We start from the raw sequence: 56,245 nt of genomic DNA, 5'->3' as shown, positions 1-56,245 counted from the left end.
CCGCGGCCTGCGCGTCGCCGGACGCGACGAACTCCCCCGGCTGCTCGCCGACCCCGACCTGCTCGGCTCCTTCGAGGAGGGCAAGCTCTTCGGCGTCGACTGGCTGCAGTCCCTCGGCGCGATCCCCAACGAGTACCTGCACTACTACTACTTCAACCGGGAAGCAGTCCGCGCCTACCAGCAGGCCGTCAAGACCCGCGGCGCCTTCCTCGCCGACCAGCAGGCCCGCTTCTACGAGGAGATGAAGCGCCCCGACGCGGCGGCCCTGACCACCTGGGACCGCACCCGCGCCGAGCGCGAGGCCACCTACATGGCCGAGAACCGGGAGACGGCCGGCGCCGGCGAACGCGACGCCGACGACCTCTCCGGCGGCTACGAGAAGGTCGCCCTCGCCCTGATGCGGGCCATCGCCCGGGACGAGCGCACGACCCTGATCCTCAACGTCCGCAACCAGGGCACCCTCTCGGTGCTCGACACCGACGCCGTCATCGAGGTGCCCTGCCTCGTCGACGCCAACGGCGCGCACCCGGTCGCCGTGGCCCCGCTGCCCGAGCACGCCACCGGCCTGGTCTGCGCGGTGAAGGGCGTCGAGCGCGAGGTGCTCGCCGCCGCCGAGTCCGGCTCGCGCACGACGGCCGTGAAGGCGTTCGCGCTGCACCCGCTGGTGGACTCGGTGAACGTGGCCCGCCGGCTGGTCGAGGGCTACACCGACGTCCACCCCGGGCTGGCGTACCTTAAGTAGGCGCCCGACGGAAAGCGCTTTCCCGCCTCTCGATCCGCCCAACCCCCGGCCCCGGGCCTCCCCGCCTTCCCCGCCCTCCGTGGTCCCTCTCTGGAGATTCCCCATGCATGACGAACGCCGCCGCATCGAGGAGCGCGTCGAGCGCGTCCACAACCAGCGCATCAAGCCCGCGATCTACGCGGCCACCGTGCCCTTCGAGGTCGAGGCCTGGCAGGCGCCGGGGGAGCCGGTCCCCTTCGCCGAGGCCGCGGCCGCCGCCTACCAGCCCTTCGCGATGGACACCCCCTGGGGCCCGCCCTGGGGCACCACCTGGTTCCGGATGCGCGGCCAGGTGCCCGCCGAGTGGGCCGGCAAGCGCGTCGAGGCCGTCATCGACCTCGGCTTCGTGGGCGACTGGCCCGGCAACCAGGCCGAGGCCCTCGTCCACCGCACCGACGGAACCCCGCTGAAGGCGGTCAACCCGCTCAACCAGTACGTGCCGATCGGCAACCCGGCGACGGGCGGGGAGAGCATCGACTACCTGGTGGAGGCGGCCTCCAACCCGGACATCCTGGCGAACGACTTCGCCGGCCCGACCCCGCTGGGCGATGTGCTGACGGCGGGCGACCGTCCCCTCTACACCTTCCGCCGCGCCGACATCGCCGTCCTCGACGAGCAGGTCTGGCACCTCGACCTCGACCTCCAGGTGCTGCGCGAGCTCATGGTCCACCTCGGCGAGCACGAGCCGCGCCGCCACGAGATCATGCACGCCCTGGACCGCGCCATGGACGCCCTCGACCTGGACGACATCTCCGGCACCGCCGCCGCCGTCCGCGAGGTCCTCGCCCCCGTCCTGGCCCGCCCCGCGCACGCCAGCGCCCACACCATCTCCGGCGTCGGCCACGCGCACATCGACTCCGCCTGGCTGTGGCCGATCCGCGAGACGAAGCGCAAGACCTCCCGCACCTTCTCCAACGTCACCTCGCTCGCCGAGGAGTACGACGACTTCATCTTCGCCTGCTCGCAGGCCCAGCAGTACGAGTGGGTGCGCGACAACTACCCGCAGGTGTGGGCGCGGATCCAGGAGTCGGTGAAGAAGGGGCAGTGGGCGCCGGTCGGCGGCATGTGGGTCGAGTCCGACGGCAACCTGCCCGGCGGCGAGGCCATCGCCCGCCAACTCGTGCACGGCAAGCGGTTCTTCATCGAGCACTTCGGCATCGAGACCAAGGGCGTCTGGCTGCCGGACTCCTTCGGCTACAACGCCGCCTACCCGCAGCTCGCCAAGCTCGCCGGCAACGAGTGGTTCCTCACCCAGAAGATCTCCTGGAACCAGACCAACAAGTTCCCCCACCACACCTTCTGGTGGGAGGGCATCGACGGCACCCGCATCTTCACGCACTTCCCGCCGATCGACACCTACAACGCCCGGTTCAGCGGCGAGGAGATGGACCGCGCCGTGCGCAACTACGCGGAGAAGGGCGGCGGTTCGCGCTCCCTGGCCCCCTTCGGCTGGGGCGACGGCGGTGGCGGCCCCACCCGCGAGATCATGGAGCGGGCGCGCAGGCTGGCCGACCTGGAAGGGTCGCCGAAGGTCGTCGTCGAACACCCCGACGAGTTCTTCGCCAAGGCCCGCGCCGAGTACCCGGACGCGCCGGTCTGGGTCGGCGAGCTCTACCTGGAGCTGCATCGCGCCACCTACACCACCCAGGCCCGCACCAAGCAGGGCAACCGGCGCAGCGAACACAAGCTGCGCGAGGCGGAGCTCTGGGCGACGACGGCCGCACTGCACGCGCCGGGGTACGCCTACCCGTACGACAAGCTCGACCGGCTGTGGAAGACGGTCCTGCTGCACCAGTTCCACGACATCCTGCCGGGCTCCTCGATCGCCTGGGTGCACCGCGAGGCGGAGGCCGAATACGCGCGTGTCGCCGAGGAACTGGAGGCGCTGACGGCGCAGGCGGTGGCCGCACTGGGCGGTGGCGACGCCCGTGTCTTCAACACCAGCCCGTACGCCCGCGCCGAGGTGGTCCGCACGCCCGAGGGCGCACCGGCGTACGTCGAGGTGCCCGCGAGCGGCAGCGCGCCGCTGGCCGACCCGGCCGCCGCCGAGCTCCCGCAGCCCGTGACGGTCTCCGGACGCATCCTCGACAACGGCCTGGTCCGGGTACAGGTCGCGGAAGACGGCACCCTGTCCTCCGTCTACGACCTGCGCTCGAACCGCGAAGTTCTCGCCGACCCGGGCAATCTGCTTCGCCTGCACACCGACCTCCCCAACTACTGGGACGCCTGGGACATCGACAAGCACTACAAGAACCGCTACACCGACCTGCTGGAGCCGGACGCGGTGACGGTCGTGGAGGAGGACCCGCTCGTCGGCGCGATCCGGGTCACCCGCTCCTTCGGCAAGGGCTCGACCATCACCCAGACGATCACCCTGCGCGCCGGCAGCCCTCGCATCGACTTCGAGACCGACATCGACTGGCACGAGGCGGAGAAGATCCTCAAGGCGGTCTTCCCGGTCGACGTCCGGGCGGCGCACTCCTCCGCGGAGATCCAGTTCGGCCACATCCAGCGCCCCACCCACACCAACACCAGCTGGGAGGCGGCCCGGTTCGAGGTCTCCGGCCACCGCTGGGTGCACATCGGCGAGCCCGGCTACGGCGTCGCGGTCATCAACGACTCGACCTACGGCCACGACGTCTCACGCACGGTCCGCGAGGACGGTGTTACGACGACCACGGTCGCCCTGAGCCTGGTCCGCGCCCCGCGCGTGCCCGACCCCGAGGCCGACCAGGGCCGGCACCGCTTCACCTACGCGCTGCTGCCCGGCGCGAGCATCGAGGACGCGGTCGCCGAGGGCTACGCCCTCAACCTTCCGCTGCGCGTGGCGGACGCGGCGGGCGCGCCCGAGCCGGTCGTCTCGGTGGCCGGCGACGGCATCACCGTCGAGGCGGTGAAGCTCGCCGACGACGAGTCCGGTGACGTCGTCGTCCGGCTCTACGAGTCCCGCGGCGGCCGGGCCACCGGCGCCCTGCGCACGGGCTTCCCGCTCGCGGGCGCGCAGCTCACCGACCTGCTGGAGCGGCCCCTGGAGCCGGCGCCCCTCGGTGCCGACGGCGCCGTCGACGTCGTCCTGCGCCCCTTCCAGATCCTGACGCTCCGTCTGGAACGCGCTGCCACCGGCCGTTAGCAACGGCCCCTCGGGGGGCGGGCCCGCGAACCGCACCAGGCGTCACGCCACACCGCGCGCCCGCCCCCCGCCCCCGAAGTGCCCTGCCCTGCGGAGGAGTTCATCCGTGACCATGCAACCCTGGTTCACCGACGCCAAGTTGGGGATCTTCGTCCACTGGGGGATCTACGCCGTCGACGGCGTCCAGGAGTCCTGGTCGTTCTACGACGACATCGTGCCGCACGACCAGTACATGTCCCAGCTCGACCGCTTCACCGGCGCCCGCTACGACCCGCGCGCCTGGGCCGACCTGTTCGCCCGGGCGGGCGCCGGGTACGCCGTCCTGACCAGCCGCCACCACGACGGCGTCGCCCTGTGGGACACCGCCTACGGCAACCTCGACCTGGGCCGCGACTACCTCACCGGCTTCGCCGACGCCCTGCGCGAGAAGGGCCTCAAGGTCGGCCTGTACTACTCGCACTCCGACTGGAACCACCCCGACTACGCCACCACCCGCAAGCCGGGCCGCCCGCCGGAGCTGGAGGACAACCGCTACTCGGAGTGCTCGGCCGAGGACGAGGACCTGGTGGCCTGGGAGCGGTTCATCGCCTACCGGGACGGCCAGATCACGGAGTTGGCCTCCCGCTACCGGCCCGACCTCATGTGGTTCGACGGCGAGTGGGACCGCAGCGAGGAGCAGTGGCGCATCAAGGAACTCGCCGCGCTGATCCGCTCGTACTCCCCGGACGTCGTCTTCAACGCCCGCATGCTCAGCGAGGGCGACTACGCCACCCCCGAACAGGGCGCGCCCATCGAACCCCCGCCGGGGCCCTGGGAGTTGTGCCTCACCATCAACGACTCGTGGGGGTACCGGCACCACGACCAGAACCACAAGTCGCTCACCCAACTGGTCCGCTACTTCACGGAGACCATCGGGGGCGGCGGCAATCTGCTGCTCGACGTCGGCCCGATGGAGGACGGCACCATCCCGCAGCCGCAGGTCGAGCGCCTCGAAGGGCTGGGGGAGTGGATCCGCAAACACGCGGAGGCCGTGTACGGGACGGTGCGGGGGCTCCCGGCCGGGCACCACTACGGGCCGAGCACCCTGTCCGCCGACCGTCGCACGCTCTACCTCACGCTGTTCGACATCCCGCGCTCCGAGATCGGTGTGCGGGGTCTGGTCACGCCGGTCCGCAGGGTCACAGTGCTCGGCACCGGAACGGAACTGGCCAACCGCGTGGTCGGCGGGCTGCACGAGGCCGTCGGCGTGCTGTGGATCGACCCCCCGGCGGGGTCCGACCTCGACCCGCACGCCACGGTGCTCGCGGTGGAACTGGAGGGCGAACTGGAGCTGTACCGGGGCTCGGGACGCTTCTGAGAAGGCCGCGAGGCGAACCAGGGGAGAGACGAACCAGAGGGAGAGACGAAGCGGGGAGAGGGGACATACGTTCGGGTCGGTCGGTCGCTCCCCGTGACAGCGGCCGACCGACCCGATCCCCCGTTCCCCCGGGAATCCCCCGTCGATTCCCGTGCTTCCCCCGTCGATCCCTGTGCTTCCCCGCCGGGCCCCGGCGCTTCCCCCAAGCTCCCCCCCGTAGGGCCCATCACCCTTAAGAGCAGCCACCCCGGGTCCTGATACACCTTCCGCGAAAGAAAGTCCCCCGGGCCGGAATCAGGGGGACTTTCGTTTCGCCTCCGAGGGGCTCAGCCAGTGAAGCCGGCCGTGATGGCGGTGAACTGCCAGGTGCTCTGGCTGATGCCGGAGCAGTTGCTCACCACGCCCCCGCCCGGGCAGGGCCGGTCGCGGTTGACGGCCCAGTAGGCGAGCCGCGCGATGTGGTGGCTGTTGCTCCAGGGGGCGAGAACAACCGCGCGATCAACCCAACCGTGCCGCACCCGGGCCGACGGGCTAAAGCGGCAGTGCCTGCACCGCGCTCGCGGGGGCAACCTCGACGGGGTCGGCGGGCGCGGGCACGGCCGGCAGCGACGGCTCGGTGTCCTCGACCCGCTGATGCGGCAGCGACACCGCGCGGAGCTGCCGCGGACCCGACACCACCGTGTAGTCCTGCCCCAGGAACGGCGGCACGATCTCGCCCGGGTCCTCGCCGAGCGCCAACTGCACTGCCGCCCAAGGCGCGTTGACGCCGCACAGGGACAGCTGGTGCAGTCCGCCGGCCGGACGGGTGTTGACGTCCATCAGCACCGGCCGGTCGCCGAACATCCGGAACTGGATGTTGGACAGGTAGTGCAGCCCGAAGCCCTCGGCGATGAGCCGCGCCGGCTCCAGCCACTGCTCGTGCAGCGTGAAGCCCCGGCGGCGGCCGTTCTTCGTCCGGCCGATGGCCATCCGCAGGACGTTGTCGGGGCCCGTGAGGCAGTCCACGGACACCTCCGGCTGCTCCAGGCGCGGCATGACCAGCCAGTCGACCGGCTCCTCCGCCCGCCTCAACGCCTCGACCACCATGTCCAGTTGGACGTACGGGCTCGGGAACCCGCTGAGGTGTGTGAGCGAGAAGGGGGCGTGCGTGATCACCCGGAAGCCCACCCCGCCCGCGCCGGACGCGGGCTTGAAGCACGCCTTGTGTCCGGCCTCCTCCAACTCCGCGACGGCGGCGACGAGTTCGTCGGCCGTGCGGACCCGGAACCATGGCGGCACGGGGACCCCGATCGCCTGTACGGCCTCGTACGCGATCACCTTGTCGTGGAAGACGGCGACGGCCTCCGGCGGCGGCGCGAGCAGCGCGGTGCCGGCCGCCTCGAAGTCGGCGCGGTGCGCGACGATCGCCTCCTGGTGCAGCCGGGGCACGAACACGTCGATGCTCCGGCGCTTGCACTGGGCGAGCGCGTACTCGACGTACGCGGCGGGGGAGAGGCCCTCCGGCTCCAGCTCGGCGGTGTCGGCGGCGGCCAGGACGGGGGAGTCGGCGTCACCGTGCGTGGCGTGGATCTCCACGGCCCGGTCGCTGGGATTTCGTCGCAGCTGATCCGTGAAGAACACGTTCTCCGCGTACGTGCGGTTGAGCCAGACGCGTACGCGAGAGACCATGCGAGGCCGCCTTTCACGGTTCGCGGGCAGGGCGAAGCAAGCCCGGCCCGGGCAGGGGGAATGGTGGGTCACCAAACCGCCCTGCGTGAAGGGACGTCCATGGCGGTGGTGTTGGGGCGATCATACGGCTTCCGAGGGGTGCGGCGTGCAACACGCGTGTTACGGATTTTCCGATCTTGCTCACGTGGGGCGCTCGTTCGGTGTACAGGCGCGCTGCGGCGCAGGTGGAGCCGGGTGCCGGCCCCGAGGGCGACCCGATTCGACCTTGTCCGCCACGCGTGAATGTGTTCTCGTGGTGGCACTGGTGTGTTCGTGAGCATACGGAGCGTGGACTAGTGAGCGGGGGCGGAAGGTGACGTCGACGGCCGGTGGCGCCGGACAACTGCTGGCCATCAGCGATCTGCACATCGGATATCCGGAGAACCGGGCCCTGGTCGAGGCCATGGCCCCGGAGTCGGACGAGGACTGGTTACTCGTCGCCGGCGACGTCTCGGAGAACGTGGCCGACATCCGCTGGACGCTGAAGACGCTTGCGAGCCGCTTCCGCAAGGTCGTCTGGGCGCCCGGCAACCACGAGCTGTGGACCCACCCCAGCGACCCGGTCACCCTGCGCGGCGTCGCCCGCTACGAACACCTCGTCGAGGTCTGCCGCGACCTGGGGGTGACGACCCCCGAGGACCCCTACCCGGTGTGGGAGGGCCCCGGCGGTCCGGTGGCCGTCGCACCGCTGTTCCTGCTGTACGACTACTCCTTCCTCCCGGCCGGCTGTACGACCAAGGAGGAGGGGCTGGCCTACGCGCACAGCACCGGCGTCGTCTGCAACGACGAGTACCTGCTGCACCCCGATCCCTACCCGAGCCGTGAGGCCTGGTGCCGGGCCCGCGTCGCCGAGACCGAACGGCGGCTCGCCGAGATCCCCGACGACCTGCCCGTCGTCCCCGTCAACCACTACCCCCTGCACCGGCACCCGATGGACGTCCTGTGGTACCCCGAGTTCGCCATGTGGTGCGGAACCGGGCTGACCGCCGACTGGCACCGCCGGTTCCGGATCGAGACCATGGTCTACGGCCACCTCCACATACCGCGGACCACCTGGCACGAGGGCGTCCGCTTCGAGGAGGTGTCGGTGGGCTACCCCCGCGAATGGCGCAAGCGGCCGCTGCCCCCGGGCCGGCTGCGGCGCATCCTGCCCCGGGAGGCCGAGGCCAAGTGATCGACGAACTGTTGCCGGCGTCGGTGGTGGCGGTGGAGGCCTTCGGGGAGGAGGGCGTCCGAGAGTTCGGGGACGCGCCGCTGTACCCGCAGGAGGAGGCGCTGATGGTGCGGGCGGTCGACAAACGCCGCCGCGAGTTCACCGTCGTACGCTCCTGCGCGCGGCGCGCCATGGAGAAGCTCGGCGTGCCCCCACAGCCCCTGCTGCCGGGCGAGCGCGGCGCCCCGCAGTGGCCGCAGGGTCTGCGGGGCAGCATGACCCACTGCGAGGGCTACTGCGCCGCCGCCCTGGTCCGCGCCGGTGATCTGGCCTCCGTCGGCATCGACGCCGAACCCCACGCGCCCCTCCCCGAGGGCGTCCTGTCCGCCGTCGCCCTGCCCGCGGAGGCGGGGCGGCTCGGCAGGCTGGCCGCGGACCGCCCCGAGGTGCACTGGGACCGGCTCCTGTTCAGCGCCAAGGAGTCCGTCTACAAGGCGTGGTTCCCCCTCACCGGTAAGTGGCTCGACTTCGGCGAGGCCGACATCGACCTCACCCCCGTCGGCCCCGCGGCCCGCTCGTACGGGGCCTTCCGGGCCAGGCTGCTGGTGCCCGGACCGATGGTCGGCGGCCACCGGCTCGGGCACTTCGACGGCCGCTGGACCGTGCAGCGGGGGCTGGTGGCCACGGCGATCACCGTCCGGCACACCTGAGGCACCGCCCGCGCCGGATCAGGTGCGGGCGGTCACGGGCCGGGGTACCAGCTGTGCAGCAGCCGGAAGAACTCCTCCTCGTTGCCCGCCAGACCCGCGTCCGCCAGAGCCTGCTCCGCCTCGGCCAGGACGGCGGGCGGCACCATCGGCGGCAGCCGGTCGTGCGCCCGGCCCGAGGCGCCGACGCCCTCGCCACTCCCCTCGTCGCCGAAGGCGGCGCGTACGGTGTGCAGCAGCCGCAGGTAGGCCTGTACGGCGGTGCGCTCGCGGTCGGTCAGTACAGCTGTGGGCATCGGTCGGCTCTCCCCGTGTCGGCGTCGTCTCCCCCGCGCCCCTGACGGCGCGTACGCCCCCGTGCGGCGGCGCACCTTCCAGCTTGCCGCCCACCACTGACAATCCGGCTTCGCCCGGGCACGGTTCGCCCGCTTAGCGGAGGCGAAACCTCCTCGAAATCCCCTGACGGAAAGTGGTCCTACGCTGGTGTGAACGGCTTTCGGCGGACCGCCGACGGCCCAAAGACCGAGGGAGGCGAGCGGATGGTCGACGTCCCCCGGCGGCGCCCCGCACGCGCCGCCCGACTGCGCCCGGTGGGCGACGCGGAGCTGGAGTTGCAGTACCGGGTCGTGCACGGCTACCGGCGCGCCTTCCGGATGGCCGGCGAGGGCCCGGCGCTGGTCCTCATCCACGGCATCGGCGACTCCTCAAAGACCTGGGCCGGGCTGATCCCCGACCTCGCCCGCAACCACACCGTCATCGCCCCCGACCTCCTCGGTCACGGCGCCTCCGACAAACCGCGCGCCGACTACTCGGTGGCCGCGTACGCCAACGGGCTGCGCGATCTGCTCAGCACGCTCGGCGTCGAGTCGGCGACCCTGGTGGGGCACTCGCTCGGCGGGGGAGTGGCGATGCAGTTCGCCTACCAGTTCCCCGAGCGCACCGAACGGCTGGTTCTCGTCAGCGCGGGCGGAGTCGGCCGGGAGGTCAACCCCGCGCTACGGCTGGTCTCGCTGCCGGGCGTCCATCTGGCGCTCTCCGCACTGCGGTTGCCCGGTGCCAGACTTCAAGTCGGCCTGGTCATACGGTTGATGAAGCTGCTGGACACCGATCTCGGCCAGGACGCACCCGACTTGCTCCACCTCGTCGACGCGCTGCCGGACGAGACGTCGCGCAGCGCCTTCATCCGCACCCTGCGCGCGGTCGTCGACTGGCGCGGTCAGGTCGTGACCATGCTCGACCGCTGCTATCTGACGGCCGGGATGCCGACGATGCTGCTGTGGGGAGACCGGGACAGCGTGGTGCCGGTGCGGCACGCGTACGGCGCCCACGAGGCGATGCCGGGCAGCCGGCTGGAGATCTTCGAGGGGGCCGGTCACTTCCCGTTCCACAGCGACCCCGCCCGATTCCGGGCGCTCGTCGAGGAGTTCATCCGCACCACGGCCACGGCCGACTGGAGCCGCGAACGCTGGCGGGCACTTCTGCGCGAGGGCCGCCCCGCGGCAGGGGCGACGGGCCGGGCGGACGGCACCGCACGCGCCGTGCGGGAGGCCGGCGAGCGCAGCGCGACCTGAGCGCGCCGTGCGGGGTCTCAGTTCTGCGGGCCCCGATACCCCAGCGACGCCTCGATGCGGCCCGCCAGGTGGTCCCGCTGGCCGCGACCGCGGAGCGACGAACCGGCCAGCCATGTACGGCACTTGCTCGCCAGCAGCAGGCCGAAGCTCTCCGCCTGCTTCTCGTCGGCCAGGTCGAAGCGGGTGCGGGCGGCGACACTGCGGACCGTCGCCTGGAGGTCCGCCCCGTCGGTGAGTAAACGGGCCGCGACCGCGGCGCCCTCGACGTGGTGACTGCAGTGGCCCGCCTTCATGTGCCACAGCTCATGGCCCAGGATCACCAACTGGTGCTCGGGCGCGGTGCGTTCCTCGATGACGACGAGGTCCTGGTCGGCCATGTCGAGCCACAGCCCGCTGGCCGTGTCGGCGGGGAAGGCGGCCATGCGGAAATGGACGGGGCGGCCACGCCGTCTGCTCATCCCGTCGCACAGAGCCATGTACAGTTCGGCCGGCGCGGCCGGTGCCGAGAGGGTCAGTTCCGCGACCAGTTCGCCGCTGAGGCGGCGCATTTCCTTGGCGATGCTCACAGTTCTCCCCCGGATCACGACTCGGGCCGCTTCACGCTCTCCAGGAGCATGTCCAGCCACTCGGCGACCTTGTCGCGGTGCTGGTCGGTGGGCAGCTGGGCGGCCCGCCACGCGATCCCGCGCACGCCGTGGTCCTGCAACAGCCGCTCCAGCGGGTCCACTACGGCCGCGGCCGCCTCGCGTGCGGCGAGCTTCTGCAGCAGCTCCTGCTCGATGTGCTGCAGGGCCCCCGCGAGCGCCTCCGGGTCCTCGGCCGTGAGGAATCCGGCGTGCACGCGGAAGAAGCGCTGGAGGGCGTCGCAGTGCTCCATCGTGGGGCGCCGGTCGCCGTTGATGAGGGCGCCCGCCTGCTGGCGCGACATGCCGGCGCCGTCGGCGATCTCCTGCTGGGTGTACTTGCGGCCGTTCGGCTTGAGCCGCGTGCGGCGCAGCAGGTCCAGACGTTGCAGGAAGCGGGCCTGCACATCGGGCTCACCGGCGGGCCGGCCGCTCAGCAGGGCCTTGACCACGGACTCCGGGACACCGGAGGCGACGGACAGCCGCCCGGTGCCGAAGACCTCCGCGTGCGGCACGCCGAGCCGGTCGGCGAGCGCGGCGACACGGGCGACGACGGCCGACAGCAGCACCGTCGCCGTGGCGCCCGGAACCTCGAAGCCATCCTCCGCCACCGACAGGTCTCCTAAGGTCTCTCACGTCCCTCACACAGGCATGGACGGTCGCCTGAACTGCGTGGAGAGTAACCGGTCTTTCGAACTCACATCCAGGTCTCGCCACAACTGTGGCCAATTTCAGCCGTCAACGAGCACGGAATGCCACGATAGTTGACATGCCTCGCGTCGGGGCAGCAGGATCGGGGCGCCGCGTGAAGGCCGCATAGGCAAGAGGGGTGACCTCCCGATGGCGCATCAGGCAGGAGAGCAGCGGTCCGTGCCGCGGCCCGTCCCCGAGAGTCCCGAGGCCCGGGCGTATCTGCAGGACTACGCCGCATACCTGGAGGCCGTCCCCTTCCCGTCCGTCGTCCTCGACCACCGCTGGGACGTGCTGCAGTCCAACGCCGCTTTCGCGTCACTTTTCCGGGACGTGGGCCCGCATCCGACGGCCCTGCCGGGTGACAACTTCATGCGTTTCGTCCTTTTTCATCCGGACGCTTCCTCGGTTCTCGGCGATCACGAGGCCCGCTGGTGCCTGCCGATGCTCGCCTGTTTCGCGGCGGCGGTGGAGCGGCAGGGCCACGACCATGTGCTGCAGGCGATCCGCCGCGAGATCGCCGCGGACCCGATCATGGAGGCCGCCTACCGGCAGGGCCTGCCGCACTGGATCCGCGCGGTCGGCGCGGAGGCCGTCGAGCACGACGGGACCGTCCGTCCCCTCCTGCACCCCGACCCGCGCTGGGGCGCCACCGAGTGCCGCATCATCGGCGACACCCCGAGGACGCTCCAGGACATGGGGTACACACGGCTGACGATGGTGCTGCGCGACACCCGTCCGGCGTTCGTACCGCGCAGGACGCGCCCCGCGCGCCGCACGGCGAGCCATCTCAGCGTGGTCCCGCCCCCCGAGGCCTGAGCGCCTCCGAGGCCCGAGCGACCCCGAGGCCGACCGGGCACCGTCGGCGTTCAGGTCGCCGACGGCGCCCTGGTCGGCCCGGCCGGGCTCGCCCGGCGACCGTCACACCCCACGCTTGGCTGCCTGGATCTGTTGGTACACGTGGGTCCGTAGTTCGGCGAAACGCGGAGCCACCCGGGTGTGCAACTGGTCGCGCTCCGGCGGCAGATCGACCTCCAGCTGCTCCTGGACGACCGTGGGGGACGCGGACAGGACGACGACCCGCTCGCCGAGGTAGACGGCCTCGTCGATGTCGTGGGTGACGAACAGGACCGTGATCCCGCGCTCCCGCCACAGCCCCCGCACCAGGTCCTCCAGGTCGGCGCGGGTCTGCGCGTCCACCGCCGCGAACGGCTCGTCCATCAGCAGGACCCGGGGCTCGTAGGCGAGTGCCCGGGCGATCGCCACCCGTTGCTGCATGCCGCCCGACAACTGCCACGGATACGCGGAGGAGGCGTCCGCCAGCCCGACCGACTCCAGGGCGTCGGCGACCAGCCTTCTGCGCCGACCCTTGTCCAACTTCTTTTGCTTCAAGGGCAGTTCGACGTTGTCTCCCACCCGCATCCAGGGGAAGAGGCTCCGCCCGTATTCCTGGAACACGAACGCCGTACCGGGCGGCGGACCGGTCACCCTGCGCCCGTCCAGGAGGACTTCGCCGGAGGTGGGCGTCAGCAGGCCGCCCACGCACTTCAGCAGGGTCGTCTTGCCGCAGCCCGACGGGCCGACGAGGCAGACGAGTTCGCCCGCCTCGACCGTGAAGGTCAGGTCGCGCACCGCCTCGACCCAGCGCCCGGACCCCTCGTAGACCTTCCGCAGGCCGGACACGACCAGAGCAGCGTGCATGGACCGCCCTTTCGCGAGGGTCACCGGGACCGCCGGGTGGTTGCGCGCAGACCGTGGTACCAGCCCAGCGCCCGGCGCTCGACGACCCGGAAGAGGACCGACAGGAGGAAGCCCAGCAGACCGAGCACCAGGATCCCGGTCCACATGTCGGAGATGGCGAACCCCCGTTGGAACTGCACGATGGTGAAGCCGAGCCCGTTGCTCGCGGCGAACATCTCACTGATGACCATCAGAATGATCCCGATCGACAGCGCCTGGCGCAGGCCCGCGAAGATCTGCGGGCTCGCCGACCGCAGCACCACACTGCGCAGCCGGGCGACCCCCGTGATGCCGTACGACCGCGCCGTCTGCGCCATCACCGGATCCACCGCCCGGACGCCCTCGACCGTGTTCAGCAGCACCGGCCACACGCAGCCGCTCGCGATGACGACGATCTTCATGGTGTCCCCGATGCCCGCGAACAGCATGATGACCGGCACCAGGACGGGCGGCGGCACCGCCCGCAGGAACTCCAGGACCGGCTCGCACAGCGCTCGCACCCGCCGGTACGAGCCGATGACGGTGCCCAGCGCGATCCCCACGACGGCCGCCGTCGCGTAACCGCTCACCAGCCGCAGCACGCTCGGCCGGACGTCGCTGCGCAGCCGCTCGGCGGTCCACACGTCCGGGAAGGCCTTCAGGATCGTGCGCAGGGGCGGCCAGTACACGTTGGTGCTGCCGTCGGACGCCACCCACCACACCGCGACCAGCGCGGCCGGAAGAGCGAGCGTGAACACCAGCCCCAGCAGGACGCGCCTCACACCGCCACCTCCCCGCGCACCGACTGGTGCCAGGCCAGCGCCCACCGTTCCACCGTCCGCGCGCCCACGTTGATCAACAGCCCCAGCACGCCCGTGACGACGATCAGCGCGTACATCTCGGGCACCGCCTGCGAGGTCTGCGCCACCGCGATACGCGCCCCCAACCCCGGTGCGCCGATGACCAGTTCGGCGGTGATGGCGAGGATCAGCGCGACGGCCGCGGCGAGGCGCACGCCCGTCATGACGTACGGCAGCGCGGTCGGCCACAGCACGTGCCGGACCCGCGCCCAGGCGCCGAGCCCGTAGGAGCGGGCGGTCTCCTCGGCGACCGGGTCGACGTCCTGGACGCCGTACAGGACCTGGATCAGTACTTGCCAGAAGGACGCGTACACCACCAGCAGGAGGACCGAGCGCAGTTCGGTGCCGTACAGCAGCACGGCGAGGGGGATCAGCGCGACCGACGGGATCGGACGCAGGAACTCGATCGTCGATGCCGTCGCCTCGCGAAGATGGGGGACGACCGACAGGAGCACACCCACGACGATCCCGGCGCCCACCGCGAGGGTCAGGCCCAGGGCCCAGCCGGTGAGGGTGTCGCCGAGCGCCGTCCAGAAGGCGGTGTCGGCGAGTTCGTCGCCGAGCGCGCCGGCGATGCGGCTCGTGGGCGGGAAGTAGGCCTCCTTGACCAGACCGAACCGCGGCACCGCCTCACCCAGGGCGAGGAAGGCCGCGAGTCCGGCCGCACCGAGTGCGACGTTCTCGCCCCTCACGGCAGCAGCTTGTCCAGGTCCGGGGTCGACTTGAAGAGCTTGTCCTGCTCGCCCAGCTTCTGCAACGCCTCGATGGAGGAGCGGTTCGCCGCGGCGGGCCACTTCGGCAGGGTGACCCGGGCCAGCACCGACGCCGGGATCTTTGTGTACGTCGTGATGATCTGGCGGACCTCGTCCGGATGAGCCTCGGCGTAGGCGAGCGACTCCGCGGTGGCCTCCTGGAACTTCTTCACCACCTCCGGGTTCTTCCGCAGATACTGCTGGGAGGTGAAGTACAGGGCGACGGTGAGGTTCGGCGCGACATCGACCAGGGGCGAGGCGATCTCCACGCCGCCCTGGCTCCTGACGGTCGCGGTCGCCGGCTCGACCACACTCACGGCGTCGACCTGCCCCTGGTCGAGGGCGGCGGGCATCTGGTCGAAGGCGAGCTCGACGAACTTCACCCTGTCCGGGTCACCGCCCGCCTTGCGGACCGACTCGCGCACCGCCGTCTCGTTGATGTTCTTCAGGGTGTTGATGGCGACCTGCTTGCCCTGAAGGTCCTTCGGCGACGTGATGGCGCTGCCCTTCTTCACCATGAGGGCGTTGAAGTCCTTGCCCTGTAAACCCGTTGAGGCGATTCCGTTCGAAACGGCCTTCACCGGCACGCTGTTGGACTGGGCGACCATCAAGGACGTGACATTGCTGAAGCCGAACTGGTACTGGCCGCTGACGACCGCCGGCACGATCGCCGCCCCGCCCTGGGCGGTGGTGATCGACAGCTTCAGGCCGTGCTTCTCGTAGAAGCCCCGCCGCACGCCCAGGTAGACGGGCGCCACGTCGACGATGGGGATGAGGCCGACTTCGACGGTCGTGGCGCCGCCGGACGAACCCCCGCCGGACGCCCCGGAGTCGTCGGACGAGCCGCAGGCAGCGGTGGCGAGCAGTAGGGCACCGGCCGCGAGACCGGCGAACAGACGACGCATGGCTCCCCCTGTACAGAGACAACGGTGTTCCGACAGGCTGTGCGCACCCCGCACAGTAGTGCCCAACTGGCGTGCAGGGAACGGAGATCGCGCCGTCCGGCGGGGTCAAGGGGTATGGCTGACGAAATCGTTGACACTCGGTTCGGGGCCGGCCGCCCGGGTGGTCAGAGGTCGAGGACGAGCTTCTTCCCGAGACACCGCGACACGCAGATCATCATCGTCTCCCCGGCCTCGCGCTCCTCGGCCGTGAGCACGGAGTCGCGGTGCTCCGGCGTGCCCTCCAGCACCTCGGTCTCGCAGGTGCCACAGGTGCCCTCGGTACAGGAGAAGAGCACCTCGACGCCCGCGGCGCGCACGGTGTCCAGGACGGAGACGCCCGGCGCGACGGTCAGCGTACGGCCGCTCTGCGCGAGCTCGACCTCGAACTCACCGTCCTGGCCCGCCGGTTGCTCCTTCGCCTGGAACCTCTCGACGTGCAGCGCGCCGGACGGGCAGCGCTCCTCCACCGCGTCCAGCAGCGGACCGGGACCGCAGCAGTAGACCAGGGTGCCCTCGGGCAGCGCGTCCAGCACCGAACCGAGGTCCAGCAGCCCGGTCTCGTCCTGCGGGGCGACGGTGACCCGGTCGCCGTAGCGGGCCAACTCCCCGGTGAACGCCATGGAGTTACGGGAGCGGCCGCCGTACAGGAGCGTCCACTCGGCGCCCGCCGCCTCGGCCGCCGCCAGCATCGGCAGGACCGGCGTGATGCCGATCCCGCCCGCGATGAAGCGGTACCGCGCGGCCGTGCGCAGGGCGAAGTGGTTACGGGGGCCGCGCACCCGTACCTTGTCGCCCTGCCCCAACTGCTCGTGCACATAGGCGGATCCACCCCGCCCGTCCGGCTCCCGCAGCACCGCGATCCGCCAGGCGTGACGGTCTCCCGGATCGCCGCACAGCGAGTACTGCCGCTCCAGGCCCGACCCGAGCACCACGTCGACGTGGGCGCCAGGCTCCCAGGCCGGGAGCGCCTCGCCCAGGGGGTGGCGCAGGGTGAGGGCGAGCACGCCGTCGGCCGCGAACTCCCGCTGGTCGACCACGAGTTCCGCCTCGTACACGTCGCTCATGACGCTTTTCCTTGTGGCTCGTGTCCTTCGGGGTGGGCGAGCATCCACTCCCACATCTCGATCGGGTCCTGCGAGGCGTGCTCGGCTCCGCAGTGACAGGTGCCGTGCAGGACGTCGGTGCCCGGCAGCCAGTCGATGCGGTAGATCTCGCCGGTGGCGCCGGTGCTCACAGGACCTTCTCCACGGGCTTGTCGCCCTCCTCGACCAGCCGGGCGAGGATTCGGCGGGCGGCGAGGCCGCCGGTGTCGATGTTGATGCTCAGTTCCTGGTACCCGGCCCGCTCCGAACCGAGCGTCCGCTGCAGGAGGTTGAGCGCGTCGACATCCTGCATGACCACCGTGTGGTTGTTGCCGCGCAGGAACTCGGTGACCTCGTCGTCGTCCGTCGCCCAGTCCCGCGAGACCATCCAGAAGTCGTACACCTTGCCGTCCCCGGACGGTGTGATCGCGTACGTGATCTCGGTGTGGAAGCCGTTCGGGTCGCTGCCGTCCGCCTCGGGCAGGACGCCCACCGGCGCGATGCGGCTGTGCAGCAGGTACAGACAGGGCGCGTGGTACTCGATGTCCTGCCAGCGGGTTATCCGGCCCTCGATGCCGGTCGACCTGGCGTAGAACGGGGGGCACTCGGCGTCGTCCATGTGCCGGCTGACCCGTACGATGCCGGCACCCTCGTCGACCTCGGTGGTGATCGGCGTCTCGGCGACCTCGGGGGTGCCGATGTAGCCGCCGTGCAGATACGTTTCGTGCGACAGGTCGAGGAGGTTGTCGACGAGGAGCCCGTAGTCCGCGTCGATGGGCTCCATGCCCCGCACGGTCGTCCAGCCGGGGGCGTCGAGATGGCGGGCGCGCGGGATGGTCTGCGGGTCGGCGAGCGCCGGGTCGCCGATCCAGACCCACACCAGGGAGTCCTGCTCGACGACCGGGTAGGAGGCGACCCGGGCGGTGCGCGGCACGCGCTTCTGGCCGGGCACGTACACACAGGTACCGGTCGTGTCGTACGTGAAGCCGTGATAGCCGCACACGATCCGGTCGCCGTCCAGCCGGCTCGGCTTCTCGTGCAGCGGGAACCGGCGGTGCACACAGCGGTCGGCCAGTGCGACCGGGGTGCCCTCATCCTCGGTCCGGTAGAAGACGAGCGGCTCACCGAGGATCGTCCGGCCGAGCAACTCCTCACGCCCGACCTCGTGGCTGTAGGCGGCGACGTACCACTGGTTCCTGGCGAAGGCGGTGGTGTGCGGCATGGCGGCTGGCTCCCGTCTTTGGGTCGTGGCGACATCGTCGTGACGGGCTGCACGGGGGCGCAATACGGCTTCCGTGTCACGGAAGAGTGCCTGGCTGTGATCACCTCGCGTTCGAGGTGGAGTATGAGCACATACGACCCTTGAAAACCGCCCATCACTTTGGAGACGCTCATGACTGAACGTGCAGACCGGATCATCGTCGCCCTGCGCAGCGGGCACGAGCATCTCGCCTCCCTGGTACGGGGCCTCGGCGCCGCCGACCTCACCAAGGGATCCGGGGCGGCGGAGTGGGACGTGTCCCAGGTGCTCAGCCACCTGGGCAGCGGTGCGGAGATCGCCCTGGCCGTCCTCGAAGGCGCTCTGGACGGCACCGGCCCCAAGGGCGCGGACTTCAACAAGTCGGTGTGGGCGCGCTGGGACGCGATGTCCCCGGGCGAGCGGGCCGAGAGTTTCCTGCCCGCCAACGAGGCGCTGGTGACCCGCTACGAAGGACTCGACGCGCACACGCGCGAGGATCTGCGGATCAACCTCGGCTTCCTGCCGACGCCCGTGGATGTGGCCACGGTGGCGGGCCTGCGGCTCAGCGAGTTCACGTTCCACACCTGGGACGTCGAGGCCGCCTTCGATCCGGCGGCCGTCCTGGCGTCGGACGCGACCGGGCTGCTGCTCGACCAGGCCGCTCTGCTCATCGGCCGCCTCGGGAAGGCCGACGCCGTGGACGGGCGTCCGCTCCGCCTCACGATACGAACCACCGCGCCGGACAGGTCCTTCGGGCTCGACCTCGGTGAGGCGGTTTCACTCGGTGCCCAGCCTGCCGAGCCCGATGCCGTGCTGAGCGCGCCCGCCGAGTGGTGGCTGCGGCTCACTACGGGCCGCCACGCGCCCGCGTACACGCCCACGAGCGTGAGCCTGACGGGGGGTGCGCTGACCCTGGACGACCTACGGCGCGTCTTCCCCGGGTTCTGAGACAGCACGATCGCCCTGAGATCCCGGGTGAACGTGTGGATCAGGGCGGGCGGTCCGCAGAGGAACGCCGAGGCGCCTCGTCCAGCGGCGCCTTCGGCGAGCACTCGTTGCGCCGTGGGACGCCCGTCCCTCTGAGCGACGACCAGGTGCAGCGCCCGAAGCTCGCCGACAGCCAGGCCCTCGGGGCCATGATCGGCGGCATCGGCCAGGCCCTCCTCGAGCACACGGTCACCGACCACCGCGACGGCCGCGTCGTCAACGCCAACCTCGCCGACTACCTCGTGCCGGTCAACGCCGACATTCCCGCTGATCTGAAGGCGATCTTCGTCGACGGGCAGGACTACGAAGCGGACCCGATCGGCGTCAAGGGGCTCGGTGAGATCGTCCTCGTCGGAGTGGCGCCCGCCATCGCCAACACGGTCTTCATGCGCGGGCGCGGTGCGGCGCCGCACCGCCCGGTCCTCCCGATATCGCCTCCTCGGCCGTCAGCCCCGCCCGGGAGCGCCCGCGCGCAGGCCATCCATGATCAGGTCCAGGAGCCGGGTCGCCTGGTCGTGCCAGTCGCCGTGGATGTCGATCTGCCAGATGCCGGCGATGGCCAGGATGAAGTCGTCGGCGGTCACGCCGGGGCGGATGGTGCCGGCCTCGTGGTTGGCCTCGAGCAGCGCTTCGATCGCCGCGACCACCAACGCATACCCCGGCTGTTTTGAGGCGGTCGACGTGCCGATGGTCTGGCGCATGGCCTCGGCGAGTCCCGCCTTGGCGACGGCGAAGCGGGCCAGGCTGTCCATCCACTCGCGCAGCGCCTGATCGGGCGCCTTGGTCTTGAGCAGCTCGGTCGCGCCCTCGGTGAGCGACTGCACCTCATGCCGGTGCGCCTCCAGGACGAGCGCCTCACGATTGGGGAAGTTGCGGTAGAACGTGCCCTGCCCCACCCCCGCCTTTCTGGCGATCAGACTCAGCGGCGCGTCGGACGAACGCGACAGCTCGACCAGCGCCACCTCCAGAATGCGCTCCCGGTTGCGCTGCGCGTCGGACCGCTGAGGCCCGTCGTTCCTCAAAACCCCACTCCCTCTCCTCCTGGGTCCACACCCTGAGCCCGATGAGTCACTTGCTAAGCGGACTGTAGTCCACTACGTGAGCCGGCACCGGTCTGGTGGGGCAACTTCCGGGTGATCGACGAGGGCAGTTGGGGTTCGCCAGGGGGTGTGCTGTCGATCCTGCCGCTGCTGGAGAGCGGGGCGTTCACCGAGGATCGGGTCAAGGCGGTGCGCGCCGCGCTGGGTGTCCGAAGCGGAATGCCGGGAGACGGCTCAGTCCTTGATCGTGGCCAGGATGAGCGCCTGCAACTGCTCGGCGGTGTCATCGAGGGGCTGGGTGCTGCGCTTGGCGCGGCACATGGCCACGGTGCCCTCGACGGCGGCGACGATGAGCGTGGCAAGCTGCGCCGCCTGGCCGGGCTCGACGCCGTGCTCGCGCAGCGAGTCGGAGAGCAGGCCCTCCCAGGTCGTGAAGACGTCGGCGGCGGCCGCGACGGCGGTGGTTGCCTCATCGGTCGCGGGTTCCTCGATGGAGACGGCGAGGACGGGGCAGCCGGCCCGGAAGTCGCTGTCCACGACGATCCTGCGCCACACGGCGAGGAAATCCCGCAGTCCGGCGACCGGACCGGCCTCCAGTGCCCTGCGCAGACCCCGGGCGGTCCACTCGCCCGTGTACCGGACGGCTTCCGTGGCCAACTGCTGCTTGCCGTCGGGGAAGTAGTGGTACGTCGAACCCAGCGGTGCCCCGGTGTACTTGGCGGTCTCGCGGATGCTGGTCGCGTTGAGGCCGCGCCGGCTGATCATGTCGGCCGCACCTGCCACGATCCGCTCGCGCACCGTCGGACTGGGCTTCATGGACGCGATTCCTTCCGGTCCCATTGTTTATAACGACCGTCATAGCGTAGCGTGACCCCACCTGCGGCAGAGGCAGGCCTGCTCATGAGGCTGATCCGGCTCGCGTCCCGGACCGGCGCACCGGCGAAACGAGACCGGCGAAACGAGACCGACGCAACGGCTGACCCGGCGGTTCGACGGGCGCACCCTTGGCCGGTTCGTCGCCGAGGAGATCACCGGTCCGCTCGGCGCCGACTTCCATATCGGGCTGCCGGACTCCGAGTTCGGTCGGGTCGCCGACGTCGTCCCGCCGCCGTTCCGGTCGAGCGAGCTCACCGGCGCGAACCGAACGGCGTGGCGATGAAGACCTTCACCGGACCACTGGGCGGTGCGGACGAGTCGTGGCGTCCTGAGTGGCGTCGTGCGGAGATCGGCGCGGCGGGCGGTCACGGCAACGCCCGCTCGCTCGCCCGGATCCACGCCGTCATCGCCTGCGGCGGCACGCTGGACGGCGTACGACTGCTGTCGCCGCGGACGATCGACCTGATCTTCGAGTGGCAGACCGACAGCCCTGACCTGGTGCTCGGCGCGCATCTGCGCTTCGGGCTCGGTTTCGGACTGCCGTCGCCCGCGGTGACGTATCTCCCGGAAGGCCGGATCTGCTTCTGGACGGGCTGGGGCGGATCGGTGGTCGTGATCGGCACGGAACGCCGGGCCGCGATCGCGTACGTCATGAACCGCATGGGCACCGGGCTGCACAGTGCGCCCAAGACCTTCGCCGGCCCCCCGCCGGAGGTGTCCGACATCGCGCAGCCGGTGACTCCGCGCACAACCACATCTGCCATAGTTATAACGACTGTCATAAAACGAAAGGGGTCACCCATGGCCGAGCCGGTAGTCCTGGTGGCGACGATCGTCGCCAAGCCGGGCCAGGAAGAGCTGGTCGAGAAGACGTTCAAGGCGGCCATACCCGCCGTGCACGCCGAACCCGGGTGCCTGCTGTACGCGCTGCACCGCAAGGCGGGCACCACCGGGGAGTTCGTCATGATCGAGAAGTGGGCCTCGCAGGAGGCGCTGGGCGCACACATGAAGGGCGCCGTGATGCGGGAGATCGGCGTCGCCCTGGCGCAGGCACTGGCCGGCCCCCCGGACGCGCTCTTCCTGGACGCCCTCGCCGCCGGCGCACCGGACCTCGGCACCGTCTGACCGACCACTTTGGCCCTGGCCGACAGCCATGCCCGTCGGCCAGGTTCCGCCCATCATCCTGGAGGAGATTTCCCATGAAGAGCCTGATGTTCGTCGCGCCCGGACAGCTGCGCTTCGACGAGGTCGACGCCCCCACCATCGTCGACGGCACGGACGCGCTCGTACGCCCGCTCGCGGCCACGACGTGCGACCTCGACCACCACGTCATCGCCGACAAGACCCCGTTCTCCGGCTTCGGTCCCTTCCCACTCGGCCACGAGTGCGTGGGCACGGTGGTCGAGGTCGGCCCCGACTGCACGGACGTAGCGGTCGGCGACGTCGTCGGCGTCGCCTGGCACATCGCCTGCGGCACCTGCGCACAGTGCAAGCTCGGACACACCGCCCGCTGTCTCCGCCACGGCGACGCCCAGTACGGCCTTCCGGTGAACGGGGCCTGGGGCGGGACCTTCGACGAGCTCATCCGCGTCCCCTACGCGGACTTCAACCTCGCCAGGCTGCCCGCCGGGGTCGACCCCGTGCACCTGGCGTCGATCGGCGACAACCTCGCGCTCGGCTGGGAGACGGTGATGCCGACCGTGGCCCAGATCACCGACCCGAAGGTCGCGGTCTTCGGCGGGACCGGTTCGATCGGCCTGTACTGCGTCGACGTCGCGGTGCACTGCGCCGGCGCCCGCACCGTGTACTACGACGACGACCCGGTCAGGATGAAGGTCGCCGAGCAGCTCGGCGCCGAGGTCCACGACATCCACGGCAAGCGCGAGAAGGACTTCCACCTCGCGGTGGACGCCGGCTGCGACCCCGAGCGGCTGCGCAAGGCGCTGCTGTCGGTCATGCCCGAGGGTCATGTCAACAGCGTCGGCATCTACTTCGACGACGTCCAGCTCCCGCTGCTCGCGCTCTACCAGCGCGGGGTCCACTTCCACAACGGCAAGGGGCATGCGCGGCCGAACATGACACCCACTCTTGAAGCGGTGGCCGCGGGCAAGCTCCACCCCGAACTGGTCACCAGCTCCATCCACACCTGGGAGGAGATCCCCACCGTGCTGACCTCCGACGGGCCCGGCCACAAGCCGATCTTCGTCCTGGAGAACTGAAGACCGGGTCCGTCGGCCCGTCGTTGGCGACGCGTCGCGACGATGCAGGCCCAACTGCCAGTCGGAGCGTCTGGACGAAAATCCCTTGTGGCGAAGGGTGGTGATCGCCCTACGGTTGTTCCCCGTGACCATGGAGATGCCTTACCAGCCACTTCCGATCGACCAGTCCGACGTGCGCTACATCCACGGGCCCGATTCCGCTCTCCAGCCGGGCGTGCCCGCCGGCGAGACCGTCGAGCTCGAGTGGAGGGGCAGCGAGGTCTACCCAGGAACCTTCCGGAAGTTCTGGGTACACGTGCCTGCACAGTACGACCCGGCGGAACCGGCATCCTTGATGGTGTTCCAGGACGGATGGTGGTATCTGGACCCCGCGGGGGAGGTACGCGGCGCGATCGTCCTGGACAACCTCGTTCACCGCGGCGACATCCCCGTCACCATCGGCGTGTTCGTCGATCCCGGCGTCTTCCCCGATGCGGAGAACCCGAAGAACCGTAACAACGAGTACGACGCCTTCGACGACCAGTACGTCACCTTCCTCCTCACTGAGATCATCCCGCAGGTTGCGGAGCGGTACACCATCGCCCAGTCGCCCGAAAGGTGGGGCATCTGCGGTGGGAGCAGCGGCGGCAACTGTGCCTTCACCGCCGCGTGGCTGCGTCCGGACAGGTTCCGCCGCGTCATCGGATGCCTGTCCAGCTTCGCGCAGATGCCGGACGGCAATCCCTACCCGGACCTCGTCTCCCGCGTCCCCCGCAAGCCGCTGCGCATCTTCATGCAAAGCGGCCACCGCGACCTGCACTGGAATGAGCCACAGGGGAACTGGCTCGCCGAAAACCTGCGCGTGGCAGCCGCTCTTGCCGAAGCGGGCTACGACTTCCGCCTTGTCCTGGGAGACGGCGGACACAGCCCGAACCACGGCGGCGTCCTGCTGCCGGACGCTCTGCGCTGGCTGTGGCGGCCCAACGAGGATTGATCGATACACGCATCATCCAACCTGGCGCCGGCTGCGGTGAGGTGGGCTGCACCCTGGTCGCACAAAGGCGCGAAGCTCCTGGTAGGCGAGTTCACAACCAAGGTCACTCGCTTGACCAGGAGCGTCGTCGTGGTTGTCCACCCGTCCGCGATCGACCTGGCAGCTCACACTTGCGCCTCCTGACCGGGCAGTTCGCCGAGCGCCGCCGAAGGGTCGGCACCCGCCGGCGGCGCCTGCCCCCGCACAGGCAGGCCCTGCTCGTCCTGGCCCAGCTGCGCTGCGCCCTCCACGGGCGGGCGGCCGCCACCGGCCGCGTTGCGCCCGCGCGTGCTGTAAAGGGCTGGTCAGAGCCGTCCGGTTGTCCTGCTCGGAGTGACGCGGACGATGACGCGTTCCCCGTCGTTCTTCGAGGCCGGGTTGAAGGTGGCGTACTCCTGGCCCGTGTACTTGAGGGAGAGCTCGTTCACCAGGTCGCCCGCGGGATCGGGGGTGAGCGTCGCGGTGCCGCGGATCTCGGCGTAGGTGTACGGGTTCTCGGGCGGGTTGATCATCACGGTGACGCGCGGGTCACGAGCGATGTTCTTGCCCTGCGCCCGGTCCACGGTGGTGGAGAACAGCAGGTCGTCGCCGTCGCGCTTGATCCAGACGACGGTCAGGTGCGGCCGCCCGTCGGCCGCCACCGTCGCCACGGTCGCGAAGACCCGGGAGTCGTCGAGGTACTTCTTCAGTTCGTCGGAGAGCTCGGCTGCCACGGTCGAAGTCCTTTGTCCGATGTCGTATGTGAGGTCGAAGCGGTGCCACGAGGGTGCGGTGGATCCGCGAAGCGCGTGTGCTGCAACCCTGGCGCGGCCACGAGAATTCCCGTCGGGCGGGACATCGACGGCCCGACCGTGACTCCCGTTCTCCGTACGGCCGTTGGAGGCACTTGGTGATCTCGTGGCCTGTCGCGCACCCCACGTACCGTCGACTTTCACATCGGCGTCATCCGACCCTTCCCTGACGTTCGGTGCCCTTGGAAAAATCCTTGCGCGCGCACTCCGTCACCGAACCGGCCGGCAGAACCCCAGCTGCACGAGAGGTGCCTCACCCATGTCCGAAGTAAACCGGCGCCGCTTCCTCCAACTCGCGGGCGCCACCACGGCGTTCACCGCGCTCTCCAGCTCCGTCGAGCGCGCCGCCGCGCTGCCCGCGAACCACCGCACGGGGTCGATCGAGGACGTCGAGCACATCGTCGTCCTGATGCAGGAGAACCGGTCCTTCGACCACTACTACGGCAAGCTGAGGGGCGTCCGCGGCTTCGGCGACCCCCGCCCGGTGACCCTGGCCGGCGGAAAGTCCGTCTGGCACCAGCCGGACGCCGGCGGCAAGGACGTCCTGCCGTTCCACCCCGACGCCGACGACCTGGGCCTCGCCTTCATCCAGGACCTCCCGCACGGCTGGAACGACGGCCATGCCGCCTTCAACGGGGGCAAGTACGACAAGTGGGTGCCCTCGAAGGGCGCCACGACGATGGCGTACCTCACCCGCGAGGACATCCCCTTCCACTACGCGCTCGCCGACAGCTTCACCATCTGCGACGCCTACCACTGCTCCTTCATCGGCTCCACCGACCCCAACCGCTACTACCTGTGGACCGGCTACACCGGCAATGACGGCAAGGGCGGCGGCCCGGTCCTCGGCAACGACGAGGTCGGCTACAGCTGGACGACGTACCCCGAACGTCTGGAGCAGGCGGGGGTCTCCTGGAAGATCTACCAGGACGTCGGCGACGGCCTGGACAAGGCAGGCAGCTGGGGCTGGATCCAGGACGCCTACCGCGGCAACTACGGCGACAACTCGCTGCTCTACTTCACCCAGTACCAGAACGCCCAGCCCGGCGACCCGCTGTACGACAAGGCCCGCACCGGCACCGACGCCCGCAAGGGCGAGGGCTTCTTCGACCAGCTGAAGGCCGACGTCAAGGGCGGCAAGCTGCCGCAGATCTCCTGGATCGTCGCGCCCGAGGCCTTCACCGAGCACCCCAACTGGCCCGCCAACTACGGTGCCTGGTACATCGCCCAGGTCCTCGACGTGCTCACCTCGGACCCGAAGGTGTGGGCGAGGACGGCGCTGTTCGTCACCTACGACGAGAACGACGGCTTCTTCGACCACCTGCTCCCGCCGTTCCCGCCGGCCTCGGCCGCGCAGGGCAGATCGACGGTCGACGTCGGCCCGGACCTCTTCAAGGGCGAGAGCGGACACACCGCCGGCCCCTACGGACTCGGCCAGCGGGTGCCGATGCTCGTCGTCTCCCCCTGGAGCAAGGGCGGCTACGTCTGCTCCGAGACGCTCGACCACACCTCCGTCATCCGGTTCATGGAGCGCCGCTTCGGCGTCCACGAGCCGAACATCTCGCCGTGGCGCCGGGCGGTCTGCGGCGATCTGACCTCCGCCTTCGACTTCTCCCGCAAGGACACCCGGCCACTCGCCCTGCCCGACACCGACGGCTACCGGCCCCCGGACAGGAACCGCCACCCCGACTACGTGCCCACCCCGCCGGCCAACCCCGCCCTGCCGAAGCAGGAGCGCGGCCACCGCCCGACCCGCCCGCTCAAGTACAGCCCCGCAGTGGACGCTTCGGTCGATCCGACCGCCGGGAAGCTCACCCTCACCTTCGCCTCCGGGGCCAAGGCCGGCGCCGCCTTCCTGGTCACCTCCGGCAACCGCACCGACGGGCCGTGGAGTTACACCACCGGGGCGGGCACGACCGTCTCCGACACCTGGAACTCGGCGTACTCCGGCGGCTCGCACGACCTGACCGTGCACGGCCCGAACGGATTCCTGCGCGTGGTCAAGCAGGCCGGGAAGGCGGCCGGCACCGAGGTGGTCGCCCGGCATCTCAGCGACGGCATCGAACTGACCTTCACCCACGGCGGCTACGACACGGTGGAGCTGAAGCTGGCCGACGGGTACGGCGGCCGGACCACGACCGTCAAGCTGCGGCCCGGGGCCGTGGTCAAGCGCACCGTGGACCTGCGCGCGAGCCGACGGTGGTACGACCTCACCGTCACGTCCACCGCGGACCGCGCGTTCCTCAGGCGGTTCGCCGGCCACGTCGAGAACGGCCGTCCCGGCGTGAGCGACCCGGCGATCATCACGGAGTAGCGGCGGAGGTGAATACCCGGTCGACGCGGCATCGTGAGGGCTGGTCAGGTCCCGGTGGGCTCGGGATAGTGTGCCCCGGTGAACATACATTCGAACAAGCCCGCCGGTCCTGACCCGCGGGTCCAGCGCCAGCTGGAGCAGCAGGCCGGGGTCGCCCCCAGCGGCCCCGGCGGCGGCACGCTGTTCAGCGAGCCGGTGCTGGTGGTGAACCAGAAGGCCAAGCTCATCGAGCTGACCAACGAGTACAAGGTCATGGACCAGCAGGGCAACCAGCTCGGTTCCGTGGTCGAGGTCGGCCAGGGTTTCCTGCGCAAGGTCGTGCGCTTCCTCAGCGACTGGGACCAGTACCTCACGCACAAGCTGGAGATCCGCGACGCCCACGGTCAGCCGGTGCTGCGGCTGACCCGTCCCGCGAAGATCTTCAAGTCCCGCGTGATCGTGACCCGCCCCGACGGGCAGCAGGTCGGGGAGATCGTCCAGCAGAACGTCTTCGGGAAGATCAACTTCGCGATCAACGCCGACGGCCGGCAGATCGGCGCCATCAAGGCGGAGAACTGGCGGGCGTGGAACTTCGCCATCGTCGACCACGAGGAGAACGAGGTCGCCAGGATCACCAAGACCTGGGAAGGCCTCGCCAAGACGGTGTTCACCACCGCGGACAACTACGTCCTGCAGATCCACTACCAACTGCCCGAGCCGCTGCTCAGCCTGGTCGTCGCCACCGCTCTGACCGTGGACACGGCGCTGAAGCAGGACGCCCGCGGTATCGGCTGACGCCCGTCACAGCGGCGTGAGATGCCCCGGCTCGGACCTCGGCCGGGGCAGCAGCGCCGGTTCGGCCGACGCCGTCTGCGGGTGCAGGGCCAGCACCGCCGCCACCGGGTGCTCCTCCGCGGGTACCTCGTGGGGTGCGTCGAGTCCATGGATCGCGCCGGGTTCCGGCGCGGCCCTCGACAGCAGTACCACGCCCCGCCCCGCGAGCGCCGCTCCCGCGAGGGCGAGAAGCACGCCCGCGAAGCCGCCCTGGAGGCGTTCGCCGAGGAGCAGGAGGCCTATCGCCGCGGCGGCCACCGGGTTGGCCAGCGTCACCATCGCCAGCGGGGCGCCGAGACCGCCCCGGTAGGCGGTCTGCGACAGCAGCAGCCCGCTCGTCGCGAAGGCCGCGACCAGCAGCGCCACCACGATCACCTGCACGCTGAGCAGCGGCCCCGACCGGTCCGTCGCGGCCACGGTCACCGTCTGGGTGAGCGCCGAGGCGACCCCGGAGGCGAAACCGGACGCCGTCGCGTGCCGCAGTCCGGGCTTGGCGCCACGCCGGGCCAGCAGCCCGATCAGCGCCGCCGTCGCCCCGGAGACCGCGACCGCCTCCGGCAGAGTCAGGACGGTCTCGGGGGCCGGCCCCGAGGCCGTGACCAGGATCGCGGCCAGACCGGCCAGGGTGAGGGCGGTGCCCCGCCACTCGGCGAAGGTGACCTTGCGCCCCGCGACCCGCGCGCCCATCGGCACCGCCGCGACCAGCGTGAGCGCCCCCAGCGGCTGCACCACGGTGAGCGGTCCGTACTTCAGGGCGACCACGTGCAGCAGCGCGGCGGAGGCGTTCAGCCCCACCGACCACCACCAGGCACCGTTGCCGAGCATCCGCAGCAGGCCGGTGCCGGGGTGCCGGGAGGCCAGCCACTCCTGCGCGACGGCGGCGGCCGCGTACGCGACGGCCGAGAAGAGGGACAGGACGACGGCGACGAGGGTGGCGTTCATCGGCCCGCTCCCACCAGGACGGGCTGTTCGGCCGGGACGAGGGTGCCCGTACCGCGTCCGGCCGTGGTGGCCGTGCGCCGGGGGGCGTGGATCAGCGTGAGCGCGACACCGAGCAGGGCGCCCGCCACGATCGCGTCGAGCCAGTAGTGGTTCGCCGTGCCCACGATCACCAGCAGTGTCAGCATCGGATGCAACAGCCACAGCCACCGCCACCGCGACCGGGTGGCGACGATCAGGCCGACCGCCACCATCAGGGCCCAGCCGAAGTGCAGCGACGGCATCGCCGCGAACTGGTTGGAGAGGTGGTCCGTCTGCGGCGGGCCGTACACCGACGGACCGTACACGCGGGCGGTGTCCACCAGGCCCGTCGCCGCCAGCATCCGGGGCGGGGCGAGGGGGAAGGCGAGATGCAGCACCAGGGCGGCGGCGGTGAGGGCGGCCAGCACCCGGCGGGCCCACACGTAGTGCGCCGGGCGGCGCAGGTACAGCCAGACCAGGAAGGCCAGGGTGGCCGGGAAGTGCACGGTCGCGTAGTAGGTGTTCGCGACCTCGGCCAGTCCGTCGCCGTGCAGTAGCAGGGACTGCACCGAGCCCTCGCCGGGCAGATGCAGCCACCGTTCCACATGCCACACGTCGTGGGCGTTGCGGATGGCCTCGCCGGTGTGGCCCGTGGCCAGCTGCCGGCCGAACTTGTAGACCAGGAAGAGCCCTGCGACAAGCAGGAACTCGCGGACTATCGGCGGCCGGGCCGGCGTGGCCGGTTCCGCTTGTTCAGGCTCGGTGCGGGCATTCATCCCCCGGCCCCTTCGCTGTGACGGTGGTGCGTTGAGCTGTGACGGAGGCGCGTTTGATCGATCGATACTAAGTCGTTCCGATACGCCAGTGTACCGATACGCACCGGTACCGGTACACTGGCGTTTCGATTGACATACGCCACACTGGAACCGGGCATGAAACGGAGAGGGAGAGAAGATGACGTCGCAGGCCGCGGAGGGACCGGAGCCGGTCGCCGCAACGCGCCGCTCCAAGATCACGCCCGAGCGTGAGATGGAGTTCTTCGACGCCGTCCTCGAGCAGATCCGCGAATGCGGATATGAAGCGGTCACCATGGAAGGCGTGGCGGCCAGCACGCGCTGCAGCAAGTCCACGCTCTACCGGCAGTGGAAGACCAAGCCCCAGTTCGTCGTGGCGGCCCTGCGCTCCCGCCGGACGGCGCGGCTCGCCGGCATCGACACCGGTTCGCTCGCCGACGACCTGCGCGCGGCCGCGCGAGCCGCGGGCGGCTGGTCGACTAACGACAGCAAGCTGCTGCAGGCCCTCGGCCACGCCGTGAACGGTGACGAGGAACTCGCGCGCGCGTTGCGCGAGGCGCTCATCGACCCGGAGATCGAGGCGCTGCGGGACATCCTGCGGCGCGGCGTCGAGCGCGGGGAGATCCCGGCCGGCCATCCCGCGCTGGAGTACATCCCGGCGCAGTTGTTCGGCGTGGTCCGCGCCCGACCGGTGATCGAGGGACAGTACGCCGACCCGGACTACCTGGTCCGCTTCGTGGAGGCCGCCGTACTGCCCGCCCTCGGGCTCGCCGTGGCGTCACCGTAGAAGGCCCAGGCCGCCGTTCCCGGGATGACGGAACGGCGGCCTGCTCGCGCCGCACCGTGGGGACGGGGGCGGCGCGCACCCCCCGGCCGGGTGGGGTTCCCCTTTGAGCGGAGGGGCGCCCCACCCGGCCGATCGCTTCTCCATGAAACCCGCGGGCCCCGTGGATTCCGCGGGTTTCGGGGGTTCCGCGGGTTTCGTGGGTCCTGTGGGTCCTGTGGGTCCTGTGGGTCACGTGTGTCCCGTGGGTCCTGCGGGTCCGGCTCAGACGTCGTGGCCGCGGCCGCCGCCCTTGGCCACCTTGATGCCCTGGGTGATCGTGTCGATGACCGTCAGGCTCTGGTCCGCGTCCACGCCGAAGCGGAGCACCATCAGCCGCTTGGTGTCCGCGGGCGCCGGGAACGCCAGCGACTCGACGACGCCGTCCGCGCCCTTGCTCGTGACCGCCTTCCAGCGCACCAGGTAGCCCTTCTGCCCGGCCACCGTCACCGCCTCCGAGGCGAGCACCTGGTGCGAGGTGATCGAGCCGTACGTCTTCCCGCCGTAGGACTCCTCGGCGTTGGCCGCGATGTCCGCCTTGGCCACCTGCTCCGCGGTGCTGCCCTTGGTCTCCAGCGCCTCGACGGGCGCCGAGTAGACGCCCCCCTTGGTGCAGGTCTTCGAGGTGTCGCCGGGGCACTTGTATGAGGAGTCGGAGGTGATCTGCGCCCCCACGCTGAGCTCCTGGCCGGTCCACCCCTTCGGGATGGGGATGCTGATCCCGTTGAGCGCGTCGGTCACCGCACCGCTCCTGATCTTCGGCGCCTCGGACTCGCCGGGGGAGGGAGCAGCCCCGCCCGAGCCGCCGGATCCCCCCGAACCACCGGAGCCGCCGGACCCGCCGAACGGCCCGCCGTTGCCGCCGGGACCGCCTTGTCCGCCCGACCCCTGGGCCGTGCCGCCGCCACCGCCCGTGCCGTCGTCCTTGGCCAGCGCGTACACGCCGACCCCGATGCTCGCGAGGACCGCGACGGCCGCCGCGACGGCTATGCCCGTCCGCAGCCCGCGTCGCTGCCCCGCGCCCGCGGGGGCGCCGGGCTGACCCGGATAACCCGAATAACCTGGATAGCCCGGATAGCTCGGATGGCCTGGATGCCCCGGTTGCACCGGATATGTTCCATCGGTCGGGGTCTGCGCCGGCGGACCCCATACGGCGGCCGAGCCCGCGGCGCGGGTCTGGTCCGTCCATGTCTTGCCGTCCCACCAGCGTTCGGTGGCGGGACCGTCACTTGTCTGCCCCGGATCGGGATACCAGCCGGGAGGAGTCACCTGCGTCATGCCCCCACCGTATGAGGCGTCGGTGAAAGCCGGATGAGAGGGCGGGCACTCGGCGGAAATCGGCTCCGGCCGGCGCACCGGTGCGCCGACCGCCCGATTGGCGTGAATTCGACGTCAACTCGGTGCGCGTCACCCGCCGTTGACGCCAGGAGGCCACTCCCGCAGGCCCGCCGGGGCGTCGAGGGCCGCCCCTTGTCACCCGTCGAGGCGGGACCTGCGCCGACCGCCCTCCGCACGGGCCCCCGGACGGCTACGCTCGAGGTCTGTACGTCGTTCGGGCGACTTGGGGAGGTAGCGGGATGACGGAGGTCAGGCCGGCGGCGGCCGCCTCGACTTCCCTCTGGGAGCGCGAGAGGGAAGTCGCCGCGATCGCGCAGGCGGTGGAGACACTCTGCGCCCGCCAGTCCTCGTCGGGTCACCTGCTGGTGCTCCGGGGCGAGGCGGGATTCGGCAAGACCGCTCTGCTGGCCGAGACACGTCGCATAGCCGAGGACCACGGCTGCATGGTGTGGTCGGCCCGCGGCGGCGAGACCCTGAAGTCCGTCCCCTTCAATGTGGTACGGCAGTTGCTGCAGCCCACGCTGCTGTCCCTGCACCCGGAGGAGGTCCGCGAGTACCTCGGCGACTGGTACGACATCGCGGGCCCCGCCCTCGGCATAACGGAACCCGGCGACGGCCACGCCGACCCGCAGGGCGTGTGCGACGGCCTCGTCGCCGCCGTGACCCGGCTCGCCAGGCGGGACTACCCGCTGGTGCTCCTCGTCGACGACGCGCACTGGGCCGACCAGGAGACCCTGCGCTGGCTCGCCGCGCTCGTCGAACGCCTCGACGAGCTCTCCGTCCTGGTCGTCGTGGCCCGTCGGCCCGGCGAGGTCAAGGGCGACGCCGCCCGCCATCTCGACGCCATCGGCGAGGCCGCGGGCCGCGCCGTCACCAGCCTCAGCGCCCTGACGCCGGCCGCGGTCGCCGGCCTCACCCGCGCCACCCTCGGCGCGCACGCCGACGCCGCGTTCTGCCGCGAGGTGTGGGCCGTCACCGACGGCAACCCCTACGAGACCGTCGAACTCCTCGCCAAGGTCCGCGACAGCGAACTGGAGCCGAGCGAGTCCTCGGCCACCGAACTGCGCCCCCTGAACCGCGCCGCCCGCGGCGGCGGCCTCGTCGACCGCCTGGAGAAACTGGGCGTCGACGCCACCAAGTTCGCCATGGCCGCCGCGATCCTCGGCGCCGACATCTCCGTCGCCCAGGCGGCCCGGCTCGCCGGCCTCGGCCGGGACGACGCGGTGCGCTGCGCCGAACTGCTGCGCAACGCCCGCATCCTCACCGAACCCGCCCCGGGCGCCGTCCCCGCCGACGACGGCGACCTGGAGTTCGTCCACCCGCTGATCGCCTCCGCCGTCTACGACTCCATCCCCACCGGCCTGCGCACCGCGATGCACGGCATCGCCGCCCAGGTCGTCGCCGACGCAGGCAACGGCCTCGCGGCCGCCTCCCGGCACCTCCTCCAGGTCCACGCGGAGGGCGACGAGGAACTCGTCGAGCAGCTGCGCGAGGCCGCCCGCGAACACCTCGCCGTCGGCGCCCCGGACGCCGCCCGCCGCTGTCTGGAACGGGCTCTGCGGGAACCGCCCGCCCCCGACGTCCACGCGCACGTGCTCTACGAACTGGGCTCCGCGACCTTCCTCACCGCACCCGCCAGGACCATCGAACACCTGCGCACGGCACTCGGCATGCCCGGCCTCGACGGCGCCGAGCGCGTCGACGCCGTCTGCCGCCTCTCCCAGGCGCTCGTGCACAACGACCAGCTGGAGGAGGGCGTCCGCACGGTCGAGGCGGAGGCCGCCCGGCACGCCCCCGGACCCGCCCGGCTGCGACTGCAGGCCGTGCAGCTCATGTGGGAGGGCGTGCACGCCGGCGAGGCGGCCTCATTGCGCGGCTCGGAGAAACTCGCCTCGCTCGTCGCGGCCTGCACCGGCCGGGACAACGCCGAGCGCGCCCTGCTCATCCTGCGCGGCTTCGACGCGGCGATCCACGGCGAGAACGCCATGGAGGTCGTCGAGTTCTGCGACCGCGCCCTCGTCAACGGCCGCCTCGCCCCCGGTCTCGGCTGGACCGACCAGGAGTGGGGCATCGAACTGCTGATGATGCTGGCCGGCTCCTACGCCTACACCGACCGGCTCGACCGCGCTGACGCCCTCCTCAACGAGGCCCTGCGCGCCTACGTCTCCGTCGGCTGGAGCGGCGGCCATCTCGCCCTGGCGCACGCCTACCTCGGTGTCGGACTGCGCCGCCGGGGCCGGCTGAAGGAGGCCGAGGAGTCCTTGAGGGAATCGCTGCGCCTCGCCGAACGCGTCGGCCGCGGCCTGCCCCTGTACTGGTCGGCGACCTGCAACCTCGTCGACACGCTGCTCGTCCGCGGCCAGGTCGCCGAGGCCTGGGAGACCGCCGAACAGTACGGCTTCGCCCCGCCCTACCCGTCGACGATCGTGCTGCCCGACCCCCGCACCGTGCGCGGCCGGCTGCTGCTGGCCGTCGGCCGGGTCAAGGACGGCATCAACGAACTGGAAGCCGCCGAGAAGGCCGCCACCGCCCGCGGCCACCTCAACCCGGTGATGAGCCCCTGGGCCGTCGACCTCGCCCGGGCCCTGGCCGGCGAGGACCCGGACCGCGCGAACCGGCTCGTCATCGAGGCCCGCCGACAGGCCGAACGCTTCGGCACCGACACCGCGATCGGCGAGGCCCTGCGCTGCGCCGCCGCCCTGGAGACCGGCCAGCGCGCGGTCCGGCTCGCCCAGCAGGCGGTCACCTATCTGGAGTCCTCGCCCTGCCAGTACGAACACGCCGCCGCCCGCGTGGAGTACGGCATCCTGTCGCGCTCGGCGTCCGAACTCGGCCGCGGCCTGACCCTGGCCCGTTCCTGCGGCGCCGACGGCCTGGCGGAGAAGGCGCAGCTGGCCCTGAAGGGGCTGGGCGCGCCGCAGGTGGGCCTCGTCCCCGGACAGACCCGGAGGTAGCTCCCAGACGCTCTGCGGCGCTGCGGCCGGATGCGTCTCAGCCGGTCCCGTCCTCCTCCGCCAGCACCCGCTGGGCCGTCGCGAATGCCGAGTTCGCCGCCGGGACCCCGCAGTAGACGGCCGTCTGCAGCAGGACCGCGCCGATCTCGTCAGGCGTGAGCCCGTTGCGCCGGGCCGCTCGCACGTGCATGGCCAACTCGTCGTAGTGGCCGTGCGCCACCAGCGCGGTCAGTGTGATCATGCTGCGCTCGCGGCGGCTGAGCGTCGGGTCGGTCCAGATCTCGCCCCAGGCATAGCGCGAGATGAAGTCCTGGTAGCGCGCGGTGAACGCGTCCTGCCCGGCCTGCGCCCGGTCCACATGCGCGTCCCCGAGCACCTCGCGCCGCACCTGCATGCCCCGCTTCGCCCCGCCGTCGAGATGTGCCCGCAGCGCGGTCAGCACGGCCTCGGGACACTGGGCGGGCGCGAGGTGCGAGGCGCCCGGCAGCTCGACCAGCGCCGCACCCGGCACCGCGTCCGCGATCTCCCGCAGATGCGCGGGCGGCGTCGCCGGATCATGACGCCCGGCGATCAGCAGCGTCCGTACGGCGATCTCCGGCAGCCGCTCGCGCAGGTCGAACGAGCCCAGCGCGTCACAGCACGCGGCGTAGGCCCCCGGGTCCGCGTCACGGTGGTCGGCGATCAGCTCCGGCACGGTGAACCCCGGTGTGAACCAACGGGCGTTCGCGTTCTCGGCGAGCCCCGCCAGACCCTCCCTGCGCACCAGCGCGGCCCGCTCCTCCCACGGCTTCGACCCGTTGAAGTGGGCCGAGGAGCAGATCATCGCCAGCGACGAGAGGCGTTCGGGATGGTGCAGCGCCAGCTGCAGACCCACCGCGCCGCCCAGGGAGACACCCGCGTACGCGAACCGCTCCAGGCCGAGGGAGTCGGCGAGCGCCAGCACCAGTTCGGCGAGATCGCCGACGGTGGCCCCGGGACCGATCAGGTCGGCCGCCGAACCTCCGTGCCCCGGCAGGTCCCAGCGGACCACCCGATGCGTGACGGACAGCTCCGGCGCCACCTTGTCCCACAGCACGTACGAGGTGCCCAGCGAGGGGCCGAGCAGCAGCGGGGGCGCGGAAGTCGGGCCCTCGGCACGGTGGTTGAGCAGTTTCTTGGTCAACGTCGCTCCAGGGCGCGGTCGGTGAGGGCTCCGGCGGAGCCGGTATAGCGGGCGGGGTCGGTGAGGTCGTCGAGCGCGACGTCCTTCAAGTCGGGTTCCTCGGCGAGGAGTTCGACCAGGGGACGATCCTCGGCGTAGGCGCGGCGGGCGAGTTCGGTGAGGAGCTCCTTGGCGCGGGCCCGGCCGAGCACGGCCGACAGCTCGGCGGACAGCCGCTCGGAGACGATCAGCCCGTGGGTGAGGTCGAGGTTCGCGCGCATCGCGTCCGCGTTCACCCGCAGGCCCTCCGTCAGCTCGGCCGCGTCCCGGGCGGCCCCGCCGGCCAGCCGCAGCAGATCCCGCAGGGGCTCCCACTCGGCGTGCCAGGCCCCGGCGGGCCGCTCGTCCTCCGCCGCCAAGGACCCCTGCAACGTGGCCGCGAGCTGCGGGGCGCGCCGGGCGGCGGCCGCGATCAGCGTGGACCGTACCGGGTTGGCCTTGTGCGGCATGGCCGAGGAACCGCCCCCGCTGCCCTCCGCCACCTCGGCGATCTCGGTGCGGGCGAGGCAGAGGACGTCCGTCGCGACCTTCCCCAGGGCACCCGCCGTGAAGGCCAGACAGGCGGCGAGGTCGGCGATCGGCGTGCGCAGGGTGTGCCACGGCAACTGTGGTGCCCGCAACCCGAGTTCACGGGCGTACACGGCGGGCAGGGCGGTCGCGTCGTCGGCGCCGTACGCCGTGAAGGCCGCCAAGGTCCCTGCCGCTCCGCCGAGTTGGGCGGGCAGCGTGTCCCGTACGGCCGTCACGCGGTCGCGTGCGTCGAGCACCAGCGACCGCCAGCCGGCCGCCTTCAGACCGAACGTCGTCGGTACGGCGTGCTGGGTGAGCGTCCGGCCCGGCATCGGCGTGTCCCGGTGCTCGGCGGCGAGCCGGGCCAGCGCGCGCCGACTGCGGTCGAGGTCGGCCAGGACGAGGCCGAGCGTGCGCACCGCCACCAGCATCATCGCCGTGTCCATGATGTCCTGGCTGGTCGCGCCCCGGTGGACGTACGGGCCGTACTGCGTGCCGACCGCCTTCGTCAGATCGGCGACCAGCGGGATCACCGGGTTCCCGCCGCCTCGGGCCCGCTCGGCGAGGGACCGCACATCGAAGTCGCCGGCGCCGGCCGCCGAGGTGACCGCCGCGCCGGCCCCTTCCGGGGCCAGCCCCAGCGTCTCCTGGGCGCGGGTCAGCGCGGCCTCCGCGTCGAGCAACGCCCGCAGAAACGCGTGGTCACCGGTCGCGGAGGCGGCGGCGGAGCCGGTCCACCCGGGGGAGAGCAGATCGGCCTCGGACAGGCCGGTCTCGGACAGGCCGGTCTCGGACGGACCGTCGGTGTGCGCAGGGGTCACTGGAACTCCAGGAAGACCGTTTCGCCCTCGCCCTGAAGGCGGATGTCGAAACGGTAGGTGCCCAGCGGGCCGTCCTGGGCGATCAGCGTGGCGCGGCGCGCCGGGTCCAGCTGCTCCAGCAGCGGATCGGCGGCGAGCGCCGCGTCGTCGCCGGGCAGGTAGATCCGGGTGAACAGGTGCACCAGCAGCCCGCGCGCGAACACGCACACACTCAGGTACGGGGCGCTGCGCCCGCGCGCGCCCGGCCGCAGCGTCCGCGCCGACCAGTGGCCGCCCGCGTCCGTCTGGACGCGTCCCCAGCCGGTGAACTCGACGCCGTTGCGGCCCAGGAAACCGCCGCTCGACGCATCCCGCAGCATCGAGCCGTCGACCTGGGGGAGGTTGCCCTCGGGGTCCGCGCCCCACAGCTCCACAAACGCGTCCGGCAACGGGTTGCCCTCGCCGTCGTACACGTGACCCTGCAGCGTGATCGTGTCCGGGTGGCCGACGGGGGCGATGTCACCGCCGCCGGGGAACGGCAGGGCATGGCCGTAGAAGGGGCCGACCGTGTGCGACGGCGTGGGCAGCACGGTCTCCGGACGGCTCGTGTCGATCTTCGTCATCGCTGGTCAGCGCCCTTCTTCGATCCAGGTGGCGTGCGGCCCGTCGAGCACGATGTCCCAGTGGTAGCCCATCGAGAACTCCGGCACCGACAGACTGTGGTCGTAGGTCGCGACCAGCCGCTGCCGCGCCGCGTCGTCCGTCACCGACTGGATGATCGGGTCGTACGGGAACAGCGGGTCGCTCGGGAAGTACATCTGCGTCACGAGCCGCTGGGTGAACGCCGTGCCGAACAGCGAGAAGTGGATGTGGGCCGGCCGCCAGGCGTTGACGTGCTGACGCCAGGGGTAGGGGCCCGGCTGGACGGTGGTGAAACGGTAGAAACCGCTGTCGTCGGTCAGTGTGCGGCCGACGCCCGTGAAGTTCGGGTCCAGCGGGGCGTCGTGCTGCTCGCGCTGGTGCGCATAGCGGCCGGCCGAGTTGGCCTGCCAGATCTCGACCAGCTGGCCGCGGACCGGACGCCCGTCGCGGTTCAGCAACCGGCCGGAAACCGTGATCCGTTCACCGATCGGCTCGCCGTTGTGCTGCCGGGTGAGGTCGTTGTCGATCTCGGTGATGTCCCGCTCGCCGAAGGCGGGGGAGGCCAGCTCCACCAGCTCCGGGTCCTTGCTGACATCGATCGCGACGGGCGGCTGCTTGGGGTGGCGCAGGACGGAGGAACGGTACGGCGCGTAGTCGCGGCGCGGCTGGTGCTCGACGGGCGCTCCGTCGGCGCGCCGCTTCTCGTACGCGGCGTGCTCGGCCGCGATCTCCTGGTCGATGTCGGCTTGAGTGAGAGTCATGGCGTTTCCTGGGTTCCTTGTCGTTCGAGGACGAGGGCGAGGCCCTGGCCCACGCCGATGCGGAGGGCGGCGACCCCGATGCCGCCCCGCCGACGGGCGAGCAGCTCGCGGCCGGTGGTCTGCAGTCCCTCCTTGCCCACGAGCAGCAGGGCGGTGGCGTGGGAGTTGCCGACATCGGCCACCGCCTCCAGGGCCGTGGCGACCACCTCGTCCATCCGTGCAGCCTCATCTCCGCGAATTAATCAGCGCACTGAGTATTTCAGCGAGATGCCTCACGCTGCCATCGGCGCGCGCAACCGTCAAGGCCTCGTTGGACGACGATCACTCGCGGGCCGCACTGGACGCCAGGTATTGTTCAGTGCACCGACTAATTCGGACAGTGGGAGTGCACATGGCCGCGTTGGACCTCACGACCCACCCCGGGCATCTGGCCCGGCGGCTGCAGCAGGCGCACTACCTCCTGTGGAACACGATGGTCTCCGAGGACACCACATCGCCGCAGTTCGCGGTCCTGAACGCGCTCGTCGCCGAGCCGGGACTGGACCAGCGCACCGTGGGGGAGCGGGTCGGTCTCGACCGGTCGACCATCGCCGAGGTCATCAGCCGGCTCGGCCGCCGTGGGCTGCTGGACAAGGTGCGCGACCCGCAGGACGGCCGCCGTTTCCTGCTCCGCCTCACCGATGACGGCCTGCGCACCCACCGCAAGCTGGCCGTGCGCACGGCCCGGATGAACCAGGTCTTCCTCGCGCCGCTCACCGCCGAGGAACAGGCCCAGTTCTTCGACCTCATCCGCAGGGTCTCGGACGCGGCGGAAGGCCTGCGCAACCCGGCGGAGCCCGTCATCGCCCAGAACTGACGGCTACGGCGCCTTCACGAACACGACCCACACCTGGCCCTCGGCGAACGCGACGGGCTTTCCGTCGTCGGCGGTGAAGTCCGTGCCGTCCGTGGCCGTCGCCCGCTTCCAGCTCACGTCGAAGACGCGTCCGTCGCGCAGCACCTCGGCCTTCCCCGCCCCCACCGTCTCGGTGTACGGCGTGTTGTTGCCGAGGAAGTCGTGGAAACGCGACGCGCGCACCGTCACGTACTGCACCACCACCGTGGCCGGCGCCACCGGCTGCCCGGCGGCCGTCACACTCGGTGTGCCGTCCATCGAGACCAGCCAGCGTGCCCGGCTCGCGGACCAGGTGAAGGTGAAGCGAGCCGCCGGGTAGCGCACGGTCTGCGAGCGCTCCGCCCTGCCGCCGGCGGGCGCGGCGCCGTGACGGAAGCCCGTGGTCAGCGCGGCGGCGCCCGGCGCGGCGGGCAGCAGCCGGCTCGGCCGCAGGTACAGGTTGTGCGGAGCGGCCCGGTCCGTGCCGCGGTAGTAGGCGCCGGACGCCTTCTCGGGAGTGACGGCGTCCAGCGGCGCCCGGTCGATCAGCGGCAGCAGCTTGCCCTGCGCCCCGGAGAACGCCAGCACCGGCCGGTCGAACTGGCGCAGTAGCTCCAGATCGGACTCGCGGGCGCTGCGCACCGGGCCGACGGCCGCCGGCAGCCTCGTCGCGTACACGGCCATCAGCCGGCTCAGCCCGCCCTCGACCTGCTCGGCGTACACGACGTCCGCCGCGTCGAGGCCGGTCTGCGGTCGGGCGCCCGGCGCGTTGTCGATCTTCACGGCGAGCACCGAGCCGGTGCCGGGGCCGGTCGTACCCGGGCTCTGCGACGCGCTCCGGCCGTCGTCGGGCCGGGAGGTCTCGTGGGAGGAGGTGCAGCCCGCGGCGAGCGAGACCGTCAGGGCGGCGGCCAGCGCCGCTGCCGACAGCGCGACCGCAGCCGGCGGCCGGACGTGCCCCAGGCGCCCCGCGCGCCGCCCCGTGCGTCTCGAACGACTCGTGTCCGTCATGGCCACCCCCGTTCCCTGTCTTGATTGTGCGCTCATCCGTTCGACAGTGGCCATCCGTGACCGTGACCGGCCGCCACGGCGGTTCGGGACCGGGCGCCCGGGTACCCGGGCCGCAGCCAGGACCCGGTGCCCCCGGACCCGCCGGGCCGGACCGGCCGGCGGAGGGAGCGCGGCACGATGAAGGCAGTGACCTGGCAGGGCAAGCGCGACGTACGGGTGGACACCGTGCCCGACCCGACGATCCAGGAACCGACGGACGCCGTCATCCGCATCACGTCCAGCGGCCTGTGCGGCTCCGATCTGCACCTGTACGAGGTGCTCACCCCGTTCATGACCCCGGGCGACATCCTCGGCCACGAGCCCATGGGCATCGTCGAGGCGGTCGGCGCCGGGGTGCCCGACCTCAAGGCCGGCGACCGGGTGGTGGTGCCGTTCCAGATCGCCTGCGGCAACTGCTGGATGTGTCTGAACGCGCTGCCCACCCAGTGCGAGACCACCCAGGTCACCGGCGAGGGCATGGGCGCCGCCCTGTTCGGCTACACCCGCCTCTACGGCGCGGTGCCGGGCGCCCAGGCCGAGTATCTGCGCGTGCCACAGGCCCAGTTCGGGCCCATCAAGGTGCCCGAGGGGCCGCCCGACGACCGTTACGTCTACCTCTCCGACGTCCTGCCCACCGCCTGGCAGGCGGTCGCCTACGCGGACGTCCCGCAGGGCGGCAGCGTCGCCGTGTTCGGCCTCGGCCCCATCGGCGACATGGCCTGCCGGGTCGCCCAGGTGCGCGGCGCGGGCCGGGTCTTCGGCATCGACCTGGTGGGCGACCGGCTGCGCCGGGCCCGCGCGCGGGGCGTCGAGACGTACGACCTGAGGAGCTTCGACAGCGAGAAGGAGCTGGTCACCGCGATCCGCGACGAGACCGACGGCCGCGGCCCCGACGCCGTGATCGACGCCGTCGGCACCGAGGCGCACGGCAGCGCGGCCGCTCGCATGATCCAGAACGCCTCCGCCCTGCTGCCGCGGAAACTGAGCGGACCGCTTGCGGAACGTTTCAGCGTCGACCGCCTGGCCGCCCTGCACACCGCCATCGAGCTGGTGCGTCGCGGCGGGACCCTCTCCCTGGTCGGCGTCTACGGCGGCACGGCCGACCCGCTGCCGATGCTCACCCTGTTCGACAAGCAGCTCCAGATCCGCATGGGCCAGGCCAATGTGCGCCGCTGGAGCGACGACATCCTGCCGTACCTCACCGACGAGGACCCCCTCGGCGTCGACGACTTCGCCACCCACCGCGTGCCGCTCGAGGACGCCCCGCACGCGTACGAGATGTTCCAGCGCAAGCAGGACGGCGCGGTGAAGGTCCTGATGACGCCGTGAGCCGGTCTGATCAGCTCTTCGGCGCCGGCCCCAGGATCTCCGCCAGGTCGTAGCGCACCGGTTCCTCCAACTGCGCGTACGTGCAGCTCTGCGGGGTGCGGTCCGGACGCCAGCGACGGAAGCGGGCCGTGTGCCGGAACCGTGCCCCGTTCTCCATGTGGTCGTACGCCACCTCGGCCACCCGTTCGGGCCGCAGCGGCACCCAGGACAGGTCCTTCTTGCCCGACCAACGGCTCGGCGCCCCCGGCAGTCGGGCCGTCTCGTGGGCGGCCTCCTGGGACCAGGCCGCCCACGGATGGCTCGCCGCGTCCTGCATGCGCAGCGGTTCCAGCTCCTCGACCAGCTCCGCCCGGCGTTTCATCGGGAACGCGGCGGACACGCCCACGTGTTGCAGCGTGCCCCGGTCGTCGTACAGGCCCAACAGCAGCGAGCCCACGACCGGCCCGCTCTTGTGGAAGCGGTATCCGGCGACCACGACGTCCGCGGTGCGCTCGTGCTTGACCTTGAACATGGCACGCTCGTCCTGGAGGTAACGCAGGGTGAGCGGTTTCGCGATCACGCCGTCCAGGCCCGCGCCCTCGTACTCCTCGAACCACTGCCGGGCCACCTCGACGTCGGTCGTCGCCGGCGCCACGTGCACGGGTGGGGTGACCCCGGCCAGCGCCCTGGTCAGCAGGTCCCGCCGGTCGCTCAGGGGCACGTCGAGCAGCGCCTTGTCGGCCAGCGCCAGAAGGTCGAACACGACGAAGGACGCCGGGGTCCGCTCGGCCAGCGTGCGCACCCGGGAGTCCGCCGGGTGGATGCGCTCCGTGAGCGCGTCGAAGTCGAGCCGGCCCTCCCGTGCGATCACGATCTCCCCGTCCAGCACACAGCGCTCCGGCACCCGCTCCCGCAGCGCCTCCACCAGCTCGGGGAAATACCTGGTAAGCGGTTTCCCGGTACGGCTGCCCAGCTCGACCTCGTCCCCGTCGCGGAACACGATCGCCCGGAAGCCGTCCCACTTCGCCTCGTACTGCATGCCCGGCGGAATAGCCGTCACCGACTTGGCGAGCATCGGCTTCACGGGTGGCATCACCGGCAGATCCATCCTCCGATTCTGCGCGCCTCTCGCGCGCGGCGCCCGGTGTGCGACCGGATGCCGCCCGATGGCCGAGGCAAGCCGATCCGAGCTGATGCGAGGTCTCGGAGGTATGTCTACCGTGGCTCGCATGGGTGATGCGGTGGAACTGGAAGTGGCCGGGCGGACGGTACGGCTGTCCAGTCCGGACAAGGTGTTCTTCCCGGAACGCGGCTTCACCAAGCTGGACCTCGCCCGCTACTACCAGGCGGTCGCCCCCGGCATCCTGCGCGCCCTGCACAACCGCCCCACCACCCTGGAGCGCTACCCGGAGGGTGTGACCGGCGAGTCCTTCTTCCAGAAGCGGGCGCCGAAGAACATGCCCGACTGGATCCCGACCGCCCACATCACCTTCCCGAGCGGGCGCAGCGCGGACGAGATGTGCCCGACGGAGGAGGCGGCCGTCCTGTGGGCGGCCCAGTACGGCACCCTCACCTTCCACCCCTGGCCCGTCCGCCGCACCGACGTCGACCACCCCGACGAACTGCGCGTCGACCTCGACCCGCAGCCCGGCACCGACTTCGACGACGCCGTCCGCGCCGCCCACGAACTGCGCGCCGTCCTCGACGAGTTCGGCGGCCTGCGCGGTTTCCCCAAGACCTCCGGCGGCCGCGGCCTGCATGTCTTCGTGCCGATCGAGCCGAGATGGACCTTCACCCAGGTCCGGCGCGCCGCCATCGCCGTGGGCCGGGAGCTGGAACGGCGGATGCCGGACCACGTGACCATCAAGTGGTGGAAGGAGGAGCGGGGCGAACGCATCTTCGTGGACTACAACCAGACGGCCAGGGACCGCACGATCGCCTCCGCCTATTCCGTGCGCCCCCTCCCGCACGCCCCCGTGTCGGCGCCTCTGAGCTGGGACGAGGTCGGGATCGCGCACCCGCGGGACTTCGACATCGCCACCATGCCCGCACGCTTCGCCGAACTCGGCGATGTGCACACGGACATGGACGATCACCGCTTCTCGCTGGAGGCCCTGCTCGAACTCGCCCGCCGGGACGAACACGACCACGGGCTGGGCGATCTGCCGTATCCGCCGGAGTACCCGAAGATGCCGGGGGAGCCGAAGCGGGTGCAGCCGAGCCGGGCGAAGAAGGAGGCGTCCCCGGCCGAGGCCGAGGCGCCTCCTCCGGACGCTACAACTCCTTGATCCGGACGTCCCGGTACGAGACGACGTCCGTCGTGCTGTGCACCTGGAGCCCGATGTAGCCGGACGCGAACCGCCGTCCGTCCGTGCCCGGGTCGTCCGAGCGGGGCGGGGAGAACTCCTGGCCGCCGATGTTGTCGAACTCGTTGATGAGCACGCCGTTGCGGAAGACCGAGTAGTGCTGGTCGACCACCCGGATCTCGTAGTCGTTCCAGGTGCCCTTCTGCGTGACGCCGGCCCCGGCGAGTCCCACCCGGTCGAAGCCGTACACCGAGCCCGTCTTGTACATGTCGCCGTCGGGCCGGTCGAGCACCTGCACCTCGTGGCCGTACTTGATGGCGACCCACTCCGGCCGCGGCTCCTCGGGGTGGTCATGGACCCACGGGAAGCGCACGAGCACACCGGAGTTGGCGTTGCCCGTGCCGGGCGCGTCGTCGCGCCACTGCAGCTTCAGCGAGAAGTCGCCGTACTTGCGCTGCGGGAACCACAGCATGCCGAGTCCGTCCCGTGTCGTGCCGGAGGTGATCGACCCGTCGGCGTTCAGTGCGAACGAGCCGCCGCCCACCTGCTGCCATCGCGCGAACGACTCCGCGGTTCCGTCGAGGATGGTGCGGTAGCCCTCGGTCTGGCCGGGCGTGCCGATCCCGGACTCGCGGGCCGCCTGCTGGATCGCGTCGTACTCGCGGCCGTCGACGACCCCGTCGGCGAACAGCTTGTCCAGGACCGTCTTCACGTGCTTGAGGAACAGCGCGTGGGACGTCCACTCCTTCTCGTCCTCGATCAACTCGTTGATGCGGCACCGGCTGTCGGTCAGCCGGTTCGGCACCCCGGAGTCGACCGTGCCCACGATGACCGTCAACCGCTCGTCGAACTCGGGGCAGTTGGGGGCCGGGACGTGACTGGACACCACCGTGAAGGTGACCGTGCGCGCGGTGGAGGTGTTGCCCGCCTTGTCGATGGCCCGGTAGGCGAGGGTGTGCGGACCGGCCCGGTCGACGGTCACCGGTGCGATGTAGGCGAGGTACGGTCCGCTGTCGAGCGAATACTCGATCCGGTCGACACCCGACCCGCCCGCGTCCGTCGCGCTCACGGTCACCTTGGCGTTGCCGACATACGCCCCGTCGGAGTTCTTCGTGCCGTCGACGGTCACGCCGGTCACCGGGGGCGTGGTGTCCTGCGGGGCCGCCGCGACCACCGTGAACCGGACGTCCTTGTCGGCGGACACGTTGCCCGCCTTGTCGGTGGCCCGGTAGCGCACCGTGTGGGCGCCCGCCTGGTGCACCATCACGGGCGCCGTATAGCGCTGCCAGGCACCGGAGTTCACCGCGTACTCGATGGTGTTGACCCCGGAGCCGGTGTCGGAGGCGGACACGGTGACGGTGGCCATGTCGACGTACGTCCCGTCGGCGTTCTGCTCACCGGTCACTGTCGCGGAGGTGTCCGGTGGCGCCGTGTCGTCGGAGGGCCGGGCGACGACCGTGAACGCGACGCTCTTCTCGGCCGAGACGTTGCCCGCCTTGTCGAACGCCCGGTAGCGGACCCGGTGGGCGCCGACCTGGTCGACGACGACGGGGGCGGTGTACGGGATCCAGCCGGCCAGGTCGTCGACGGCGTACTGAATGCTGTCGACGCCGGACCCGCCGTCGTCCGTCGCGCCGATCGCGACACTCGCCGAGCCGACGTACTCGCCCTGCGCGTTCTGTGTGCCGGTGACCTGCGCAGCCGTCTCGGGCGCGGTCGTGTCCTCGCCGCCGCCCTCGGTGACCACGAGAATGCCCTGCATCTGGCCGTGGCCGGGGATCGTGCAGTGGTAGAAGTAGCGGCCCGGCGTGAGGGTGACCTCGGCGGTGTGGCGGCCGCCCATGTCGTCGTTCGGGTTGGCCAGGATGTTCAGCGTGACGTCGTCGTTGAACTCGGGATCGTTCGTGACGAACGTCAACGTGTGGGGCATGCCGGTGGTGTTGCCGGTGGCCGCGCTGTTCTCGAAGACGATCGTCGCCTGACCCGCCACCGCCGTGGTCGGCGCCGACACGTACGCGGTGATGCCGTCGCCCGCGGTCCAGGTGAGCACCTGGGCGGCAGCCGCCGGTTCGGACTGTGCCGCCGCTGCCGTCGTCGGTGCCGCCTGCAGTCCGAGCATCATCAGTACGGCCGCCAAGAGGACCGGCCAGATTCTTCGTTGCCGTGTTCGCCGTTTCACCGCGCTCCCCCCGCCAGTTCGCCGACGGCCGGTGTCGGACCGCCGCCGGTGTAAGTGACCCGCCACAGCGCCGACTTGGCGTCCGAGGTGAAGAAGCCGCGGCCGTAGTCGAGGACGTACAGGGCGCCGTCCGGACCGAACTTCCAGTCCATCAGGTTCTTGATGCCGTCGTTGCCGACGGGCACGATCTTCTTCAGCGACTCCGAGTGCACCGGCAGACCGCCCGACCCTTGCGTCTTCGGGTCCATGACCACGGCGTTGCGCGGCTGGTCGGCGTCGTAGAAGTCGCCGACGAACCACTTGCCGTCCCAGTACGCGGGCCACTTGGCCGCGCTCGCGCTCGTGGCGTCGTAACGGTAGACGGGCCCGTTCATCGCGGCCTGCCCGCCGCCCTTGAGCCACGGCAGCCGGTAGGTCGCCTGGTCCTTGCGGTACGAGGGGACGCCGCTCGCGTCGCGCGGGTAGTCGGGTGCGCCGCCCTGGGGCGAGTACCAGATGTTGTTCCCGGTGATCGGCGGCAGGTTGACCAGGCCGTCGTTGTTCGGCGACTCGTTCTTCGGGTGGTCGCAGTCGTACCAGCCCAGCGGCTGCGAGGGATCGGGCAGGTTGCGGTCCCGGTAGGGCTGCTTGTTGCCCATGCAGTACGGCCAACCCCGGTTGCTCGCCTGGGTGATGACGGCGAACGTGTCGTACTTCGCCGGCCCCCACGTCGTCGACGGGTCGCCGGCGTCGGGACCGACCCAGCCCGCGTACAGGATGTCGGTCGTGCGGTCGACGAAGATCCGCGCGGGGTTGCGGACGCCCATCACATAGATCTCGCCGCGCGTCTTGCCGCCGCCCTCGGCGGTCTCCCGGCCCGTGAAGAGGTTCCCCGCCGGAAGCGTGTATGTGCCGTCGGCCTCCGGGTGGATGCGCAGGATCTTGCCGTTGAGGTTGTTGGTGTTTCCGGCGGTGCGGCGCGCGTCGGCGAAGGACACTCCCCTGAAGTTCGGTTGCGGGTTGTTTCCGGAGTAACCGTCGCTGAAACCACTGGAGTTGTTGTCACCGGTGGCGATGTACAGGTTGCCCTTCGAGTCCCAGGACATCCCGCCCCCGGCGTGACAGCAACTGTGTACCTGCACCGGCCACTTGAGCAGCACCTTCTCGCTGTTCAGGTCGAGCCGGTTCGTGGTGGGGTCGAGCGTGAAACGGGAGACGCGCCGCTCGGCCATCCGGGTCTCACGGTTGACGCCCGAGTGGGGTGTGTAGTGCAGGTACACCCAGCCGTTCTGCTCGAACCGCGGGTCGAGCTCGATACCGAGAAGCCCTTCCTCGACCTTGATCAGCTCGTCCCCGCCGCCCTTGTTGCCGAAAACCGTCAACTCCCCGGCCAGGGTGACCTTCTTGGTCGCCGGGTCGTAGACGTGGATCTGCCCCTTGCCCTTGCCGACGTTCGGATTGTTCCAGTCGGTGATCACGGGTTGGGAGGAGTCGGCGCCGCCCCGCCCGATGTAGAGGACCCGACCGTCGGGCGCGGTGACCAGGCCGTGCGGTTCGCCGATCTGGTCGCTCTGCCCAGGCTGGTTGGGCTGGGTCAGCCGCTCCGCCTTGTAGTTCCCGGTGATGGTCGCCTTGCAGTCCGCCTGCACCAGCCGGGTCGTCCACAGCAGCGCGCCGCGCAGATGCGCACGGAAGTCGACCTCGTCGTACGACGACACCGTGCCGCCCATGCCCGTGTAGAAAGAGCGCCCGCCGTCGTAGTCCCGGCACCAACTGACCGGGTGGTCCGCGCCGTTGGCGCTTGCGCCGGGCTGGTACGTCGACTCGCGCACCCGGGCCACGGTGTGCACGTCGCCGGACGGGTTCTTCACCCAGTTCGGCCACAGGTCCGGGCGTTTCCATTCCAGCGGCAGCTCCTTGGTGGCCGGATTCCGTCGGTCGCCGACCTCAACGGTCGCCCGCTGAACGGCCGTCGGACTCGACGCGGCCGGGCGGGCGCCGATCAGACCGGTGAACCAGTTCGAGTACGGCTCGGCGCGGGCCGCGTCGTGAAGGCCGACGAACCCGCCGCCGGCCTCCATATACGCCTCCAGGCCCGCCTCCTGCTCCGGGTCGAGGACGTCACCGCCGCCGGTCAGGAACACGACCGCGTTGTAACGGCCCAGTTCCGTACCGTCGGTGAACACCGAGGCGTCGTCGGTGGCCTCGACCGCGAACCGCTGGTCCGCCGGTCCGGACAGACCGATCCGCTCGATGGCCTCGATCCCGGCGTTCACGACCGGGGACTCGTCCCCGGCCGCGGCCGACCCGTGGAAGATCAGCACACGTACGTTCGCGCCGCCCGGCGGCGACTTCACGGACATCGTTGTCAGGGGTGGATCCGGGGCCGGGCGCGCGTCCGCGGCGGGCGCGGACAGCAGGCCGGCGACGAGCGTCCCGCACGCCACGGTCGTCACCCGGATTCGTCTTTTCGTGCTCAACCCTCGTAAGTGCATGGGCACCTCCTCGGTCACAGCGACAGCGCCAAGGAAGCTAGACCCCTTTGCGTGACTCGCCAATACCTATGGCCGCAATGGCACGAACTTTGTCCTGGGTGTGGAGAAACTGCGGAACGACCGGTACCGTCTCACAGGTTCATCACGGGCACGTCTTCTTCATCGTCGCAAATTCCGTACCAGGGTGGGGAGTTCGGCATGGACAGACGCGGGTTCAACCGCCGGGTGCTGCTGGGCGGCGCCGCCGTCGCGACATCGCTGTCCCTGGGCCCGGAGGCGGTGAGCGCCGATCAGCCGGCGACGTTCGCGCCGCCGGGGGGAGCGGTCAGACATCTCAAGCTGTACGCCGAGAAGCTCCCCGACGGGCAGTTCGGCTACGGCTTCGAGAAGGGCAGGGCGACCATCCCCGGGCCGCTCATCGAACTCAACGAGGGCGACACCGTCCACATCGAGTTCGAGAACACCCTGGATGTGGCGGTGAGTCTGCACGTCCACGGGTTGGACTACGAAGTGTCCAGCGACGGAACGAAGTTGAACGGGAGTGACGTCGAACCCGGCGGCACCCGCACCTACACCTGGCGCACCCACGCCCCCGACCGCCGCGCCGACGGCACCTGGCGGGCGGGCAGCGCGGGCTACTGGCACTACCACGACCACGTCGTCGGAACGGAACACGGCACGGGCGGCATCCGCAAGGGCCTGTACGGGCCGGTGATCGTCCGGCGCAAGGGCGACGTCCTGCCCGATGTGACCCACACGATCGTCTTCAACGACATGACGATCAACAACAGACCCGCCCACTCGGGCCACCAGGGCCCCGACTTCGAGGCGACGGTGGGCGACCGGGTCGAGTTCGTGGTGATCACGCACGGCGAGTACTACCACACCTTCCATATGCACGGTCATCGATGGGCCGACAACCGCACCGGCATGCTCACCGGCCCCGACGACCCCAGCCAGGTCATCGACAACAAGATCGTGGGCCCCGCCGACTCCTTCGGCTTCCAGGTGCTCGCGGGGGAGGGAGTGGGCGCGGGCGCGTGGATGTACCACTGCCATGTGCAGAGCCACTCAGACATGGGGATGGTCGGACTGTTCCTGGTGAAGAAGCCCGACGGCACGATCCCCGAGTACGAGCCGCACGGGCCGCACGAGCCGCACGCGGCGGGGGAGTCGGGCGACACGGACAGGACACCCGAGACGCACCGGCACTGAGGACCGACGGCGAGAGCGCTCTCACCGTGCTCGTGGCCCGGAGCTATCCTGATCGGCAGCCGGCCAGGAGGAGCTCCGAAGTGACCGAGACAGTGCCGCGTCCCACCCTGGAGGCCGTGGCCGCGCGGGCCGGGGTCTCCCGGGCGACCGTGTCACGAGTCGTCAACGGCGGGGACGGCGTCCGGGAGCCGCTCGTGGAGCGGGTCCGGCGGGCTGTGGAGGAACTCGGGTACGTCCCCAACCAGGCCGCGCGCAGTCTGGTGACGAAGCGGCACGACGCCGTCGCCGTCGTCATCGCCGAACCGGAGACCCGGGTCTTCGCAGACCCCTTCTTCGCGCTTCAACTTCGCGGCATCAGCAAGGAGTTGACGGCCCACGACAACCAGCTCGTGCTGCTGCTCACCGAAGGCCGCGACGACCACGCGCGGGTCGCCCGCTACCTCGCCGGCCATCATGTCGACGGGGCGCTGGTCTTCTCCCTGCACCTCGACGACCCGCTCCCCGGCCTGATCCAGGGCGCCGGCGTCCCGACCGTGTTCGGTGGCCGACCCGGATGGAGCGACGGCACACGGGACGTGGTGTATGTCGACAGCGACAACCGCGGCGGCGCCCGCGAGGCCGTACGCCTGCTGGCCGGCCTCGGCCGGACCCGTATCGCACACCTCACCGGCCCCCTCGACCAGACGTCCGCGGCGGACCGGCTCGACGGGTACCGGGAGGTCATGGGCGACACCGATCCGCGGCTCGTCGTAGAGGGCGACTTCACCCCCGGCGGCGGCGAGCGGGCCATGCGCGAACTCCTCGACCGCTGCCCCGACGTCGACGCCGTGTTCGCCGCCAACGACCTCACCGCCGCGGGCGCCCTGCGCGTCCTGCGCGAGAGCGGACGGCGCGTGCCGGAGGACGTCGCGGTGGTCGGCTTCGATGACATGCTGCCCGTCGCCGAACAGACCGACCCGCCGCTGACGACGGTCCGTCAGGACATCGAGGAGATGGGCCGGATCATGGCCCGCCTCCTGCTGCGCCGCCTCGACCGGCACACCGCCGACGACGAACCGGGCGGCGTGATCCTGCCGACCACGGTGGTGCGCCGCACTTCGGCGTAGCCCGGCCCGTCCCTCACCGCCTCACGTCTCCTGCGGCACGCTCTTGATCACCGCGAAGCGTGCGCCGTACGGGTCGGCGAGTTTGGCGATACGGCCCACGCCCTGGACGTCCGTGGCGGGCATCCGCGTTCTGGCGCCCCGTTCCTCCGCCTTGGCGACGACCGCGTCCACATCGGTGACCTCGAAGTACGGCAGCCAGTACGGCGCCGACTCGGCCTCCGTCGGATCGTCGGCCAGCGGGACGATCCCGCCGAACATCGCCTCCTCCCCGGCGCCGGCGGGGTTGACGCAGGTGTACGTGCCGCCCGGGAAGGGGACGGCCGAGGTCTCCAGACCCAGTGTCGTGTTGTAGAAGGCGGCCGCCGCGGCGATGTCCGGCGTGTACAGCTCGACCCAGCACAGGGAGCCGGGCTCGTTCGCCACGTCCACGCCCTTGGTCAGCGCCGGCTGCCAGATGCCGAACGGCACGCCCGCCTGGTCGGCGAGGACCGCCATCGTGCCCTGGCCCATCACGTCCATCGGTGGGAAGAACACCCTGCCGTGGGCCTGTTCGGCGGCCTTGGCCGTGGACTCCGCGTCCGGTGTCTGGAAGTACACCGTCCACGACGGCGGGCCCTGCTCGGGAGTCGTCTGCACGCCGCCCGCCACGGTCTTCCCGTCCAGCTGGAAGAAGCCGTAGCCGCCGGCGTCGGGCCCTGCCGACTGGAAGCGCCAGCCGAAGAGCGCGCCGTAGAAGGAGGTGGCGCCGTCGATGTCGGACGTGCCGACGTCGATCCAGTTGGGAGCGCCGTTGACGAAACGGGTGGTGAGCATCATTGCCCTCCTCGAAGGGGTCCCGTTCTCTGCACTGCCGAGTCTGGCACCGCCCACTGACAATCGCTGCCGGGGCATGACGACGGGCGGGGAGGCGTGAGGGAAGACGGGCGGGAAGCGGGTCCGTGCGTTCCGCGCGCCGCCGTGCCTCGTAGTCGTCGCCGGGGCATCATCGGGGCGGCCGGGGCCGTGCCGCGGCGCGTATATGCGGCGTTGATGGAACGTTTTTCGCCGCGGGGCACGATTCTCGCCATGTACACCGACACGATTCCCACACCCGACCTCGCCTGGCAGCGGGAAGCGCTGTGCGCGCAGACCGGCGCGGACTTCTTCTTCCCCGAGCCCGGCAGTTCCGTGCGGGAGGCGAAGCGCATCTGCGGCATGTGCGAGATGCGGACCGCCTGCCTCGACTACGCCCTGGCCAACGACGAACGCTTCGGCGTCTGGGGCGGACTGTCCGAGAAGGAACGCCTGCAGATCAGGCGCACGGCACACTGACCCGTACGTCGCGCTGACCCCGAAATCCGAGAGACCGCGTCGCGGGGGTGCGGTTAGGATCCGGGGGTCATCATCCCCCGGGGTAGCGTTCGTCTCCGATCCATTGCAACGAGCAAGGGTGTGCCTGTTGCGTTGACGATGGACTCATTGCAACGATTTACCTATCGTGAACTGCACTGATGCCATTCATGCGCAACAATTGCGTTGCTGAATGGGTGAATGCAACGTAGCTTTTCCCTCATGGGAAACAATGGGGTGGGGGCCTCGCGGGGCGAAGGACGCACGTTCGGCGAAGTGGGCGATCGAGGGGGGTGGATCATGGAGGCAGCACGGATTCAGGCAGCGCGGGTTCAGCATTCGGCGACACCCGCGGCCTCCACCGCCTTCGCCCGCTTCGTGCTCTGCGGCGGCGGAGTGGGGCTCGCCTCCAGCTTCGCCGTGGCGGCCCTCGGCTTGTGGCTTCCCTGGGTGCTGGCCAACGCCCTGGTCACCGCGGGGTCCACGCTGCTCGCCACCGAGCTGCACGCCCGCTTCACCTTCGGCGCGGGCGGTCGCGCGACCTGGCGCCAGCATGCGCAGTCGGCCGGGTCCGCGGTGGCCGCGTATGCGGTGACCTGTGTGGCGATGCTTTTCCTGCGGCAACTGGTGGCGGCGCCCGGCGCGGTGCTCGAACAGGTCGTCTACCTGTCCGCCTCCGCACTCGCCGGTGTCGCGCGGTTCGCGGTGCTGCGCCTCGTCGTCTTCGCGCGGCACCGCTCGCAGGTCGCGGCCACCGTCCGAGCCGTCCGTCCCGTCCCGGCCGCCGTGGCCCGGGCCGCGGCGGCCGACAGGCGGGCGGCGCTCTGCCGCGCGGCCTGACCGCTCCCCACAACACGTTGGCCGGCCACCACCGGGACGCGGCGATGCCTCTGCGTCCGGACAGCCCGAACGGCCCGCGCCGGATTCGGTTTCCTGCGCGAGCCGTTCGTGGGACCGGTGGGACGAGAGGGCGGTCAGCCCGCGGCGCGGGCCGCCATGCGGGCCTTGCGTGCGGCCAGCTTCTCGTCGAACTTCAGGGCCTCCGCGTCCAGACCGCCCATGTACAGGCCGATCTCCTCCTGCGCCCGCTGCCCCTCGGGGCCGAGACCGTCGATGTCCATGACCTTCAGGAAGCGCAGCACGGGCTGGATGACGTCGTCGTGGTGGATGCGCATGTTGTAGACCTCGCCGATGGCCATCTGCGCGGCGAACCGCTCGAAGCCGGGCATGCCGTGGCCGGGCATGCGGAAGTTCACGATGACGTCCCGCACCGCCTGCATGGTGAGGTCGGGGGCGAGCTCGAAGGCGGCCTTCAGCAGGTTCCGGTAGAAGACCATGTGCAGGTTCTCGTCGGTCGCGATGCGCGCCAGCATGCGGTCGCAGATCGGGTCGCCGGACTGGTGGCCGGTGTTGCGGTGCGAGACGCGGGTCGCGAGCTCCTGGAAGGCGACGTAGGCCACCGAGTGCAGCATCGAGTGCCGGTTGTCCGACTCGAAGCCCTCGCTCATGTGGGCCATGCGGAACTGCTCCAGCTTGTCCGGGTCCACGGCACGCGAGGCGAGCAGGTAGTCGCGCATCACGATGCCGTGCCGGCCCTCCTCGGCCGTCCAGCGGTGCACCCAGGTGCCCCAGGCGCCGTCCCGGCCGAAGAGCGAGGCGATCTCGTGGTGGTAGCTGGGCAGGTTGTCCTCGGTCAGGAGGTTCACGACCAGCGCGATCCGGCCGATCTCCGTGACCTTCGACTGCTCCTTGTCCCAGGCTTCGCCGTCCTCGAAGAAGCCGGGGAAGTTGCGACCGTCGGACCACGGCACGTACTCGTGCGGCATCCAGTCCTTGGTGACCTTCAGGTGCCGGTTGAGTTCGGTCTCGACCACTTCCTCCAGCGCGTACAGCAGCTTGGCGTCGGTCCAGACGGCTGGGCTGCCGAGGTGAGGGGAGGTGATCGTCACGGGTACTCCAGGGGACGTGAAGCGGAGTGGAACAATCCGGCGAGCGAGGCCGGAACTTACGGGATCGTAGGCTACGAACCCGTAGGTTACGAAGCCGTCGGCTAAGGATGCTGTAAAGATCGCTGATCAGCCGTGTTTCGCCGGGTGATTCGGGGCAGGCCGAACAGCCCCGGGATCCGCAGGTCCCAGGGCTGAAAAGGTGATCCGCTCACCCGTTCAGGCGTACAGGTCGCGCAGCCGCACCGAGAGGCACGTCACACAGCCCTCGAGTTTCTCGTACTCGCTGATGTCGACCACGACGGGCTCGTGACCGAGATCGGCGAGCAGGTCCGCCGTCTTCGGCGCGCTGGCCGCCATGAGCACGTGCGGGCCGCCGAGAAGCACCACGTGCGAGCCGGCCTCCTCGGGCACCGACAGGAAACGCGGGAACAGCGAAGGCCGGTCCACCTTGGGGATGTGCCCGATCACCGTGCCGTCGGGCAGCGCCGTGACCGCCGACTTCAGGTGCAGCACCTTGCTCACCGGTACGGCCACGACCCGCGCCCCGAGCGGTTCGAAGGCGGCCCGCACCTGCTGGACGCCGGCCGCGTTGGTCCGCCCGCCCCGGCCGACGTAGATCGTGTCGCCGACCTTGAGGACGTCACCGCCGTCCAGGGTGCCCGGCTCCCAGATCCAGTTCACCGAGCAGCCGAGGCGCGCCACGGCCTCCTCGACCCCGATGGTCTCCTCGCGCCGTGACTTGGCGCCCGGGCGGGCGATCAGGGCGACGTTCTTGTACATCACCACCGTGTCCTCGACGAAGACGGAGTCCGGGCAGTCGTCGGCCGGATCGACCTCGACGGTCTCCCAACCGTGCGTCCGCAGCGCCTCGGCGTACGCCTCCCACTGCTCCAGGGCGAGCTCCACGTCGACCTTCTCCCGCTCGACATGCGTCACCAGGCCTTCGGCGAGGCGCGGGCTGGGGCGGCGGATGAGGGCCTTCTTGCTGGGCACGTCCAGGTCTCCGAATCGGCGGCGGCGTAGGGCAGGCCCTACCGGCGTCTTGGGGACGACACCGGTCAGCCATCATGCAGCGCCGGACCACGAGGACAAAACCCCGCAGTAACAATATGCCCACCCCGAAACCCACCCCGCCCCCAAAACAACCCCACCCCGCCCTGCGCCGACCCACGGCCGAGCCCCGCCCCCGGCCCCCATCCCAAGCCCCATCCCGAGCCCCGGGCCGCGCCGCGTCCCGAGAGCGGGGCTGAGTCCTGCTCCGCGCCCGGTCCGAGTCCTGGGCTGTGCCCCGTTCCGTGAGTCGG

At 71.0% G+C, this 56,245-nt stretch carries 52 protein-coding genes and 1 pseudogene (1 of these 53 only partly in view); 23 read left to right on the top strand and 30 right to left on the bottom strand.

The window, feature by feature from the left end:
• From ACIBTS_RS03475 to ACIBTS_RS03465, 3 genes are all read left to right on the top strand, one after another.
• Positions 1-742: the 3' portion of a 6-phospho-beta-glucosidase gene (locus ACIBTS_RS03475; RefSeq protein WP_399316254.1), read on the top strand. 596 nt of this gene lie to the left of the window's left edge; 742 of the gene's 1,338 nt are visible here — the last part of the coding sequence; its start codon lies beyond the left edge, outside the window; the stop codon is at positions 740-742.
• Positions 743-845: 103 nt separating this feature from the next.
• Positions 846-3,911 (top strand): alpha-mannosidase, encoded by a 3,066-nt coding sequence (locus ACIBTS_RS03470; RefSeq protein WP_399316252.1) that lies wholly within the window; start codon positions 846-848, stop codon positions 3,909-3,911.
• A 106-nt stretch (positions 3,912-4,017) separates the two neighbouring features.
• Positions 4,018-5,268 carry an alpha-L-fucosidase gene (locus ACIBTS_RS03465; protein WP_399316250.1) on the top strand — a complete coding sequence of 417 codons (1,251 nt, stop codon included), beginning with the start codon at positions 4,018-4,020 and terminating at the stop codon, positions 5,266-5,268.
• A 326-nt stretch (positions 5,269-5,594) separates the two neighbouring features.
• Here the strand turns inward: ACIBTS_RS03465 and ACIBTS_RS03460 are convergent, their stop codons facing one another.
• Together ACIBTS_RS03460 and ACIBTS_RS03455 are read right to left on the bottom strand one after the other, a co-directional pair.
• Positions 5,595-5,786 (bottom strand): hypothetical protein, encoded by a 192-nt coding sequence (locus tag ACIBTS_RS03460; protein ID WP_399316648.1) that lies wholly within the window; start codon positions 5,784-5,786, stop codon positions 5,595-5,597.
• A 13-nt stretch (positions 5,787-5,799) separates the two neighbouring features.
• Positions 5,800-6,936 carry an ATP-grasp domain-containing protein gene (locus ACIBTS_RS03455; RefSeq protein ID WP_399316248.1) on the bottom strand — a complete coding sequence of 379 codons (1,137 nt, stop codon included), beginning with the start codon at positions 6,934-6,936 and terminating at the stop codon, positions 5,800-5,802.
• 352 nt (positions 6,937-7,288) lie between these two features.
• On the opposite strand from ACIBTS_RS03455, the gene ACIBTS_RS03450 reads away from it, so the two are divergent.
• Positions 7,289-8,149 carry a metallophosphoesterase family protein gene (locus tag ACIBTS_RS03450; RefSeq protein ID WP_399316246.1) on the top strand — a complete coding sequence of 287 codons (861 nt, stop codon included), beginning with the start codon at positions 7,289-7,291 and terminating at the stop codon, positions 8,147-8,149.
• Positions 8,146-8,838: a 4'-phosphopantetheinyl transferase gene (locus tag ACIBTS_RS03445; RefSeq protein ID WP_399316244.1), complete on the top strand. Its 693-nt coding sequence runs from the start codon at positions 8,146-8,148 to the stop codon at positions 8,836-8,838. The genes ACIBTS_RS03450 and ACIBTS_RS03445 overlap by 4 nt, the downstream gene beginning before the upstream one ends.
• Positions 8,839-8,870: 32 nt before the next feature.
• Here the strand turns inward: ACIBTS_RS03445 and ACIBTS_RS03440 are convergent, their stop codons facing one another.
• Positions 8,871-9,131 (bottom strand): hypothetical protein, encoded by a 261-nt coding sequence (locus ACIBTS_RS03440; RefSeq protein ID WP_399316242.1) that lies wholly within the window; start codon positions 9,129-9,131, stop codon positions 8,871-8,873.
• Between the two features lie 243 nt (positions 9,132-9,374).
• Here ACIBTS_RS03440 and ACIBTS_RS03435 point away from each other — a divergent pair, with 243 nt between their 5' ends.
• Positions 9,375-10,406: an alpha/beta fold hydrolase gene (locus ACIBTS_RS03435; protein WP_399316240.1), complete on the top strand. Its 1,032-nt coding sequence runs from the start codon at positions 9,375-9,377 to the stop codon at positions 10,404-10,406.
• A gap of 17 nt (positions 10,407-10,423) precedes the next feature.
• Here ACIBTS_RS03435 and ACIBTS_RS03430 read toward each other — a convergent pair whose 3' ends face one another.
• The gene (locus tag ACIBTS_RS03430) at positions 10,424-10,954 is read right to left on the bottom strand and encodes a toxin-antitoxin system, toxin component (protein ID WP_399316611.1); all 531 of its coding nucleotides are present in this window, start codon (positions 10,952-10,954) and stop codon (positions 10,424-10,426) included.
• A gap of 32 nt (positions 10,955-10,986) precedes the next feature.
• On the bottom strand, positions 10,987-11,640 hold the full coding sequence (locus ACIBTS_RS03425) for a helix-turn-helix domain-containing protein (RefSeq protein ID WP_399316238.1): 654 nt from the start codon (positions 11,638-11,640) through the stop codon (positions 10,987-10,989).
• Between the two features lie 229 nt (positions 11,641-11,869).
• On the opposite strand from ACIBTS_RS03425, the gene ACIBTS_RS03420 reads away from it, so the two are divergent.
• Entirely contained in the window at positions 11,870-12,538 is a 669-nt protein-coding gene (locus ACIBTS_RS03420) for a hypothetical protein (RefSeq protein WP_399316236.1), read from the top strand.
• A gap of 102 nt (positions 12,539-12,640) precedes the next feature.
• Here the strand turns inward: ACIBTS_RS03420 and ACIBTS_RS03415 are convergent, their stop codons facing one another.
• The 7 genes from ACIBTS_RS03415 to ACIBTS_RS03385 form a co-directional block, all read right to left on the bottom strand.
• Entirely contained in the window at positions 12,641-13,420 is a 780-nt protein-coding gene (locus ACIBTS_RS03415; RefSeq protein WP_399316234.1) for an ABC transporter ATP-binding protein, read from the bottom strand.
• A 20-nt stretch (positions 13,421-13,440) separates the two neighbouring features.
• Positions 13,441-14,220, bottom strand: coding sequence for an ABC transporter permease (locus ACIBTS_RS03410; protein WP_399316232.1), 780 nt, complete (start codon positions 14,218-14,220; stop codon positions 13,441-13,443).
• Positions 14,217-14,990: an ABC transporter permease gene (locus ACIBTS_RS03405; RefSeq protein WP_399316230.1), complete on the bottom strand. Its 774-nt coding sequence runs from the start codon at positions 14,988-14,990 to the stop codon at positions 14,217-14,219. The genes ACIBTS_RS03410 and ACIBTS_RS03405 overlap by 4 nt, the downstream gene beginning before the upstream one ends.
• Entirely contained in the window at positions 14,987-15,955 is a 969-nt protein-coding gene (locus ACIBTS_RS03400) for an ABC transporter substrate-binding protein (protein WP_399316228.1), read from the bottom strand. The genes ACIBTS_RS03405 and ACIBTS_RS03400 overlap by 4 nt, the downstream gene beginning before the upstream one ends.
• A 164-nt stretch (positions 15,956-16,119) precedes the next feature.
• Positions 16,120-17,058 (bottom strand): PDR/VanB family oxidoreductase, encoded by a 939-nt coding sequence (locus ACIBTS_RS03395; RefSeq protein ID WP_399316226.1) that lies wholly within the window; start codon positions 17,056-17,058, stop codon positions 16,120-16,122.
• On the bottom strand, positions 17,055-17,228 hold the full coding sequence (locus ACIBTS_RS03390) for a hypothetical protein (RefSeq protein WP_319671217.1): 174 nt from the start codon (positions 17,226-17,228) through the stop codon (positions 17,055-17,057). Before ACIBTS_RS03390 ends, ACIBTS_RS03395 begins: the two co-directional genes overlap by 4 nt.
• Positions 17,225-18,298: a Rieske 2Fe-2S domain-containing protein gene (locus ACIBTS_RS03385; RefSeq protein WP_399316224.1), complete on the bottom strand. Its 1,074-nt coding sequence runs from the start codon at positions 18,296-18,298 to the stop codon at positions 17,225-17,227. The genes ACIBTS_RS03390 and ACIBTS_RS03385 overlap by 4 nt, the downstream gene beginning before the upstream one ends.
• Before the next feature lie 171 nt (positions 18,299-18,469).
• On the opposite strand from ACIBTS_RS03385, the gene ACIBTS_RS03380 reads away from it, so the two are divergent.
• Together ACIBTS_RS03380 and ACIBTS_RS03375 are read left to right on the top strand one after the other, a co-directional pair.
• Entirely contained in the window at positions 18,470-19,264 is a 795-nt protein-coding gene (locus ACIBTS_RS03380) for a maleylpyruvate isomerase family mycothiol-dependent enzyme (protein WP_399316221.1), read from the top strand.
• Between the two features lie 155 nt (positions 19,265-19,419).
• A pseudogene (locus ACIBTS_RS03375) lies at positions 19,420-19,689 on the top strand (molybdopterin cofactor-binding domain-containing protein); the annotation flags it as partial.
• Between the two features lie 60 nt (positions 19,690-19,749).
• On the opposite strand, the gene ACIBTS_RS03370 reads toward ACIBTS_RS03375, so the two are convergent.
• The gene (locus tag ACIBTS_RS03370; RefSeq protein WP_399316219.1) at positions 19,750-20,325 is read right to left on the bottom strand and encodes a TetR/AcrR family transcriptional regulator; all 576 of its coding nucleotides are present in this window, start codon (positions 20,323-20,325) and stop codon (positions 19,750-19,752) included.
• 252 nt (positions 20,326-20,577) lie between these two features.
• Entirely contained in the window at positions 20,578-21,159 is a 582-nt protein-coding gene (locus ACIBTS_RS03365) for a TetR/AcrR family transcriptional regulator (RefSeq protein WP_399316217.1), read from the bottom strand.
• Positions 21,160-21,498: 339 nt separating this feature from the next.
• Here ACIBTS_RS03365 and ACIBTS_RS03360 point away from each other — a divergent pair, with 339 nt between their 5' ends.
• The 3 genes from ACIBTS_RS03360 to ACIBTS_RS03350 all read left to right on the top strand — a co-directional run bounded on the left by ACIBTS_RS03360 (position 21,499) and on the right by ACIBTS_RS03350 (position 24,411).
• On the top strand, positions 21,499-22,344 hold the full coding sequence (locus ACIBTS_RS03360; protein WP_399316214.1) for an antibiotic biosynthesis monooxygenase: 846 nt from the start codon (positions 21,499-21,501) through the stop codon (positions 22,342-22,344).
• A gap of 74 nt (positions 22,345-22,418) precedes the next feature.
• Positions 22,419-23,438: a zinc-binding dehydrogenase gene (locus tag ACIBTS_RS03355; protein WP_399316212.1), complete on the top strand. Its 1,020-nt coding sequence runs from the start codon at positions 22,419-22,421 to the stop codon at positions 23,436-23,438.
• Positions 23,439-23,568: 130 nt separating this feature from the next.
• Positions 23,569-24,411, top strand: coding sequence for an alpha/beta hydrolase (locus ACIBTS_RS03350; RefSeq protein WP_399316609.1), 843 nt, complete (start codon positions 23,569-23,571; stop codon positions 24,409-24,411).
• 344 nt (positions 24,412-24,755) lie between these two features.
• Here ACIBTS_RS03350 and ACIBTS_RS03345 read toward each other — a convergent pair whose 3' ends face one another.
• Positions 24,756-25,163: a PPOX class F420-dependent oxidoreductase gene (locus ACIBTS_RS03345; protein ID WP_399316210.1), complete on the bottom strand. Its 408-nt coding sequence runs from the start codon at positions 25,161-25,163 to the stop codon at positions 24,756-24,758.
• A gap of 337 nt (positions 25,164-25,500) precedes the next feature.
• On the opposite strand from ACIBTS_RS03345, the gene ACIBTS_RS03340 reads away from it, so the two are divergent.
• Together ACIBTS_RS03340 and ACIBTS_RS03335 are read left to right on the top strand one after the other, a co-directional pair.
• Positions 25,501-27,555 (top strand): phosphocholine-specific phospholipase C, encoded by a 2,055-nt coding sequence (locus ACIBTS_RS03340; protein WP_399316208.1) that lies wholly within the window; start codon positions 25,501-25,503, stop codon positions 27,553-27,555.
• A gap of 78 nt (positions 27,556-27,633) precedes the next feature.
• A complete protein-coding gene (locus tag ACIBTS_RS03335; protein WP_399316206.1) occupies positions 27,634-28,329 on the top strand; it encodes an LURP-one-related/scramblase family protein in 696 nt (231 codons plus the stop codon).
• Between the two features lie 6 nt (positions 28,330-28,335).
• Here ACIBTS_RS03335 and ACIBTS_RS03330 read toward each other — a convergent pair whose 3' ends face one another.
• The gene (locus ACIBTS_RS03330) at positions 28,336-29,310 is read right to left on the bottom strand and encodes a hypothetical protein (protein ID WP_399316204.1); all 975 of its coding nucleotides are present in this window, start codon (positions 29,308-29,310) and stop codon (positions 28,336-28,338) included.
• On the bottom strand, positions 29,307-30,104 hold the full coding sequence (locus tag ACIBTS_RS03325; protein ID WP_399316202.1) for a phosphatase PAP2 family protein: 798 nt from the start codon (positions 30,102-30,104) through the stop codon (positions 29,307-29,309). Before ACIBTS_RS03325 ends, ACIBTS_RS03330 begins: the two co-directional genes overlap by 4 nt.
• Before the next feature lie 178 nt (positions 30,105-30,282).
• Between ACIBTS_RS03325 and ACIBTS_RS03320 the strand changes: the two genes are divergently transcribed.
• A complete protein-coding gene (locus ACIBTS_RS03320; RefSeq protein WP_399316200.1) occupies positions 30,283-30,909 on the top strand; it encodes a TetR/AcrR family transcriptional regulator in 627 nt (208 codons plus the stop codon).
• Between the two features lie 261 nt (positions 30,910-31,170).
• Here ACIBTS_RS03320 and ACIBTS_RS03315 read toward each other — a convergent pair whose 3' ends face one another.
• Complete coding sequence (locus tag ACIBTS_RS03315; RefSeq protein ID WP_399316197.1) at positions 31,171-32,223, bottom strand: DUF2510 domain-containing protein; 1,053 nt, start codon at positions 32,221-32,223, stop codon at positions 31,171-31,173.
• A 299-nt stretch (positions 32,224-32,522) separates the two neighbouring features.
• Between ACIBTS_RS03315 and ACIBTS_RS03310 the strand changes: the two genes are divergently transcribed.
• On the top strand, positions 32,523-35,237 hold the full coding sequence (locus ACIBTS_RS03310; protein ID WP_399316195.1) for an ATP-binding protein: 2,715 nt from the start codon (positions 32,523-32,525) through the stop codon (positions 35,235-35,237).
• Positions 35,238-35,274: 37 nt separating this feature from the next.
• Here the strand turns inward: ACIBTS_RS03310 and pcaD are convergent, their stop codons facing one another.
• The 5 genes from pcaD to ACIBTS_RS03285 are packed head-to-tail and all read right to left on the bottom strand — an operon-like array spanning position 35,275 to position 39,366.
• Positions 35,275-36,399 (bottom strand): 3-oxoadipate enol-lactonase, encoded by a 1,125-nt coding sequence (gene pcaD, locus ACIBTS_RS03305; protein WP_399316193.1) that lies wholly within the window; start codon positions 36,397-36,399, stop codon positions 35,275-35,277.
• Positions 36,396-37,730 carry a 3-carboxy-cis,cis-muconate cycloisomerase gene (gene pcaB, locus ACIBTS_RS03300; protein ID WP_399316607.1) on the bottom strand — a complete coding sequence of 445 codons (1,335 nt, stop codon included), beginning with the start codon at positions 37,728-37,730 and terminating at the stop codon, positions 36,396-36,398. The genes pcaD and pcaB overlap by 4 nt, the downstream gene beginning before the upstream one ends.
• Positions 37,731-37,765: 35 nt before the next feature.
• Positions 37,766-38,371 carry a protocatechuate 3,4-dioxygenase subunit alpha gene (pcaG, locus tag ACIBTS_RS03295; protein ID WP_399316191.1) on the bottom strand — a complete coding sequence of 202 codons (606 nt, stop codon included), beginning with the start codon at positions 38,369-38,371 and terminating at the stop codon, positions 37,766-37,768.
• A 6-nt stretch (positions 38,372-38,377) separates the two neighbouring features.
• Complete coding sequence (gene pcaH / locus ACIBTS_RS03290; RefSeq protein WP_319671234.1) at positions 38,378-39,151, bottom strand: protocatechuate 3,4-dioxygenase subunit beta; 774 nt, start codon at positions 39,149-39,151, stop codon at positions 38,378-38,380.
• Positions 39,148-39,366 carry a hypothetical protein gene (locus ACIBTS_RS03285; RefSeq protein WP_399316646.1) on the bottom strand — a complete coding sequence of 73 codons (219 nt, stop codon included), beginning with the start codon at positions 39,364-39,366 and terminating at the stop codon, positions 39,148-39,150. The genes pcaH and ACIBTS_RS03285 overlap by 4 nt, the downstream gene beginning before the upstream one ends.
• Positions 39,367-39,542: 176 nt before the next feature.
• Between ACIBTS_RS03285 and ACIBTS_RS03280 the strand changes: the two genes are divergently transcribed.
• Complete coding sequence (locus ACIBTS_RS03280) at positions 39,543-40,007, top strand: MarR family winged helix-turn-helix transcriptional regulator (protein ID WP_399316188.1); 465 nt, start codon at positions 39,543-39,545, stop codon at positions 40,005-40,007.
• 3 nt (positions 40,008-40,010) lie between these two features.
• Here the strand turns inward: ACIBTS_RS03280 and ACIBTS_RS03275 are convergent, their stop codons facing one another.
• Positions 40,011-41,036: a DUF3048 domain-containing protein gene (locus ACIBTS_RS03275; RefSeq protein WP_399316186.1), complete on the bottom strand. Its 1,026-nt coding sequence runs from the start codon at positions 41,034-41,036 to the stop codon at positions 40,011-40,013.
• Positions 41,037-41,213: 177 nt separating this feature from the next.
• Between ACIBTS_RS03275 and ACIBTS_RS03270 the strand changes: the two genes are divergently transcribed.
• Positions 41,214-42,404 (top strand): zinc-dependent alcohol dehydrogenase, encoded by a 1,191-nt coding sequence (locus ACIBTS_RS03270; RefSeq protein ID WP_399316184.1) that lies wholly within the window; start codon positions 41,214-41,216, stop codon positions 42,402-42,404.
• A 10-nt stretch (positions 42,405-42,414) separates the two neighbouring features.
• Here ACIBTS_RS03270 and ACIBTS_RS03265 read toward each other — a convergent pair whose 3' ends face one another.
• A complete protein-coding gene (locus ACIBTS_RS03265) occupies positions 42,415-43,491 on the bottom strand; it encodes an ATP-dependent DNA ligase (protein WP_399316182.1) in 1,077 nt (358 codons plus the stop codon).
• Between the two features lie 121 nt (positions 43,492-43,612).
• Between ACIBTS_RS03265 and ligD the strand changes: the two genes are divergently transcribed.
• Complete coding sequence (gene ligD / locus ACIBTS_RS03260; protein ID WP_399316180.1) at positions 43,613-44,671, top strand: non-homologous end-joining DNA ligase; 1,059 nt, start codon at positions 43,613-43,615, stop codon at positions 44,669-44,671.
• Here ligD and ACIBTS_RS03255 read toward each other — a convergent pair.
• Positions 44,658-46,811 carry an OmpL47-type beta-barrel domain-containing protein gene (locus tag ACIBTS_RS03255; RefSeq protein WP_399316606.1) on the bottom strand — a complete coding sequence of 718 codons (2,154 nt, stop codon included), beginning with the start codon at positions 46,809-46,811 and terminating at the stop codon, positions 44,658-44,660. The two genes, ligD and ACIBTS_RS03255, sit on opposite strands and share 14 nt — an antisense overlap.
• Positions 46,812-46,864: 53 nt before the next feature.
• Positions 46,865-49,342, bottom strand: coding sequence for a ThuA domain-containing protein (locus ACIBTS_RS03250; RefSeq protein ID WP_399316178.1), 2,478 nt, complete (start codon positions 49,340-49,342; stop codon positions 46,865-46,867).
• A 198-nt stretch (positions 49,343-49,540) separates the two neighbouring features.
• Between ACIBTS_RS03250 and ACIBTS_RS03245 the strand changes: the two genes are divergently transcribed.
• Both ACIBTS_RS03245 and ACIBTS_RS03240 read left to right on the top strand, forming a co-directional pair.
• Positions 49,541-50,557 carry a multicopper oxidase domain-containing protein gene (locus tag ACIBTS_RS03245; protein ID WP_399316176.1) on the top strand — a complete coding sequence of 339 codons (1,017 nt, stop codon included), beginning with the start codon at positions 49,541-49,543 and terminating at the stop codon, positions 50,555-50,557.
• Between the two features lie 80 nt (positions 50,558-50,637).
• Positions 50,638-51,663 (top strand): LacI family DNA-binding transcriptional regulator, encoded by a 1,026-nt coding sequence (locus ACIBTS_RS03240; RefSeq protein ID WP_399316174.1) that lies wholly within the window; start codon positions 50,638-50,640, stop codon positions 51,661-51,663.
• A gap of 21 nt (positions 51,664-51,684) precedes the next feature.
• Here ACIBTS_RS03240 and ACIBTS_RS03235 read toward each other — a convergent pair whose 3' ends face one another.
• Positions 51,685-52,476 (bottom strand): VOC family protein, encoded by a 792-nt coding sequence (locus ACIBTS_RS03235; protein ID WP_319671243.1) that lies wholly within the window; start codon positions 52,474-52,476, stop codon positions 51,685-51,687.
• Between the two features lie 252 nt (positions 52,477-52,728).
• Between ACIBTS_RS03235 and ACIBTS_RS03230 the strand changes: the two genes are divergently transcribed.
• Together ACIBTS_RS03230 and ACIBTS_RS03225 are read left to right on the top strand one after the other, a co-directional pair.
• A complete protein-coding gene (locus ACIBTS_RS03230; RefSeq protein WP_173877647.1) occupies positions 52,729-52,974 on the top strand; it encodes a WhiB family transcriptional regulator in 246 nt (81 codons plus the stop codon).
• Positions 52,975-53,292: 318 nt separating this feature from the next.
• Entirely contained in the window at positions 53,293-53,832 is a 540-nt protein-coding gene (locus ACIBTS_RS03225; protein WP_399316171.1) for a hypothetical protein, read from the top strand.
• A 134-nt stretch (positions 53,833-53,966) separates the two neighbouring features.
• Here ACIBTS_RS03225 and ACIBTS_RS03220 read toward each other — a convergent pair whose 3' ends face one another.
• Both ACIBTS_RS03220 and ddaH read right to left on the bottom strand, forming a co-directional pair.
• Positions 53,967-54,941 (bottom strand): acyl-ACP desaturase, encoded by a 975-nt coding sequence (locus ACIBTS_RS03220; protein WP_399316169.1) that lies wholly within the window; start codon positions 54,939-54,941, stop codon positions 53,967-53,969.
• Between the two features lie 216 nt (positions 54,942-55,157).
• The gene (ddaH, locus tag ACIBTS_RS03215; RefSeq protein WP_399316167.1) at positions 55,158-55,934 is read right to left on the bottom strand and encodes a dimethylargininase; all 777 of its coding nucleotides are present in this window, start codon (positions 55,932-55,934) and stop codon (positions 55,158-55,160) included.
• Between the last annotated feature and the right edge of the window lie 311 nt (positions 55,935-56,245).

It is taken from the genome of Streptomyces sp. NPDC050121, from assembly GCF_044460385.1.
Taxonomy (GTDB): domain Bacteria; phylum Actinomycetota; class Actinomycetes; order Streptomycetales; family Streptomycetaceae; genus Streptomyces; species Streptomyces soliscabiei.
This window is presented reverse-complemented; position numbering and strand designations above follow the sequence as displayed.

Coding starts and splice junctions, on each gene's coding strand:
- ACIBTS_RS03430 (WP_399316611.1), bottom strand. CDS start 10,954: ATGCGCCGCCTCAGCGGCGAACTGGTCGCGGAACTGACCCTCTCGGCA.
- ACIBTS_RS03435 (WP_399316240.1), top strand. CDS start 9,375: ATGGTCGACGTCCCCCGGCGGCGCCCCGCACGCGCCGCCCGACTGCGC.
- pcaH (WP_319671234.1), bottom strand. CDS start 39,151: ATGACTCTCACTCAAGCCGACATCGACCAGGAGATCGCGGCCGAGCAC.
- ACIBTS_RS03355 (WP_399316212.1), top strand. CDS start 22,419: ATGAAGAGCCTGATGTTCGTCGCGCCCGGACAGCTGCGCTTCGACGAG.
- ACIBTS_RS03225 (WP_399316171.1), top strand. CDS start 53,293: ATGGAGGCAGCACGGATTCAGGCAGCGCGGGTTCAGCATTCGGCGACA.
- ACIBTS_RS03455 (WP_399316248.1), bottom strand. CDS start 6,936: ATGGTCTCTCGCGTACGCGTCTGGCTCAACCGCACGTACGCGGAGAAC.
- ACIBTS_RS03365 (WP_399316217.1), bottom strand. CDS start 21,159: ATGAAGCCCAGTCCGACGGTGCGCGAGCGGATCGTGGCAGGTGCGGCC.
- ACIBTS_RS03230 (WP_173877647.1), top strand. CDS start 52,729: ATGTACACCGACACGATTCCCACACCCGACCTCGCCTGGCAGCGGGAA.
- ACIBTS_RS03395 (WP_399316226.1), bottom strand. CDS start 17,058: ATGAGCGACGTGTACGAGGCGGAACTCGTGGTCGACCAGCGGGAGTTC.
- ACIBTS_RS03470 (WP_399316252.1), top strand. CDS start 846: ATGCATGACGAACGCCGCCGCATCGAGGAGCGCGTCGAGCGCGTCCAC.
- ACIBTS_RS03280 (WP_399316188.1), top strand. CDS start 39,543: ATGGCCGCGTTGGACCTCACGACCCACCCCGGGCATCTGGCCCGGCGG.
- ACIBTS_RS03255 (WP_399316606.1), bottom strand. CDS start 46,811: ATGATGCTCGGACTGCAGGCGGCACCGACGACGGCAGCGGCGGCACAG.
- ACIBTS_RS03265 (WP_399316182.1), bottom strand. CDS start 43,491: ATGGATCTGCCGGTGATGCCACCCGTGAAGCCGATGCTCGCCAAGTCG.
- ACIBTS_RS03350 (WP_399316609.1), top strand. CDS start 23,569: ATGGAGATGCCTTACCAGCCACTTCCGATCGACCAGTCCGACGTGCGC.
- ACIBTS_RS03245 (WP_399316176.1), top strand. CDS start 49,541: ATGGACAGACGCGGGTTCAACCGCCGGGTGCTGCTGGGCGGCGCCGCC.
- ACIBTS_RS03415 (WP_399316234.1), bottom strand. CDS start 13,420: ATGCACGCTGCTCTGGTCGTGTCCGGCCTGCGGAAGGTCTACGAGGGG.
- ligD (WP_399316180.1), top strand. CDS start 43,613: ATGGGTGATGCGGTGGAACTGGAAGTGGCCGGGCGGACGGTACGGCTG.
- pcaG (WP_399316191.1), bottom strand. CDS start 38,371: ATGACGAAGATCGACACGAGCCGTCCGGAGACCGTGCTGCCCACGCCG.
- ACIBTS_RS03420 (WP_399316236.1), top strand. CDS start 11,870: ATGGCGCATCAGGCAGGAGAGCAGCGGTCCGTGCCGCGGCCCGTCCCC.
- ACIBTS_RS03315 (WP_399316197.1), bottom strand. CDS start 32,223: ATGACGCAGGTGACTCCTCCCGGCTGGTATCCCGATCCGGGGCAGACA.
- ACIBTS_RS03235 (WP_319671243.1), bottom strand. CDS start 52,476: ATGCTCACCACCCGTTTCGTCAACGGCGCTCCCAACTGGATCGACGTC.
- ACIBTS_RS03440 (WP_399316242.1), bottom strand. CDS start 9,131: ATGCCCACAGCTGTACTGACCGACCGCGAGCGCACCGCCGTACAGGCC.
- ACIBTS_RS03320 (WP_399316200.1), top strand. CDS start 30,283: ATGACGTCGCAGGCCGCGGAGGGACCGGAGCCGGTCGCCGCAACGCGC.
- ACIBTS_RS03360 (WP_399316214.1), top strand. CDS start 21,499: ATGAAGACCTTCACCGGACCACTGGGCGGTGCGGACGAGTCGTGGCGT.
- ACIBTS_RS03325 (WP_399316202.1), bottom strand. CDS start 30,104: ATGAATGCCCGCACCGAGCCTGAACAAGCGGAACCGGCCACGCCGGCC.
- ACIBTS_RS03400 (WP_399316228.1), bottom strand. CDS start 15,955: ATGCGTCGTCTGTTCGCCGGTCTCGCGGCCGGTGCCCTACTGCTCGCC.
- ACIBTS_RS03385 (WP_399316224.1), bottom strand. CDS start 18,298: ATGCCGCACACCACCGCCTTCGCCAGGAACCAGTGGTACGTCGCCGCC.
- ACIBTS_RS03250 (WP_399316178.1), bottom strand. CDS start 49,342: ATGCACTTACGAGGGTTGAGCACGAAAAGACGAATCCGGGTGACGACC.
- ACIBTS_RS03330 (WP_399316204.1), bottom strand. CDS start 29,310: ATGAACGCCACCCTCGTCGCCGTCGTCCTGTCCCTCTTCTCGGCCGTC.
- ACIBTS_RS03285 (WP_399316646.1), bottom strand. CDS start 39,366: ATGGACGAGGTGGTCGCCACGGCCCTGGAGGCGGTGGCCGATGTCGGC.
- ACIBTS_RS03340 (WP_399316208.1), top strand. CDS start 25,501: ATGTCCGAAGTAAACCGGCGCCGCTTCCTCCAACTCGCGGGCGCCACC.
- ACIBTS_RS03380 (WP_399316221.1), top strand. CDS start 18,470: ATGACTGAACGTGCAGACCGGATCATCGTCGCCCTGCGCAGCGGGCAC.
- ACIBTS_RS03310 (WP_399316195.1), top strand. CDS start 32,523: ATGACGGAGGTCAGGCCGGCGGCGGCCGCCTCGACTTCCCTCTGGGAG.
- ACIBTS_RS03270 (WP_399316184.1), top strand. CDS start 41,214: ATGAAGGCAGTGACCTGGCAGGGCAAGCGCGACGTACGGGTGGACACC.
- ACIBTS_RS03275 (WP_399316186.1), bottom strand. CDS start 41,036: ATGACGGACACGAGTCGTTCGAGACGCACGGGGCGGCGCGCGGGGCGC.